At 36.1% G+C, this 54834-nt stretch carries 47 protein-coding genes and 4 pseudogenes (1 of these 51 cut by a window edge); 43 read left to right on the forward strand and 8 right to left on the reverse strand.

Going from position 1 to position 54834, the window contains the following annotated elements; all coding sequences use genetic code 11:
* From spoVAE to asnB, 8 genes and pseudogenes are all read left to right on the forward strand, one after another.
* Window positions 1-191: the 3' portion of a stage V sporulation protein AE gene (spoVAE, locus tag JCM9152_RS11025; RefSeq protein WP_035344167.1), read on the forward strand. It extends 163 nt beyond the left edge of the window; 191 of the gene's 354 nt are visible here — the last part of the coding sequence; its start codon lies off the left edge, out of view; the stop codon is at window positions 189-191.
* 6 nt (window positions 192-197) lie between these two features.
* Window positions 198-806, forward strand: coding sequence for a stage V sporulation protein SpoVABEA (gene spoVAEA / locus JCM9152_RS11030; RefSeq protein WP_035344169.1), 609 nt, complete (start codon window positions 198-200; stop codon window positions 804-806).
* A complete protein-coding gene (locus JCM9152_RS11035; protein ID WP_035344171.1) occupies window positions 760-2244 on the forward strand; it encodes a spore germination protein in 1485 nt (494 codons plus the stop codon). Before spoVAEA ends, JCM9152_RS11035 begins: the two co-directional genes overlap by 47 nt.
* Window positions 2245-2578: 334 nt before the next feature.
* Window positions 2579-3898, forward strand: coding sequence for a diaminopimelate decarboxylase (lysA, locus tag JCM9152_RS11040; RefSeq protein WP_035344173.1), 1320 nt, complete (start codon window positions 2579-2581; stop codon window positions 3896-3898).
* 144 nt (window positions 3899-4042) lie between these two features.
* Window positions 4043-4477, forward strand: a complete 435-nt coding sequence (locus tag JCM9152_RS11045; protein WP_035344175.1) for a peptidylprolyl isomerase — start codon at window positions 4043-4045, stop codon at window positions 4475-4477.
* 297 nt (window positions 4478-4774) lie between these two features.
* The gene (locus JCM9152_RS11050) at window positions 4775-5665 is read left to right on the forward strand and encodes an NAD(P)/FAD-dependent oxidoreductase (protein WP_035344177.1); all 891 of its coding nucleotides are present in this window, start codon (window positions 4775-4777) and stop codon (window positions 5663-5665) included.
* A gap of 153 nt (window positions 5666-5818) precedes the next feature.
* A complete protein-coding gene (locus JCM9152_RS21895; protein ID WP_081728003.1) occupies window positions 5819-5950 on the forward strand; it encodes a YjcZ family sporulation protein in 132 nt (43 codons plus the stop codon).
* Window positions 5951-6188: 238 nt separating this feature from the next.
* Window positions 6189-8074, forward strand: a pseudogene (asnB, locus tag JCM9152_RS11055) (asparagine synthase (glutamine-hydrolyzing)).
* A gap of 46 nt (window positions 8075-8120) precedes the next feature.
* Here asnB and JCM9152_RS24060 read toward each other — a convergent pair.
* Window positions 8121-9175 (reverse strand): annotated as a pseudogene (locus tag JCM9152_RS24060) (lactonase family protein).
* A 141-nt stretch (window positions 9176-9316) separates the two neighbouring features.
* Here JCM9152_RS24060 and JCM9152_RS11065 point away from each other — a divergent pair.
* Complete coding sequence (locus JCM9152_RS11065; protein ID WP_035344179.1) at window positions 9317-10063, forward strand: Cof-type HAD-IIB family hydrolase; 747 nt, start codon at window positions 9317-9319, stop codon at window positions 10061-10063.
* Between the two features lie 134 nt (window positions 10064-10197).
* Here the strand turns inward: JCM9152_RS11065 and hpaB are convergent, their stop codons facing one another.
* On the reverse strand, window positions 10198-11643 hold the full coding sequence (gene hpaB / locus JCM9152_RS11070; RefSeq protein ID WP_035344181.1) for a 4-hydroxyphenylacetate 3-monooxygenase, oxygenase component: 1446 nt from the start codon (window positions 11641-11643) through the stop codon (window positions 10198-10200).
* Window positions 11644-12094: 451 nt separating this feature from the next.
* On the opposite strand from hpaB, the gene JCM9152_RS11075 reads away from it, so the two are divergent.
* From JCM9152_RS11075 to JCM9152_RS11100, 6 genes are all read left to right on the forward strand, one after another.
* Window positions 12095-13678, forward strand: coding sequence for a response regulator transcription factor (locus JCM9152_RS11075; RefSeq protein ID WP_035344183.1), 1584 nt, complete (start codon window positions 12095-12097; stop codon window positions 13676-13678).
* A gap of 13 nt (window positions 13679-13691) precedes the next feature.
* Complete coding sequence (locus JCM9152_RS11080) at window positions 13692-15443, forward strand: cache domain-containing sensor histidine kinase (RefSeq protein WP_035344185.1); 1752 nt, start codon at window positions 13692-13694, stop codon at window positions 15441-15443.
* Window positions 15444-15894: 451 nt separating this feature from the next.
* Window positions 15895-16758 (forward strand): ABC transporter permease, encoded by an 864-nt coding sequence (locus JCM9152_RS11085; RefSeq protein ID WP_081728007.1) that lies wholly within the window; start codon window positions 15895-15897, stop codon window positions 16756-16758.
* Window positions 16759-16770: 12 nt separating this feature from the next.
* On the forward strand, window positions 16771-17700 hold the full coding sequence (locus JCM9152_RS11090; protein ID WP_052015857.1) for a carbohydrate ABC transporter permease: 930 nt from the start codon (window positions 16771-16773) through the stop codon (window positions 17698-17700).
* Between the two features lie 80 nt (window positions 17701-17780).
* Window positions 17781-18776, forward strand: coding sequence for an endo-1,4-beta-xylanase (locus tag JCM9152_RS11095; protein WP_035344190.1), 996 nt, complete (start codon window positions 17781-17783; stop codon window positions 18774-18776).
* Window positions 18777-18960: 184 nt separating this feature from the next.
* Entirely contained in the window at window positions 18961-19617 is a 657-nt protein-coding gene (locus JCM9152_RS11100) for a YesL family protein (protein ID WP_035344192.1), read from the forward strand.
* A 127-nt stretch (window positions 19618-19744) separates the two neighbouring features.
* Here JCM9152_RS11100 and JCM9152_RS11105 read toward each other — a convergent pair whose 3' ends face one another.
* Window positions 19745-20893, reverse strand: coding sequence for a family 8 glycosyl hydrolase (locus JCM9152_RS11105; RefSeq protein ID WP_035344194.1), 1149 nt, complete (start codon window positions 20891-20893; stop codon window positions 19745-19747).
* A gap of 208 nt (window positions 20894-21101) precedes the next feature.
* On the opposite strand from JCM9152_RS11105, the gene JCM9152_RS24065 reads away from it, so the two are divergent.
* The 14 genes and pseudogenes from JCM9152_RS24065 (at window position 21102) to JCM9152_RS24300 (ending at window position 34850) form a co-directional block, all read left to right on the forward strand.
* Complete coding sequence (locus JCM9152_RS24065; protein WP_081728004.1) at window positions 21102-21287, forward strand: TlpA disulfide reductase family protein; 186 nt, start codon at window positions 21102-21104, stop codon at window positions 21285-21287.
* A 244-nt stretch (window positions 21288-21531) separates the two neighbouring features.
* Entirely contained in the window at window positions 21532-22056 is a 525-nt protein-coding gene (locus JCM9152_RS11110; RefSeq protein ID WP_052015859.1) for a DUF2867 domain-containing protein, read from the forward strand.
* 176 nt (window positions 22057-22232) lie between these two features.
* Window positions 22233-22919 (forward strand): GntR family transcriptional regulator, encoded by a 687-nt coding sequence (locus JCM9152_RS11115; RefSeq protein ID WP_035344196.1) that lies wholly within the window; start codon window positions 22233-22235, stop codon window positions 22917-22919.
* A 118-nt stretch (window positions 22920-23037) separates the two neighbouring features.
* Window positions 23038-24105, forward strand: a complete 1068-nt coding sequence (uxuA, locus tag JCM9152_RS11120; RefSeq protein WP_035344198.1) for a mannonate dehydratase — start codon at window positions 23038-23040, stop codon at window positions 24103-24105.
* Between the two features lie 5 nt (window positions 24106-24110).
* On the forward strand, window positions 24111-24959 hold the full coding sequence (locus JCM9152_RS11125; RefSeq protein WP_035344200.1) for an SDR family oxidoreductase: 849 nt from the start codon (window positions 24111-24113) through the stop codon (window positions 24957-24959).
* Between the two features lie 21 nt (window positions 24960-24980).
* Window positions 24981-25601, forward strand: a complete 621-nt coding sequence (locus tag JCM9152_RS11130) for a bifunctional 2-keto-4-hydroxyglutarate aldolase/2-keto-3-deoxy-6-phosphogluconate aldolase (RefSeq protein WP_035344202.1) — start codon at window positions 24981-24983, stop codon at window positions 25599-25601.
* A 16-nt stretch (window positions 25602-25617) separates the two neighbouring features.
* Window positions 25618-26634, forward strand: coding sequence for a sugar kinase (locus tag JCM9152_RS11135; protein WP_035344204.1), 1017 nt, complete (start codon window positions 25618-25620; stop codon window positions 26632-26634).
* A gap of 87 nt (window positions 26635-26721) precedes the next feature.
* Window positions 26722-27510 (forward strand): SDR family oxidoreductase, encoded by a 789-nt coding sequence (locus JCM9152_RS11140; protein ID WP_035344205.1) that lies wholly within the window; start codon window positions 26722-26724, stop codon window positions 27508-27510.
* A gap of 430 nt (window positions 27511-27940) precedes the next feature.
* On the forward strand, window positions 27941-29521 hold the full coding sequence (locus tag JCM9152_RS11145) for an extracellular solute-binding protein (RefSeq protein ID WP_035344207.1): 1581 nt from the start codon (window positions 27941-27943) through the stop codon (window positions 29519-29521).
* 102 nt (window positions 29522-29623) lie between these two features.
* Window positions 29624-30580 carry an ABC transporter permease gene (locus JCM9152_RS11150; RefSeq protein ID WP_052015861.1) on the forward strand — a complete coding sequence of 319 codons (957 nt, stop codon included), beginning with the start codon at window positions 29624-29626 and terminating at the stop codon, window positions 30578-30580.
* Window positions 30581-30591: 11 nt separating this feature from the next.
* A complete protein-coding gene (locus JCM9152_RS11155) occupies window positions 30592-31449 on the forward strand; it encodes a carbohydrate ABC transporter permease (RefSeq protein WP_235715688.1) in 858 nt (285 codons plus the stop codon).
* A gap of 134 nt (window positions 31450-31583) precedes the next feature.
* Window positions 31584-32474, forward strand: a complete 891-nt coding sequence (locus tag JCM9152_RS11160; RefSeq protein WP_035344209.1) for a PhzF family phenazine biosynthesis protein — start codon at window positions 31584-31586, stop codon at window positions 32472-32474.
* Between the two features lie 314 nt (window positions 32475-32788).
* The gene (pgoN, locus tag JCM9152_RS11165; RefSeq protein WP_035344211.1) at window positions 32789-33628 is read left to right on the forward strand and encodes a glyoxal/methylglyoxal reductase; all 840 of its coding nucleotides are present in this window, start codon (window positions 32789-32791) and stop codon (window positions 33626-33628) included.
* Window positions 33629-33717: 89 nt separating this feature from the next.
* Window positions 33718-34850, forward strand: a pseudogene (locus JCM9152_RS24300) (NAD(P)/FAD-dependent oxidoreductase).
* Between the two features lie 138 nt (window positions 34851-34988).
* Here JCM9152_RS24300 and JCM9152_RS11175 read toward each other — a convergent pair.
* Window positions 34989-35234 (reverse strand): HPr family phosphocarrier protein, encoded by a 246-nt coding sequence (locus tag JCM9152_RS11175; protein ID WP_035344213.1) that lies wholly within the window; start codon window positions 35232-35234, stop codon window positions 34989-34991.
* A gap of 244 nt (window positions 35235-35478) precedes the next feature.
* On the opposite strand from JCM9152_RS11175, the gene JCM9152_RS11180 reads away from it, so the two are divergent.
* The gene (locus JCM9152_RS11180) at window positions 35479-36183 is read left to right on the forward strand and encodes a hypothetical protein (RefSeq protein WP_035344215.1); all 705 of its coding nucleotides are present in this window, start codon (window positions 35479-35481) and stop codon (window positions 36181-36183) included.
* A 162-nt stretch (window positions 36184-36345) separates the two neighbouring features.
* Window positions 36346-37710, forward strand: coding sequence for an MATE family efflux transporter (locus JCM9152_RS11185; protein WP_035344217.1), 1365 nt, complete (start codon window positions 36346-36348; stop codon window positions 37708-37710).
* Window positions 37711-37863: 153 nt separating this feature from the next.
* On the opposite strand, the gene JCM9152_RS11190 is transcribed toward JCM9152_RS11185, so the two are convergent.
* Both JCM9152_RS11190 and JCM9152_RS23280 read right to left on the reverse strand, forming a co-directional pair.
* Window positions 37864-38439 carry a TetR/AcrR family transcriptional regulator gene (locus tag JCM9152_RS11190; protein WP_035344219.1) on the reverse strand — a complete coding sequence of 192 codons (576 nt, stop codon included), beginning with the start codon at window positions 38437-38439 and terminating at the stop codon, window positions 37864-37866.
* A 193-nt stretch (window positions 38440-38632) separates the two neighbouring features.
* Entirely contained in the window at window positions 38633-39547 is a 915-nt protein-coding gene (locus tag JCM9152_RS23280; RefSeq protein WP_035344221.1) for a CAP domain-containing protein, read from the reverse strand.
* 204 nt (window positions 39548-39751) lie between these two features.
* On the opposite strand from JCM9152_RS23280, the pseudogene JCM9152_RS11200 reads away from it, so the two are divergent.
* Window positions 39752-41186: pseudogene (locus JCM9152_RS11200) on the forward strand (DHA2 family efflux MFS transporter permease subunit).
* A gap of 27 nt (window positions 41187-41213) precedes the next feature.
* Entirely contained in the window at window positions 41214-41876 is a 663-nt protein-coding gene (locus JCM9152_RS11205; RefSeq protein WP_035344223.1) for a ThuA domain-containing protein, read from the forward strand.
* A gap of 89 nt (window positions 41877-41965) precedes the next feature.
* Here JCM9152_RS11205 and JCM9152_RS11210 read toward each other — a convergent pair whose 3' ends face one another.
* Window positions 41966-42820 carry a Cof-type HAD-IIB family hydrolase gene (locus tag JCM9152_RS11210; protein WP_035344225.1) on the reverse strand — a complete coding sequence of 285 codons (855 nt, stop codon included), beginning with the start codon at window positions 42818-42820 and terminating at the stop codon, window positions 41966-41968.
* Between the two features lie 264 nt (window positions 42821-43084).
* On the opposite strand from JCM9152_RS11210, the gene JCM9152_RS11215 reads away from it, so the two are divergent.
* Window positions 43085-43450, forward strand: coding sequence for an IDEAL domain-containing protein (locus tag JCM9152_RS11215; protein WP_052015863.1), 366 nt, complete (start codon window positions 43085-43087; stop codon window positions 43448-43450).
* A gap of 259 nt (window positions 43451-43709) precedes the next feature.
* Here JCM9152_RS11215 and JCM9152_RS11220 read toward each other — a convergent pair whose 3' ends face one another.
* On the reverse strand, window positions 43710-44132 hold the full coding sequence (locus JCM9152_RS11220) for a cupredoxin domain-containing protein (RefSeq protein WP_052015865.1): 423 nt from the start codon (window positions 44130-44132) through the stop codon (window positions 43710-43712).
* Between the two features lie 156 nt (window positions 44133-44288).
* Between JCM9152_RS11220 and JCM9152_RS11225 the strand changes: the two genes are divergently transcribed.
* The 9 genes from JCM9152_RS11225 to JCM9152_RS11255 form a co-directional block, all read left to right on the forward strand.
* Complete coding sequence (locus tag JCM9152_RS11225) at window positions 44289-45287, forward strand: methyl-accepting chemotaxis protein (protein ID WP_035344228.1); 999 nt, start codon at window positions 44289-44291, stop codon at window positions 45285-45287.
* Window positions 45288-45438: 151 nt separating this feature from the next.
* The gene (locus JCM9152_RS11230; RefSeq protein ID WP_035344230.1) at window positions 45439-46611 is read left to right on the forward strand and encodes a TraB/GumN family protein; all 1173 of its coding nucleotides are present in this window, start codon (window positions 45439-45441) and stop codon (window positions 46609-46611) included.
* A gap of 196 nt (window positions 46612-46807) precedes the next feature.
* Entirely contained in the window at window positions 46808-47794 is a 987-nt protein-coding gene (locus JCM9152_RS24070; protein WP_052015866.1) for a glycosyl hydrolase 115 family protein, read from the forward strand.
* Window positions 47758-49983 carry a glycosyl hydrolase 115 family protein gene (locus tag JCM9152_RS24075; RefSeq protein ID WP_052015867.1) on the forward strand — a complete coding sequence of 742 codons (2226 nt, stop codon included), beginning with the start codon at window positions 47758-47760 and terminating at the stop codon, window positions 49981-49983. Before JCM9152_RS24070 ends, JCM9152_RS24075 begins: the two co-directional genes overlap by 37 nt.
* 65 nt (window positions 49984-50048) lie before the next feature.
* Window positions 50049-50240 carry a hypothetical protein gene (locus JCM9152_RS22350; RefSeq protein ID WP_148296483.1) on the forward strand — a complete coding sequence of 64 codons (192 nt, stop codon included), beginning with the start codon at window positions 50049-50051 and terminating at the stop codon, window positions 50238-50240.
* Window positions 50241-50533: 293 nt separating this feature from the next.
* On the forward strand, window positions 50534-52414 hold the full coding sequence (htpG, locus tag JCM9152_RS11240; protein ID WP_035344232.1) for a molecular chaperone HtpG: 1881 nt from the start codon (window positions 50534-50536) through the stop codon (window positions 52412-52414).
* 146 nt (window positions 52415-52560) lie between these two features.
* Window positions 52561-53217: an RlpA-like double-psi beta-barrel domain-containing protein gene (locus JCM9152_RS11245; protein WP_052015869.1), complete on the forward strand. Its 657-nt coding sequence runs from the start codon at window positions 52561-52563 to the stop codon at window positions 53215-53217.
* 368 nt (window positions 53218-53585) lie between these two features.
* Window positions 53586-54260: a heme uptake protein IsdC gene (gene isdC / locus JCM9152_RS11250; protein WP_035344234.1), complete on the forward strand. Its 675-nt coding sequence runs from the start codon at window positions 53586-53588 to the stop codon at window positions 54258-54260.
* A 14-nt stretch (window positions 54261-54274) separates the two neighbouring features.
* On the forward strand, window positions 54275-54834 hold a 560-nt coding region (locus tag JCM9152_RS11255; protein WP_052015871.1), incomplete at its 3' end, for an NEAT domain-containing protein.

Genomic DNA, 54834 nt, shown 5'->3' on the forward strand with positions numbered 1-54834 from the left:
TCGCCGGTGCTGGAGCGACAGTACCGATTACTAGTTTTGGGCATTCACTCGTACATGGAGCTATGTCTGAAGGAGGACGATATGGATTCTTCGGAGTAGGAATGGGCGTTTTTGAAGTAACGTCGGTAGGGATTTCTTCAACTATTTTATTTAGTTTTTTAGTCGCTCTTTTCTTTAAACCGAAAGGATGAATGGACATGGTATTGAAGCGGAAAGTCATCTTTATTACTGATGGAGATGAAGCAGCTCGCAAAGCGGTTGAGTGTGCAGCTGCAGATTTAGGTGGGCGCTGTATTAGTCGATCAGCAGGAAATCCGAGCACGCTCAATGGTGAACAATTGCTTTCCTACATATTTGAAACTTCAGTTGACCCTGTTTTGGTCATGTTTGATGATTGCGGTTATCGAGAATTAGGACCAGGAGAGAAAGCAATGCAAGTTGTCGCCAAACACCCAAACATTGAAGTCATTGGAGCAATTGCGGTAGCATCATCGACACATTGTTCAGAGTGGACGGACGTAAATGTAAGCATAGATCGGTTTGGGGATTTAACAGAGTTCGGTGTAGATAAGGAAGGTCTCCCAGATTTAGAAAAGGGTAGAATAAATGGAGATACCGTATATGTGTTGGATCAATTAAATATTCCGATTATTATCGGTATTGGTGATATAGGAAAGATGGCAGGACGTGATTCAGTTGAAAAAGGAGCGCCAATAACAAAGAAAGCAGTAGAGATTATTTTAGAACGGAGCGGATATCATGAGTCAAACAAAGGAAAGGCAAACACCGATATCACCCGAAATTAAGAAGAATGAAGAACTATTAAAGCAACGGCTTGGTTTTGATCAATCGTTTGATGTAGGTGTTAGGAAGCTTTCTGTATTTGATAAAGAATTGCAAATCTATTTTGTCAATGGTCTTTGTGATAACCTGTATATTATTGAAATTTTACGTGAGTTAATGCTGCTCGATTCTTATGGAAAAAAATCTGATGTGATCGATTATAAGCAAACAGTCATTAACCATTTGCCTCATGTTCAAGTTGAATTTGTCGATACACTTGAAGATGCGGCAACACAAATGTTATCAGGTTTAATTTCTATTTTAGTTGAAGGTGAAAAGCAAGCGATCGTCATAGATGTCCGTGATTATCCAGGTCGTGGTCCTGAAGAACCTGATACGGAACGTGTTGTACGTGGAGCTCGAGATGGTTATACGGAAAATATCATCTTAAACACTGGTTTAACAAGAAGACGAATTCGTGATGAGCGTTTACGTAATGAAATTTTGAAGGTTGGAACTCGTTCAAAGACGGATGTATGTATATCTTATATAGAAGGCATCGCCGATCCGAAAATGGTTAAAATCGTAAAGAAAGAGCTTGAGGCGATCCAAATTGATGGCATTTCAATGGCAGATAAGATTGTTGAAGAATATATGGTTAAGCAAGGGATGAATCCATTTCCTCTTGTGCGGTATACAGAGAGGCCAGATGTTGCAGCTGACCATTTATTGGAAGGGCATATCATTATAATGGTGGATACATCCCCAAGTGTTATTATAACGCCAACGACTTTATTTCATCATGTACAACATGCTGAAGAGTATCGTCAAGCACCTATGATCGGAACGGTATTAAGATGGGTTCGATTTACTGGAATTATGTTTTCGTTACTTATTTTACCATTTTGGCTATTGTTGGTTATACAGCCGACGCTTTTGCCTGCTGGATTAGACTTTATTGGTCCTGAAGAAATGAATAATATACCGGTTGTTGTACAAATCTTATTTGCGGAATTAGGAATTGAGCTTTTAAGAATGGCTGCAGTGCATACACCATCACCGTTGGCCACTGCCCTTGGGTTAGTTGCCGCCATTCTTATAGGGGAATTAGCTGTAGAAGTCGGTTATTTTACATCAGAAGTTATACTCTACATTGCTTTAGGGGCGATAGGGATGTTTGCAACACCAAGCTATGAATTAGGAATAGCGTTTAGAGTCGTCAGAGTGCTGCTCATCCTCGTTGTTGCTTTCTTTAAAGCGCCAGGGTTTATCATTGGTTTAACGGTTTTTATGCTAGCATTAACGATCATTAAGACATTTAATAAACCATATTTGTGGCCATTTCTCCCATTTGATCCACCAGCCATGTGGCATATTCTAGTCAGATCAACTGTACCAACATTACGCTTTAGACCGTCAATTGTTCATCCTCAAAATGTTGTGAAGCAACGGTCGGAATGAAGATACTCCTCCATTTAGTTCATACTTACAATGAAAGAGAATCACTAAAGGAGACAGTTCTTCTTTAGTGATTTTTATAATTTTAGAATTGGTATAACTCTTAGAAGACTAATCAAGTGGAGAAAAGTGAATTCAAGGAAGTGCATCGGTTCCTGATGTACACGGTTGTTGAAAGAAGAGTACTTTCATCCAACCGTCATACCTTTGTAACGACCGCGCACGACTCTATTAAGCAAAGGTCGCTAGAGCGTTATTCTTAATTGAATATTCTACTTTTCTGTGATAAAGTTGAGATCGATATTTCGATCGTTTTTGATAATAAGGAGAGAACTGTATGTATAGACATGGTACGAGTCAAGTGAATGAAAAAGGTCATTTAGAAATCGGCGGCGTTGATATGGTTGATTTAGCTGATGAATATGGAACACCGTTGTTTGTTTATGATGTTGCTCTTATTCGTGAACGAGCTCATCAATTTCAGGAGGCGTTTCGTCAAGCCAATGTTCCGTATCAAGTTGCTTATGCTAGTAAAGCGTTTAGCTCCATTGCAATGTTCGAATTGGCTAATCATTTAGGCTTGAGTTTAGATGTCGTTTCTGGTGGTGAGCTATATACAGCAATTGAAGCAGAATTCCCAATGGAACGCGTTCATTTTCATGGCAATAATAAAAGTATAGAAGAATTAGAAATGGCAGTTGAGGCTAAAATCGGCTGTGTGGTCGTTGATAACTTTTATGAATTGAAAGAGTTAAGTCGAATTTGTAAGCTTCGAAAAGCACATATGCAAATTTTACTTAGAATTACTCCAGGTGTCGAAGCACATACTCATGATTATATTTCAACTGGTCAAGAGGATTCTAAATTCGGTTTTGATCTTACTAGCGGGCAAGTACATGAAGCGGTTAAACGTTCCAAAGACGATGAATCGCTAACATTACTAGGGTTGCATAGTCATATTGGTTCGCAAATTTTTGAAACATCAGGGTTTGTTATGGCTGTTGAGAAAATGTTTGATTTACTAGAAGATTTAAAGGATCAGTATGATTTTGTTCCTTCGGTTATGAATGTAGGTGGTGGGTTTGGCATTCGCTATGTGGATGGGGATACACCATTACAACCCGGTAGTTATGTGAAGGAAATGGCTGCTATTGTGAAAGAAAAAGCTGAAAATGCTGGTATGGCGATTCCGGAAATATGGATAGAGCCAGGACGTTCATTAGTTGGTGATGCTGGGACTACTTTATATTCAATTGGTTCACAAAAACAAATCCCAAATGTACGACACTATTTAGCTGTAGATGGCGGAATGAGTGATAATTTACGACCTGCGCTATATCAGGCTGAGTATGAAGGTGTGTTAGCTAATCGAGCAAATGAAGTCGCGACTAATACGTTTTCAATTGCTGGTAAATGCTGTGAGAGTGGTGATATGCTCATTTGGGATTTACCCCTTCCTAAAGCAAATCATGAAGACATCTTAGCTGTTTTTTGTACAGGTGCCTATGGTTATTCGATGGCTAACAATTATAATCGTATCCCACGTCCTGCTGTTGTATTTGTGGAGAATGGAGAAGCGGTAGAAGTTATTGAGCGGGAAAGCTATCCAGACCTTGTGAGGAACGACCTTTCGTTACCTAATCATATGTTGAAATAACAATAAATTAAATAATGAAGGAGGTGAAAAAGATGAACATTTTCATCTCCTTTTTTTCAATGGCACGGTTAAGTAGTGATTAGTCGCTTTTCTTATTTAAATCATGTAAAATAAGATGAATAATTTTTGAGGAGGATTTTACATATGAAAAAAGGAAGTATTATGTTTGAGAATGGTGAAAAAATAGTCATTGATTTTTACGACAATGAAGCGCCCAAAACGGTTGAGAACTTTGAAAAGCTTGCCAATGAAGGATATTACAATGGATTAACCTTTCATAGAGTCATTCCTGGTTTTGTGGCACAAGGGGGGTGTCCAACTGGAAATGGAACGGGTGGTCCTGGATATACCATTAAATGTGAAACAGAAGGAAACCCTCATAAACACGTAGCAGGTGCGCTATCTATGGCACATGCGGGAAAAGATACAGGTGGTAGTCAGTTTTTTATCGTTCATGAGCCGCAGCCTCACCTAGACGGAGTACATACTGTTTTCGGACAAGTTGTAGAAGGTTTAGAATCTGTTTATCGCATTAAACAAGGTGATGTAATGGCAGAAGTTAAGGTGTGGGAAGAATAATTCCTTTTAGGTTTGTTTCATATGATCTCCTTGATCGTATGGTACAAACCTTTTTTGTAGGTCGGGATTTGTTAATGGCCTGAAACCTAAATTATTGAGGTGAAAACGTGCCCATCACGTAGTACCTTTGATTAGACTTGTAATGGCAGCACTCGTTGCAAGACAACGGTTTCACACATTTTGTTCCTTTTGCGAGAGCTTATTTAATATTTAGACCTTACGTAATAGTCACTTATGGTTTATCTTGATAATGGAAATACTTCTTATAAGCGGATTTTAAGGAGTGACGGCAATCATATGTTTGATGTTATGATTATTGGTGGGGGACCGAGTGGACTTTCAGCTGCTCTAGTTTTAGGCAGAGCTAGACGTTCTGTCTTAGTTATAGATAATGAACAAGCACGAAATTTTGTCGTACAATCATCACATGGTTTTTTAACAAGGGATGCAATTTCACCAAAAGAATTACGTCATTTAGCTAAAAAAGAATTGAAAAAATATAAGACTGTCCAATTCTGTCAAGGAACGGCAAGAAACCTACAGCAAAGTCATTCAAATTTTTTAGTTGAGGTGGGAAATCTTGAATTTAGTGCAAAGAAGGTAATTGTAGCAAGTGGTTTAAAGGAGCAACTTCCTAACATTAATGGATTAAAGGATTTGTATGGAAAATATGTGTTTTCATGTCCGTATTGTGATGGATGGGAATTTCGAGATCAGAAATTAACGGTTATTGGTAACGGTAATAAATTGATTGAGTATGTGAAATTAATCCGTCAATGGAGTAAAGAAATTGTATTATTAACTGGGGGGCCAAGAACCTTCACTAGTAAAGACTATGAAGAGCTTACACATAGACGAATACCGATCATGGAGGAGGAAATTTCGGGATTTTCTAGAGAACGAAATGATTTGCAAATAACTCTTTCAAACGGAGTTGTGATTACTTGTGATGCGGCGTTTTTGCTAAAAACGAACGCAATACAGCACCTGATACTTCCTGAACAATTACAAGTTAAATTGAAGAAAAATGGCTCCTATGAAACGAGTCTGCACGGACAAACGATACAAAAAGGTCTTTATATTATTGGTGATGCTGCCAAACGTTTTACCGGTTTAGTTGGAGCAGCAAGTGAAGGCTATGAAGCTGGAGTGCACGTAAATAAAGAGCTTGTAGATGAAGAGTGGTAGGCTTTAAATGCTTTTTAGTAATGAAGCATTTTCACTATTTAAAGGAACGTATTTAGTCGAACCTGTTTACCATTTATGCATATGCTAGTATGAGCAGAAAAATCAATACATCTAAAATTGATTTTCTGACATTTAATTTAGGAGGAGATTCGAATGGGTTACGGCTATGACTGCTATGGCTATGGCGCGCCAGTTGCTGGAGCAACTTATGGTAAAGGCAGTGGCTTTGTATTAATTGTTGTCTTGTTCATTTTGTTAATTATTGTTGGTTCAGCATGGTGCTAATGGATGATAAAGTGTGCTTGGCGTTTATTGCCAAGCACTTTTTTGTTATGCCTTTGAAAATGATCGGCTATACTAGGGATTCAAGAGAACTTCAAGCGTTAAATAAAAAAATACTTTTCTTTTTCGAGATAACCGTTAATATGATAATATAGATCAGGCAGTATTAATTTGATAATCGAATAAAATACCAATGATTTGGAAAGTATAGATTTAACTTTACATGAAGGAATGATGTATGATGTGTGGATTTGTTGGTGTAATAGGGACAAGCCTTCCTACGGATGAAGAATTAAAGCAAATGACAACGGTGATCACACATCGTGGTCCAGATGAAGTAGGCTATTATCGAGATCATTATATTAAATTAGGCTTTAGACGCTTAAGTATCATTGACTTAGAAAAAGGACAACAGCCACTTACTTTTGAAAATGGTCGTTATACAATAGTATTTAATGGTGAAATTTATAATCATATAGAAATACGGAATGATTTAAAGCAACGGGGCATTACGTTTAGAACGGATTCTGATACAGAGACAATTGTAGCTTTATACAGCCTAAAAGAAGAAGAAGCTGTAAAAGAACTACGAGGTATGTTTTCCTTTATTATTTGGGATAAAGTAAAAAAAGAAATGTTTGCTGCGCGTGATCATTTTGGTATCAAGCCCTTTTTTTATTTAGAGAATCAAGGAAACGTATATATGGCTTCTGAAATGAAATCTATAGTAGAAGTTTTTAAGGAGGTTCAAGTACATTCGCAGTCATTACAGCATTATTTAACCTTTCAGTATTCACCAGAGCCGCACACTTTAATCGAGAACATCATGAAATTAGAACCTGGTCACTACATGAAAAAGACATGGCAAGGAAAATTAGATGTACAAGCGTATTGGAAACCTTCTTTTGCTCCTTCTAATGACTCGTATGAAAAGCAAAAGAAAAAGGTATTAGATGTATTAAGGGAATCAGTACAATTTCATATGCGTAGTGATGTCCCAGTAGGATCTTTTTTATCTGGAGGTATTGATTCGACCGCAATCGTTGCATTGGCTAAGGAAGTGAATCCGTTAATTAAAACATTTAGTGTAGGTTTTGAAGTTGAAGGATTTAGTGAGGTTTATGTAGCCAAGCAAACTGCTGAGGCATTAAATGTAGACAATATTGATTATGTGATTACTCCTGAAGATATTTACAACAATTGCCAAATATTATATGGCATATGGACGAACCTGTTGCTGATCCTGCGGCTGTGCCTCTTTACTTTGTGGCCAGAGAAGCAAGTAAACATGTAAAAGTAGTGCTTTCTGGCGAAGGGGCTGATGAATTATTTGGTGGATACAATATATACCGTGAACCAGAATCATTGAAGATGTTTTCATATATTCCTAATAAGGGTAAGCTGTTATTACAGAAAATCGCGAAAATGCTACCAGAAGGTGTGAAGGGACGTGGTTTTATTGAACGTGGAACAACAGCGCTAGAGCGTCGCTTTTTAGGAAATGCGCATATTATGAGTGAATCTGAAAAAAAAGCCGTGTTACGCTCGTATCTAGCAGATAACGAATCGATTGATCATATTCAACCGATTTATGAACGAGCGCATTATTATGATGAAGTGGCAAAAATGCAATACATTGACCTTCATACTTGGTTAAGAGGTGATATTTTAGTTAAGGCTGATAAGATGACAATGGCTCATTCAATTGAGTTAAGAGTACCATTTTTAGATAAGCAAGTGTTTGATGTGGCAAGACAAATTCAAACGAAGTACAAAATCTCTAATCATACGACGAAGTACATTCTTCGTGATGCTATGAAGGATATCATTCCAGAACACATATTTATGCGTAGGAAATTAGGCTTCCCTGTACCGATTCGCCATTGGCTGAAAAACGAATGGTATGGTTGGGTATTACATCTATTCAAGAAAAGTGAGACGGATTACTTGTTTGAAAAGGATGTTATTATTCGAATGCTTGAATCACATAAGAGGGGGGAAGGAGATTTCAGTCGAAAGCTGTGGGTTGTGATTGTGTTTATGGTTTGGCATCAATTGTATTTAGAAGGAATAGAAACATTTTCTGAAGTGAACATGAGCGATTCAGAAGAAGCTATTTTCTTATAAAGGAAGAAAGCGCGCTGAGCAGAGCGCGCTTTCTTTATACCGTATATTATTGATGAAGAAATTTCACACAAACAGGATTCGGTGTCTTTATCTCAACATTAGCTGGCGTTAGTGAACCAGATTGCTCATTAATATTGAAAAGGACAATGTTACTCGTATCTCTATTCGCAGCTAAGAGATATCTTCCACTTGGGTCAATCGAAAAGTCTCGAGGGTGCTCTCCACCTGTTGATGTAATCGCATCTCTTGTAACTTTACCTGTACGTCCATCAATCGTAAAGTGAGCAATACTATCGTGACCACGGTTGGAGGCATAAACGAAACGACCATTCTTTGATAAATGAATAGCTCCTCCTGTATTTTCACCAATGAAGTCTTCAGGTAATGTAGAAACGGTTTGGATTTCTTCTAATAAGCCTTGCTCGCTATCGTATGAAAATACAATGAGTTCTGAGCTTAACTCAGCATTTACGTATGCAAATTTGCCATCGTTTGAAAAACGAATGTGTCTAGGTCCTGATCCTGGTTTAACATGTATTTCTTTATGTAATTCTAGAGTTTGGTTGCGTAAGTTGTATAAAGCAATCGTATCCGTTCCTAAATCAACGACGGTGACATACTTTCCATCAGGGTTAAACCAGCAAAATGGGCATGTGCCTTCTCCTGTCTTGCTTCGTTAGGTCCATGGCCTTCATGAGTCACTGTAGAAGATGACGGCTGTAAAGAACCATCTGATTGAATAGGGTAAACATTTGCTTGCCCTTTATGGTAATTTGCAGAAAATAATAGGTCATTTTTTTCATTCAATTGAACATGACAAGGAGAGCTTCCAGCACTTAACTGACGGTTTAACTCTGTTAATGAATGATCCTCATTAATCGAATATGCTACAACGCCGCCTTGATCACCTTCTTTTCCAACGGCATATAAGTGTAAGTTGGTGGAACTTAGCGTTAAGTATGTAGGGCCTTCTATTTCAGCAGCAACTTGTAAATCTTCTATGGTTGCTTTCTTAGGATTAAGCGATAAGCGATAAATTCCTTTGCTTTCTCCATTTGTGTATGTACCAATGTATGCTACAAAGGTTGTTTCGTTTGACACAATATCATCCTCCTTTGAATTTCTACATTTACTATACCATTTACATTTTGAATTTGCCTAATAATTGATCCTATTCTACAATAAATGTATCAATAATTCATACAGTTGTTGTAGATAAATAATTGGGATGTGGAGGATTATATGGCTACAAAAGCAAAAAATATTAAATTAATTGCAATTGATATGGATGGAACGCTATTAAATAAAGATCATCAAATCTCTAGTGAAAATCGAAAGGTGATCAAGGCAGCGCAAGATCAAGGAATTCATGTAGTCATTAGCACAGGAAGAACAAGAATGACCTTAGATCCATTAATTGAAAATTTATCTTTAAATTCTTATTTAATTACGGTTAATGGTAGTGAGATTTGGAACGATTCACTTGAGCTTATTGAAAGAAAAACTCTCGATTCAGATTTAGTTGAATATATGTGGCGTTTAAAGGAGAAGCATCGTACATATTGTTGGGCAGCGTCAGTTGGTAATGTGTGGCGTGAGTCATTTCCGGCAGAGGATATTCATTCACATGAATGGATGAAATTTGGGTTTGATATTGAAGATGATACGATCAGAGAACGAATATATGAAGATTTATCAAAATTAGGTATGTTAGAAATTACAAATTCTAGCCCGACGAATTTAGAAATTAATGCAATCGGTGTTAACAAGGCAAAAGCTGTAGAGCTTGTGTGTCATAAATTAGGATTCACTTTGGAAAATGTTATGGCAATCGGTGATAGCTTGAATGATATAGCAATGATTCAAGAGGCTGGAATCGGTGTGGCTATGGGGAATGCACAAGACTTAGTAAAAGAAGCGGCAGATTGGATTTCAACGAGTCATGAAGAAGATGGTGTTGCGAAAGCGATTAAAACATGGTGCTTGTAAAAGAGAGTGAGAAAATGATTAGTAATAGAAAAGGAAAACTTATTTTTCACTTGAAATATGAATAAGGTAAGGGCACTGAAAAAGTTTGATTGTTTAACTTTTTCAGTGCCCTTAATAAGCTTGTTGACTTTTCACTATTCTTTTAAAAAGTGATGAATATGATCAGTGAATGGTTCTTTTGGATAGGCTTGATAAAGAGCGGAAGCGAGTCGGATAGGATCTCCGAAAAAGTACCTTTCATATTGGGTTTGTCTTGAACCAAAGGCACTCATCGTTAAGTCCCATGCTAATCTCGATAGCTGAACCTTCCTTTTTCCATCTAATGTTTGAGTACGTAAATAATGCTCAAGGGATAATGTCGGATCTAGTTCGAAATCAGCCTCTATAGGAAGAGAAATTAGTCCGCTTGCTCCTATTTGATGGAGGAAGTCAGTCAATTTAGGGTACATTTTTTGATAAAATGTTGAAGCGCTCATAAGTGGAGTTGCTAATGGTACCATCATGCCATAAGCATTAGGAGATGCATTTTGTTCCGCACGATAGAGTAGAGCTTTCATGATTTCTAATGTTACGATTATTTCGCTTATTTTTTCTTGAATATGTTGGTATTGGGTAATGGCTATAGAAGAAGCTAATGATTCACTGATTCCTAGTAAAAATTCAGTTTTAATGATTTGGCGAGATACAGCTTGGAAAAGAAGCATCATATTAAGATCGGTTTGTTGAAAAACGGTTTTAGCCCGTTTGCAATCATTGTAAAAAAATATACGTTCCCAAGGGATCAGAACATGATCAAATATAACGACCGTATCAATTTCATCAAACCTTGAGCTTAATGGATAGTTAAATAAATTGTTATTTGTTGAAGTGGAGTAAGGCTCTCGACAATAAAAACGTACGCCTTTTGTGTTTGAAGGAATGGTGAAAGCAAAAGCATACCATGGTTCCATGATTGTACTTGCTGCAGGGAGTACGAGAATCTCATCGGTTATACCACCCTGTGTTGCAAGTAATCTTGCTCCATGAATGATTATTCCTTCCTCTGTTTCATGCAACATTCGAGCTGCAATAATCTCTCCCTCTTTTAAATCATGCAAGTACTCCGTATAGTGTGTTGATCTATTTGTTTGGGGGTTTACGAATGAATGGGTATATGATAAGTCATTTTCGATTGCACGTTCTAATGCAGAATTAAGATTTTTTTGAAATCGAGTATCAAAGAAAGACTTGGACTGACTTAGTGTCATAATAGCAGTATGGATATAATCAGGAGAACGGCCGATCGTTCCTCCATTGGTTCGAGCGATTAATTGAGTCGCTTGCCTTCTTTTTTGTAAATCCTTAATCGTTTTTGGTATCTGAAAAGATATTTTTTGGTCAATTCCATTGTTGGAATAGGTCAATTTCGCCTTATATTCTTTATCAAGATACATATTATATATGTGCGCCTTAGTATTTAATATTCCTTTAAATGCTGGATGTGCTGAGATTTTCCCTCGGACTCTTTCACCTGCAACCCAAACGTCATTATTCATTTGATCTAAGCGGTCAATATATTGTTTACCTGATAAGAGAGTCATTCTTACCACACCTTTACGTTTGATGTGCTTTTTAAAATTTAGATAAAAAGGATTCAGCTATTTATATGTTGGTAACATGCAACACATGCAATGAATTTCTTTAAAATGATCGATTTTTCTATACGGAAGTTGAAAACTAATTAATTTAATGAAGTTAATACTAAGTTTTTTATAGTTTAAGAACCCTTTAAATTGATTAAAATAATTTTTATATATGCATTTCGATTGCTGTTCGACTGTGAACGTTTATATTGGATAAATTGTTATTAAAACAGTTTAAAAAAGTGATGAAACCTCTTAAGGAGCCTTGCTTCATAAGAGGTTTTACTTCAATTTAAGAAAACTAGAAGTTTGTAACATTATTTATGGAATCGTTTTCAATTGAACTAAAAAGTATTACAATAGAGATATAGTTGTTTTTAAGTCTTCCTGTGTGAAAGGGGTCAAAAAAATGCTAAATAAAGTCATTTTAGTAGATGATGAGCAGTTTGTAAGAATAGGTTTAAAGAACCTAATTAATTGGGAGGACTGCGGGTATGAAGTATGCGCAGAAGCAGATAATGGTGAAGGAGCACTACAAAAAATAGAAGAATATGAGCCAGATGTTGTGATAACAGATATAAGAATGCCTGTTTTGGATGGTTTAGAATTAATACGATCAGCCATTGAAGAAAAACGATTAAATACAAAATTTATTATATTAAGTGGATATAGTGATTTTAAATATGCCCAAAAGGCAGTACGATATGGCGTATATGATTTCATTTTAAAACCAATAGAAAAGGAAGAGCTAGAAGATACATTAAAGCAGCTAGCAACAACACTACAAGAAGAGAAAGTGATGAAACAAAATAACGAGAAAGTACAAATATCGACGAAATTAGAAGAATTGATAAGTGGAAAAAGTGAATATGTCCATGACTTTCATGATATTTTACAGTTACATCAAGCGAGTTGTTTTTATTATTTAATTGTAGAAGTGAATACAGCATCACTTGAAGAGGAAGAAGATATATGGTTTCAAAATGAACAAATTGAAATCGAGCAAGTTATAAGAGAGTTAGTATCAGATAAGGCACCATTACCTATAAGAAATCATCAACGTCATAGCTATGGAGTGGTGATTTCTGACGCTTTATTTTATCGTTGCATGAATTCACTTGATATTTTTGTTGAAAAATTACAAGAGTTATTGGAGCGACGTTTAAAGAAAGCGGTATCACTTTATATTGGACAAGCGGTAGAAAACCTTGAAAATGTATCTGTTTCATTTGAAACAGCCAACGTTACAATGCAATATAAATATACGATTATCAATCATCGTCCACTTTTTTATAGAGACATAGAAGATAAAGCGATTAATCATACTGAAATGGAGGCTTCGATTTATCATACTTTATTGGCAGCAATTGAGGAAAATAATCAAGGTGAAGCTCTATCAGCGGTCGATATCATGTTTGAAGAGTTTCAGTCGAAGTTATTTGCTCCCGAAGCGATAAAGACATCGATTAATAGGTGCATTCATAGTGTGATTAAAACAATTCGAAACATGGAAGGTGATGAAAGTGAATTAACAAAATTACCTTTCATGTTAAGTTGGCATCACTATTCACTGACCTTTGAACAACTAAAAGAAATGTTTATTCATTTTGTCGTAGAAACATCCAATTATTTAATAGAATTAAGGAAGCAGAACGGAAAAGGAGATATTCAAAAGGTCAAAAAATACATTGAAGCCAATTTTCATAAAAATATTAGTTTAAAAAGTATAGCGAGTCAGTTTTTTATGAATCCAGTTTATATGGGGCAACTATTTAAAAAAGCTTACGGAATGTACTTCAAGGAATATTTACTAGAAGTGAGGATAGAGGAGGCAAAGAAGCTATTGCGACAAACGAATTTACGGGTGTACGAAATTGCTGAAAAGGTTGGTTTCCAAAGTCCAGATTATTTTGTAACACAGTTTGAGAAAATTAAGAAAATGACACCTACTGAATATCGAAATCAAATTCTTGAGGAAAGTGATACAAAATAAAAGAGGGTTGTACATGAAGAGATTTCATCTGAATAATATTAACTTAAAAAATAAATTGTTAATTATTTATTTTTTCTCCGTTTTTATTCCGATATTATTAACGAATATTATTTTTTATCATGTGACAATTAGTAATGTGAAGAAGCAAAAAGAAGCAGATTTAACATTAGCTGTCGAGCATATGGCTGATAGCTTTGAACGAGTTGTGAATGATGCTATAGGTATTTCATCAACATTATATACAGATAAGCTATTACATGACTTCCTTGAAAAAGATTATGAATCGATTGTTGATTACGTTCAAGATTATGACAGTGTCTGGCGGAATTATAAGTACAGTGCTCTATATAATTCCATCCAAAACATTTTACTGTATACAGATAATCCAACGGTTTTGTATGCAGGTGGTGTGCGGAACGTAACTGAAAGTGCTGCTACTAAGGAATGGATTCATGACGTGTTACAGTCGACATCTTATATGCCTAAAGTTATACGAACAGTTGATGAAAATAGCCCTGAAACGAATGTTTTTAGTATTGTAAGGATACTTAATCACTTTCATAGTAATACAAAAATCAAAATCGTAAAAATTGACTTAAATACAGAAATGATTAGAAAAGCGTTTGAAAATGCAACGTTTCAAGGTGAGGTATATTTAGTTAATAAGCAAAATGAAATTCTCTATAGTACAGAGTTAAATGAAATCGAAACAGGCAGTCGTATTTTCTCTGAAGAGTATGTTTTAGCTGATTCATTGCTTTTTTCGGAAACGTACCATGATCATTATATGGAAAATTGGCGAGTCATTGGGGTGGTTTCTGAAAGTGTTGCGCTTGATGAGGCACATAATTCAAGACGGTTTATATTTATCATGGCTTCGATTAATTTCTTTGTACCATCTTTTATCATTATTTATATAACAAGCTCACTTCATGTACGCTTACTACGCATTCTACGAAAGATGAAAAAAGTAAAAAATCAAAAGTTTGATATTATTGAAGGTGTTGAGTACAAAGATGAGATAGGTCAATTAACATCCGAATTTAATCATATGTCGAAAAAGATAAAAGACTTAATCAATGATGTATATATTGCCAATATTCAAAAGAAAGATTTGGAGTTGAAAAGTAAACAGGCACAGTTAAGTGCATTACAAAGTCAAATTAATCCGCATTTCTTATTTAATTCATTAGAGACAATTCGCATGAGAAGTATGTTAAAAGATGAAAACGAAACGGCTCATATCATAAAGAATATGGCTAAGATATTGCGAAATTCGATTTCTTGGGGCAAGGAATGGGTTCGCGTAGAAGAGGAAGTAAAAATGCTTGAATACTTCTTAGAAATACAACAGTACCGTTTTGGTGAAAAGCTAAACTATCATGTTCAATTGGATGAAAGTGTTAAAGGGTGTATGGTACCGAATATGGCCTTCACACCATTTGTTGAAAATGCAAGTATTCATGGCGTTGAACCGAAGTTAGGGAATGGTTTTATCACGGTTAAGATTATGAAATGCGAGGATTATATCGTATGTACAGTAACCGATAATGGGGTAGGGATGGAGCAATCATTCCTTAAGGATTATTTACATTCATTAGAAGCTGACGAGTCTATGGGAGATCGCGTTGGCATTCGAAACGTTTATTATCGGATGAAATTACTATATGGCGATCAATTTTCATTTAAAATGGAAAGTGAATTAGGGAAAGGAACAACAGTAGAAATCATATGCCCAGCTAGTAATGAAATGAAACCATCGTAATTTTTATAAGCTACTTTGAGAGTCAACGTTGCTCAAAGTAGCTTATTTGTATGTTTAAATCCGTATTCACGGCACGCATCGTTTTCAAAAGGACACCTCGTAGGATCGATGTACCAATGTTAAGTGGATGAAAAAGGAAAATCATTGTCGAATTGAGTACTAAATTAATTTTTCAAAGTAAGAACTATAGTTTTAATGGTCGTTGAATTGAATTGTAAGCGTTAAAATAATAGTAATAGTTGAAATCGCTTACAGATGGGGCTTTAGATTTAAAGGGGGAAATGAAGTAGAGAATTGGTAAGTTAAGGATGAAATGTAAGAAGGAGTTTAAGGAGGGATAGCATTGAGTTTACAAAGTCAGCCATCACCTGAAGTACCAACCATTCAGAAGAAAGAATCAAAATTAGTACAAACATTAAGGCTATGTTCTAAACAAAAAGCGCTTTTAGTTATGACAGTCCCATTTATTATTTGGGTTTTAATATTTCGCTATTTACCGGTTTGGGGCTGGACAATGGCCTTCCAAGACTACCGACCTGCTAGAAGCTTTACAGAACAGGAATGGGTAGGGTTGGATCATTTTATGTTTTTATTTCAAGATAATGCGTTTTTAATCGTATTACGAAATACGTTTGCGATGAGTTTTATTAATATGGTTTTAGGATTTGTTACAGCAATTGGTTTAGCTGTTCTTTTAAATGAAATTCGGAATGTAGGATTTAGACGAATTGTGCAAACGATTAGTTATATGCCTCACTTCTTATCATGGGTTGTTGCGGCCAGTATTGTATCTTATACACTATCGTTAGAAAATGGTATCGTAAATATCCTATTGACGAATTTACGTATTATTGATGAACCTATTTTGTGGCTTGGAGTAGGGGAATATTTCTGGGGGATTATTGGTGCCGCGGAAACATGGAAAAATGTCGGATGGAATACAATTATTTATTTAGCGGCTATAGCTATGATTGATCAATCACAGTACGAGGCAGCTGAAATAGATGGTGCATCGCGTATCCAAAGGATTATGCATATTACAATTCCAGCTATGAAGCCGGTAATTATTATTCTAGTTATTATGAACTTAGGTTACATTCTAGAGTCTGGGTTTGAACCGCAATATTTACTAGGAAACCCGATGAACTATCATTATTCTGAGAACATTGATATTTTTGTATTGAAATATGGTATTTCAATGGGGAACTTCTCGCTAGCAACTGCGGCTGGTATCTTCAAAACAGTTGTAGCCTTTGTCTTCTTATTTGCAGCGAATGGGTTAGCGAAAAAATTTGGTCAGGCGAGATTATTCTAGAGGAGGTGCGCCATGGGTCTGTTTAGTAAAAAGAAAAGAAATATTCGTAGAACACGAGAAGATTATATATTTGATACATTGAATACAATATTCATGATTTTACTTTGTGTCGTGATGCTTTATCCATTTTTAAATACGTTGGCGATCTCACTGAATGATGCGTCTGATTCCATTCGTGGTGGCATTTATCTTTGGCCAAGGGAATTCTCATTTAAGAGTTATGAGCATGTTTTCGGTCAAACAGCTATTTATCAGGCAACACTCATTAGTGTGTTGCGTACAGTAGTCGGGACTCTTTTATCCTTACTATTTACAGCGATGGTTGCGTATGCAATTAGTCGTAAAGAATTTGTATTTAGAAGATCATTTACGATCATCTTTGTATTAACAATGTATTTTAATGGTGGATTAATTCCAACATTTTTGTTAATGCGTGACCTACACTTAATTGGGAGTTTTTGGGTATATATTTTACCTGGATTAATTAGTGCATTTAATTTGATTGTTATGCGCTCTTTCATTGATGGTTTGCCTGAAAGCTTATTTGAATCAGCTCGAATTGATGGCGGTGGTGATTTTACGATCTTTTTCCGGATTGTGCTGCCTCTATCGTTACCAGTTCTTGCGACGGTTGCTTTGTTCGTAGCTGTTTTCCAATGGAATCAATGGTTTGATGTTTTCTTGTATAATTCAAGTATTCAATCTTTAAGTACATTGCAATATGAGTTAATGAAAATCTTACAAACGTCATCGATGTCAATGGGTGGAGGATCTGCTGCAAGTGGGTTCGCTGATTCTCAGTCCGGACAATCTGAGCGTGTTACACCAACTTCAATTCGTGCTACTATGACGATTGTAGCGAGTGTTCCAATCATCATGGTTTATCCATTTTTACAAAAATATTTTGTTAAAGGTTTAACTTTAGGTGGGGTAAAAGAATAAGTAACTTTAAGTTAGGGTGTCTCACTGAAAACGTTCTAGTAACAGTGAGGCACCTTTCTATTAGTTAGAGGGGGATTATGATGGAAAAGGAACTACCACGATTAAAAGATGTGTTTGAAGACTATTTTAAAATTGGAGCAGCAGTTAACAAATGGACATTGCATTCAGCAAAGGATTTAGTAACCACTCAGTTTAATAGCATCACAGCTGAAAATGAAATGAAACCAGAAATGCTCCAGCCCAAAGAAGGCGAATTTAATTTTGAATATAGTGATCAACTTGTCTCATTTGCAAACGAGCATCATTTAGGTTTAAGAGGGCATACACTCGTTTGGCACAATCAGTGTCCTGATTGGATGTTTAAGAATGAATCTGGACAAACGGTGGACCGGGGACGTTTATTGAAGAGGATGGATCAACATATTGAAACAGTAGTAAGTCGATATGCTGACCAGATCTATAGTTGGGATGTTGTAAATGAGGTGATCGCAGATGAAGAGGATCGTTTTTTAAGAAAGTCTCAATGGCTTGAATTAGCAGGAGAAGAATTTATTGAACGCGCTTTTCATACAGCACATAAAGCTGATCCGAATGCAACGCTTTTCTATAATGATTATAATGAATCAGACCCAATAAAACGGGATAAAATATATAAGCTTGTGAAATCATTGCTAGAAAAAAAGGTTCCTATTCATGGAGTAGGTATGCAAGCACATTGGAATATTCACACTCCTTCCATTGAACATATACAACAAGCCATTGAATTGTATGCATCACTTGGTCTTGAAGTTCAAATAACTGAAATGGATCTTTCTGTTTTTTCTTGGGATGATAAACGAACAGATTTAATGAAACCGACAAAGGAAATGCTCGATTTACAAGAGAAACGTTATGAACAAATCTTCAACTTGTTCAGGGAATATAAGGATGTCATAAGCTCTGTTACTTTTTGGGGAGCGGCAGATGATTATACGTGGTTATCTAACTTCCCAGTGAAAGGGAGAAAAAACTGGCCATTTTTATTTGATGAACATTTTAATCCTAAGCAATCTTTTTGGAGCGTTGTGCAATTTTAACTGAGAGAACAGAAGGATGAATGTGAATGTAAAAAAAGCGAGTCTATTAGGGAGATCATTGAATTTATATCTTCAGTGAGCTTCTTCTAGAGCTTGCTTTTTTACATGTTTTACTGATAAGTGATTGATAGTTTATTCGGTTGATCTATGATATAATGAAAAGGGATACATGGGAGGTGGTTTTATGAACAATCAAGAAGGTATGTGGGGGAGTTTTTATCGTATTTCAGAGAAAATCATGTATGCCTGTTATTTGAATTTTTTATGGATCATTTTCACGGTACTAGGCTTAGGTGTTTTTGGTTTTATGCCAGCAACAGTAGCTATGTATACCGTTTATCGAAAATTTTTATTGGGTGAGTCTCATGTTAGGATTTTTAAGCTATTTGCAACAACGTATAAAAATGAATTTATAAAGTCCAACCTATTTGGCCTCTTGTTAATTGTAGTTGGCTATGTCTTGTATGTAGACTTTGTTTTTCTTTCTACCCTTAGTGGATTTGTTGGAACATTATTAACAGGAGTGTTTTTAATTGCTGCACTTCTTTATTTGATATTGGCTCTTTATTTAATACCTGTTTACGTACACTATGATTTGAAGTTTTTTCAATATATTAAGCAATCGATATTAATTGGGTTTATTAGCCCGTTAATGACTATATCTATGCTATTAGGTTTGTTTCTATTGTATTTGCTGTTTGATTTTATTCCAGGATTAATACCGCTCTTTTTCTTTAGTGTGATTGGCTTTTGTATTATGGGGAATGCTCATGTTGCATTTATGCGCTTAGAACGAAAAAAGGAAGCGTTGAAGGAACAAACAGCAGAAAATGCATCTTAACATCTGTCTGTTTTTATTACACATTACCTAATTAGGAGAATAATCTCCTTCAGACCGTAGACAAAACGCTTTGAGAAATGGGTTCTCAAAGGCGTTTTTACGTGATTTTTAGTTTCACTTAGATTTATTAGCTTTGCTTTGGAAAGTAAATATTAAATTGACCACTTAATGCAAGAAGGGCAAATAAGTATAGACAGTTGTCATAATAACGTCTTTCTCCTTTTCTAACAGGAGTATTCCAAAAAAGCTCTACGGATGATTTAGCGTCAGGGCCATCCGGTGATGCAAGCGCTGCCATTGCATTGGTTGCAATTAATCCTACCGGATGAAGTGACTTCTCTTCGAAAGCTTCACCTTCGATGGTATAGCGACGATAATCATCGGGGTCTATATTAGCAAAAAAGGCTTGGATTTTTTCTGCTTCTTCTTGTGCCCAGTCGTTCTCGCCAAACCATTCACTATCAAGTCCAATATTTGCGGCAACTCGATACGAATCACTGAAAAAATGGCCAAAGCCGCGAATATGATTAGGTTTACCATCATAGAATGAATATTCAGGAGCTAATCCTGTTTCAGGATGGCAGGCTGTTGGTAAATACTGGCGACTAGCAGTTGCAGCCTTTTTCCAAAAGGCTTGATCTTCTTTATTTGCCCATAAGCTGAATAATTCATAGAAATGGGGAAGGTGATAAGAAGGATCAGTAAATTCACAGTTTGGAATAAATTTAATTAAATAATTATCTGGGTTCCACATCGGATAACCGTCATTATTTTCCCCTTTATGAACACAGTCATGTAAAAGCTGTCTTGCTTGTTCTCCATAATTAAAAGGTTGGGTTCGATCCCCCCAACGATGTGAAGCAAAAAGTAATGCCATTGCAAAATATTCTTCACCATCTGGCGCAGGTCCATATGCAAGCTTTGTCCCATCTGGTTTACAAGACCATGCAAAGTACCCTGCATTTTCCCCACTATCCATATACATATAAGTCATGGTCCAGTTCCATAGTTTATCAAACATCGCTTGATCATTCATTTGAACAGCCATCATCATACCGTAGGACATTCCTTCAGTACGCACATCAACATTACCAGTATCTAACATATAAGCGAGTGTATCATTGACTTCATAGTAAATTCTTGTGTCTTCGTCACCATGAAAAAGCTGATTCCATGTGTCTGTAATACGTTGATTAATCTCTTCTGTAGAATATCCATAGTATTGAAAAAGATTACGGTATTCCCCAGTATAATAAGCGCCTTTATGTGTCGTCATCTTAGTCCTCCTTTTTATCTTATTCCAAGCATTATAACAAAGGTTGTCCATTCAAAAACTAGTGAAATTAAAGAAGTCACTTTGGAAAGTTTAGCTTAAGATGAATTTAACTCCTAATTGAATTCATGTTGATCGTTTGACTTGTATGATTTTGTTGTATAGTTTGAAAGAAAAGAGAATTAGGAGGGAAGAGTGAACAGGGGTTAAGATTGTTGCTGTTAATTTAACAACGCAAGAAGAAAGTGTACACGTTGTAGAGAGATTTGCTCACAATGAACAGCAATTGACATTTCCTGTTTTCTTAGATAAAGAAGGAGAAGCAAGGCACTTATATAAAGTTTATTATACTCCTACTACTTATTTTATTGATGAACAAGGAATGGTTAGAGATTAAGTGATTGGCGCCGTTTCCTACGAAAGCTTAGAGACGATCATAAATAAGATGAAATAAGTAGGTAATCTCCGCATTCAAGAGCGTGCCCCATTTAGGTTGCAATTCATCTTTCTCTTTTTTTGATGGCTTATATTAAACAAATAATTGGCTTGAATTTGACAATAAATCGAATTTGCTCCATACAGGGAGGTTCCTGATCAATTTTAAGAGAAGTTAGTAGTAATCGAATTCAGGGGGAGAAAATATGGTTATCCAATCAAGCTCTTTACCTAATCAATCACTGCTTCGTACGATGGATTTTCAATATTGTGATTCATTTTATGTATTTTGTCCTTATGAAGGTATTCTTGAAATAACAAAAGTTGTAGACTTTTTTTTTCATTCCTCACCACAATGGGTTAATCGTTTATTTTCGTTACGAAATAGAATAGCGCGAATAATCGGTTTAAAGACCCCTGATCATAAATCAAAAAAGATTAACGTTCAAGTTGGAGAGACGATTGGTTTATTTACACTTTATGATATGAATGAATATGAAGCGATAATGGGACAAAATGATAAGCATTTAGATTTCCGCGTTTCAATACTTTTAGAAAGAGTGGATAAGGGATATCATATTTATATTTCAACAGTTGTTGCGTTTCATGGAATTTCAGGACGTTTGTATTTTGTTCCTGTCAAACCTTTTCACAAATTTGTTTCAAAGGCGATTCTACGTGAAATGGTCAAAAATATATCAGGCAAAAGCATCAATAAGTCATACAGTTAAAATAGAAGGTTTCGTTTTAAATTCTATTTTCGTGGAATCGGCCATTGGAATAGAGAGATCATTAAATGAAACAGTTTCTTTAATGCCATCTGAAAGAAATGGCTGTCAAAACAAGAGATTTTCTTTATTTCTTTCAACTAGTATGGTAGTATGGTAATCAGAAAGGGGGTAGTCATATGATCATCGATCAAGATATAAGACAATCATTTTCATCTACGAGGGATTATGTCTACCACGTGCTTCGCGAAAATATTATTACACTTAAGCTGGAGCCAGGTACGAATATATCAGAAAAAGACATATCTGAACGATTAAATGTAAGTAGAACCCCTGTGAGAGAAGCATTTTTAAAGCTTGTGCAAGATCAGTTACTTGAAGTGTATCCGCAAAGAGGGTCGTTTGTAACGTTCATTGATTTAAATCATGTAGAAGAGGCGCGGTTTATTCGAGAACATCTTGAACGCGCTGTTCTCGAAACGGCTTGTGACAAGTTTGATCAATCAGCACTTGCTAAGCTAGAAGTTAATATACATATGCAAAGAAAATGTGTCGAAATGAAAGACTATGAACAGTTTTTTTCATTAGATGAACAATTTCATCAAACCATTGCGAGTGGTTGTAATAAAAATAGAGTCTGGAACATCATTCAACATGTGAATGTTCATTTGAATCGTGTGAGACTTTTAAGTTTAGTTGAAAATTATGATTGGGATCCTATACTAGAACAGCATGAAATATTATTAAAGGGTATTAAGCAAAAAAATAAATCATTAGTAAAAGAAATAATCATTAAGCATCTTTCTATTGTAAAGGATGAACAAAAACGCTTATTCAAAGAATATCCTAACTATTTTAAGACATAAGCAAAATAAGACTAAGGTGACATGTGTCGATAACGATATTATAGATGCATATCACCACTTTTACCAATTGTGATGAAAACGTTGTCAAATACTTATGAGATGAAGGAGATGATGTGTGATGAGGATGGTTTTTCGTTGGTTTGGTGAAGGGAATGATTTCATTCCGTTAGAACATATTAAGCAAGTTCCAGGAGTGGAGGGGCTCGTTTGGGCATTACATGATATTCCAGCAGGAGAAGCTTGGCCGCTTGAAAGAATAAAGGAAGTAAAACGGCAAGCTAATCAATACGGATTCCACATTGATGTTGTTGAAAGTGTAAATATTCATGAGGATATTAAATTAGGCTTACCATCAAGAGATCGATATATTGAAAATTATATACAAACGATTGAGCGTTTAGCTGAGGTAGGAGTAAAAGTGATCTGCTATAACTTCATGCCGGTATTTGATTGGACTAGAACCGATTTATTTAAGGAGATGTCAGATGGTTCAACGGCTCTCTTTTTTGAAAATGCTAAAATTTCTAATACTGATCCGATGGAACTTGTAAAGGAAATCGCTGAAAATTCGCATTTGACGATGCCAGGTTGGGAACCAGAACGCCTTAAGCACTTGACGAATTTGTTCAGACAATATGAAGGTGTAACAGAAGAAGATCTATGGAATCATCTGCAATATTTTCTTGAAAAAATTATTCCAGTAGCACGAAAACATGATATTAAGATGGCCATTCACCCTGATGACCCACCGTTTTCCGTTTTTGGACTACCAAGAATTATGACAAGCAAAAAAAATATTGAACGATTCTTAAAGCTAGTTGATGATCGATATAATGGATTGACGTTATGTAGTGGATCATTGGGCGCTAACCTTGAGAATAATGTAGCTGATATGGTCCGGTCATTTTCAGATCGTATCCACTTTGCACATATCCGTAACGTGAAAACCTTTGAAAATGGTGATTTCATTGAGACGTCCCATCGATCAGAAGATGGAACCGTCCATATTCTCGATATTATGAAAGCATATCATGATGTAGATTTTACAGGGTATGCAAGGCCTGATCACGGTCGACATATTTGGGATGAGAAGTGTCGCCCAGGATATGGTTTATATGATCGGGCGTTAGGAATTATGTATTTATGGGGCATATGGGATGCTTTAAATAAAGAAAAGGAGGCTTAATCTTTATGATTGCGTACAATGAAAATTTAAAAGGCAAAGTGGCGGTCATTACAGGTGGGAGTGGAGTTCTTTGCGGGGCAATGGCTAGAGAGTTAGGTCGGCAAGGGGTTAAAGTAGCAATTCTAAATAGAACAGCGGAAAAAGGTAAACAAGTAGAAGAAGATATCGTTCGTGAAGGTGGTACGGCGCTAGCGATAGCCTGTGATGTATTGAGTATGGATAGTGTTCAAAAAGCAGAAGAGATTATATCTAATACATTAGGTGTTTGTGACATCTTAATCAATGGTGCAGGTGGTAATCATCCAGATGGTACAACGACAAATGAAACGTTAAAGCGAGAAGATTTGAATAATGATGAGCTAAAAACGTTTTTTGATATGACGACTGAGGGGTTTCAATTTGTTTTTAATTTAAATTTAGTTGGAACGATTATTCCGACTCAAGTATTTGCCAAAAAAATGATGAATCAACCTGGCGCGACGATCATCAATATGTCGTCAATGAGTGCGCCGTCACCTATGACAAAAGTACCGGCCTATAGTGCTGCTAAAGCAGGTATCGAAAACTTTACCCAATGGCTAGCTGTTCATATGGCCGATGTAGGCATTAGAGTGAATGCAATCGCCCCAGGGTTCTTTTTAACGGAGCAAAATCGGAAGCTATTAACGAATGAAGATGGCTCTTTAACACCTCGTTCTGACAAAATTATTAGTCATACACCAATGCGTCGATTCGGTAAGCCTGAAGATTTGTTAGGAACGTTACTCTGGCTAGCCGATGAAAATATGTCAGGATTTGTAACTGGTATTACGGTACCAGTAGATGGTGGATTTTTAGCTTATTCTGGTGTGTAACGCGAAAGGGGAATAGAGAAGATGAAAAAATATGAAGTGTTACAAGCGATTGAACAAGCAGGAATTGTTGCGGTTGTAAGAGGTGATTCAGCAGAGGAAGCAGAACGGATATCTAGAGCGTGTGTCAAAGGTGGAGTGAACATCATTGAACTGACGTATACAACGCCAAATGCCTCTAATGTGATTGAATCTTTATCAGAAGTAGAAAATTGTTTAGTTGGAGCGGGAACCGTGTTAGATGCAACAACTGCTCGTTTGGCCATTTTAGCAGGAGCAATGTTCATTGTTTCACCTGCATTTGATGAAGAGACAGCGAAGCTATGTAATTTGTATAAAATTCCGTATATGCCTGGATGTATGACGATTACAGAAATCACACATGCGTTACAGGCGGGCGTTGATGTCATTAAACTCTTTCCTGGACGAATGGCAGCTCCGGCAATTGTGAAAGATATTAAAGCACCGTTGCCACATGTTGATATTATGCCGACAGGGGGCGTAAGTTTAGAGAATGTCCAAGATTGGATTCAAGCAGGTGTGTGTGCGGTTGGAGTTGGTGGACAGCTAACGAAGGGAAGTTCTAATGACATTATTGAAACGGCTCAGCAATTTATCAATAAAATAAAAGAAATACGTTCTTGATGAAGGAGGAAGCTAAATGAAAAAGGTAGTTACTTTCGGAGAAATCTTGTTGAGGTTATCTCCTCCGGGACATGATCGTATTTCAGGAAGTCAGTCGTTCGATGCGATTTACGGTGGAAGTGAAGGGAATGTTGCGGTCGCATTACAATCATTTGGTTTGTCTGCCTCGCTCGTATCGAAAATACCAGCTCATGTAATTGGTGACGCCGCGATTCAAGCATTTAACGCCTATGGAGTCGATACGTCTCAGATTATTCGCGGTGGAGAACGACTCGGAACATATTTTCTTGAAAATGGTTACTCCATTCGTTCTAGTAAAGTTGTTTATGATCGTAAGCACTCTGCCATTTCAGAGGCTCAAATAGATGAATTTGATTTGGATGCTGTTTTTGATGGAGCTGAACTTTTTCATGTATCAGGTATTACATTAGGGATTAGTGAACAAGCTTTTCGACTATCACAAGCATTTATGGAAGAGGCAGCTCGTCGTAAGATCCCTGTAAGCTTTGATTTTAATTATCGAGCGAAATTATGGTCAACTAACGAAGCGAAAGAAAAATTTCTGCAAGTTCTCCCATACGTAGATGTAGCATTTGCAGGATTTCTCGATTTTACTACATTTCTAGGGTTAGATCACACGTTAGTAGAAAACGTTGCAGCACTAGAAGATTATCAAAAAATCTATAGGACTATTAATGAGACATTTGGATTTCAATATATTGTTTCATCATTTCGAGATGTTTTGTCAGCCTCGAAGAATGACTATCAAGGACTTGTGTATAATGGGACATCGGAAGAAGTGAGCCTGTCTCAGAAGTATAGTATCGACATTATTGACCGTGTAGGTGCGGGTGACGCCTTTACAGCTGGTTTCTTATATTCTTACTTGCTCAATAAAGATGATGCATACAAAGTAGAATTCGCTACTGCTGCTGCTGCGATTAAGCATACGATATTCGGAGATTCGTTGAAAGTGAACGTAGAAGAAGTAGAGAACGTCTTTCAATCTGGAGCTTTTCACGTCCAACGCTAATGGTCAGTTAAGCCAGAATCCTGTGTTTGTTAAAGATAAAATCTGGGTAGGATAAAGTTAATCACGTTCTCAATTAGGAGGTTAACGATGTCTACTGAAGGAAATGCAGGTAAAGTAGCTATAATAACTGGAGGTTCTTCAGGAATTGGCCGCGCTAGCGCAATTGCATTAGCTAGACAAGGGTTGAAAGTAGCTCTTGTCGATATTAAGGAAGAGAAGGCGTTAGAAGTGAAACAGGAAATTGAGCATCTAGGTGGTAGCGCTTTAGTACTTGATACGGATGTTTCTGATGAGCAGCGAATGAAAGCGAGTTATCAAGCCGTCATTGATCATTGGGGAAGATTAGATGTTGTTTATGCGAATGCTGGTATAAATGGTAAAGTCGAGCCAATTGAAGATTTAAGCGCAAATGATTGGGATAGTACGCTAGCGACTAACTTAAGAAGTACATTTCTTGCAACCAAATACGCCATTCCTCATATGAAAAAAGAGGGTGGCAGCATTATTATAACGAGCTCTATTAATGGTACTAGAAAATATCGCGGTTTTGGTATGTCAGCATATAGTGCTTCAAAAGCAGGCCAGGTTGCATTTGGTAAAATGGCAGCCTTAGAATTAGCTCGTTATAAAATTAGAGTAAATATCGTTTGTCCTGGAGCGATTAAGACAAATATTGGTGAAAATACGTTTAAAGAAGAAGATGAACTAGAAAAAATTCGTATTCCAATTGAATATCCTGAAGGTTCACAGCCGTTAGAACATAAGCCAGGCTCCCCTGAGCAAGTAGCAGATCTAGTCTATTTCTTAGCTTCTGGGCAATCTAATCATATAACGGGAAGTGTTATTCACATCGATGGTGCGGAGTCGTTACTTTAGCTCACCTAATTTCGTGGAGACGAACAAAGTTACTAACAATATTTATAAGAAAAGTCCTAAAAAGAATGAAGTTCTTTTTAGGACTTTTCATGTTTATTTAGATCAATTTCGACAATAACATAACGTAGTTAGTTATCGATAAACTAATAATAAGATTAATGATTTTGAGTCATTAATCGCTTATGTATAAAGAAGAATATACTATCGGTGTCGTACGGTGTCGTACATAAATGATTGCATAATAAAATGATATCACTATATTATGTAAGTAAGTTATTAATGTTTACAACTTTATTTTATGAAAGTAAGGAGGGTAACGATAAGTTAATGAAATAACAGAATTTATTGTAAACGCTTTATTTAGGGTGAAAAATACCATTTTGTTATGTCACTTTTAATCGTTTAAGAAACTGATAATGGAGGGATTTTTTTGAAAAGGTTAATTGTGTTTTTGTTGCTTGTAATAATTCCATTAGTCGCGTGTTCAGAAGATTCTGCAACTGAATCAGATCAAGACGAAACAAATGATTCATCCTCAACATTAAAAGTTAGTTTAGCACTAATGGGAGGGCCTAAAACTCCTGATTCATGGGTGGAGGATGCACTTGAAGAAGATTTATCAAGCTATTTAAACAGACCTGTAGAAGTAGAAAATGTTTATTTACCTGGTTGGGAAGATGCAAAGACTAAGATTAACTTAATGATGAGTGATCCTAGTGAAATGACTGATGTGATTTGGCATTGGGATATGAACCGGGAATTTAATTCATGGATTGACGCGGATATTGTCCATGATTTAACACCATTATTACAAGAGCACGGTCAGGAAATCATTAATTATTATTCAAAGGATACCTTCTTCTTTCATTGGGATCCAGATAGTGGAATTCGCCGAATTCCTGCTGATGTTTCAGAACCTGGTACGATGACAACGATTATTAGAAAGGATTGGTTGGAAAATCTTCAATTAGATGTGCCGACGACATTAGATGAATATATTGATGTTCTTCGAGCTTTTACTTTTGATGATCCAAATGGAACTGGTCAAAATGATACGTATGGACTATCAGGAGAAAATTTGTATCGTGCGTTCGCACCGTTTTTCCTGTCACACGGTGTTGATCCTGATTCATTTATGGTGATGGATGATGGGACTGTCAAGTACGGTTCAACGCTTCCCGAAGTTCGGGATGTTTTGGAAATATTGCAAGGTCTATACAAAGAAGGAGTCATTGATCCTCGGATGTTATCACCTATCGAGCAAGCACAGGTAGATGAAATTATGGCTAATGGGAACGTTGGTTCTATTTACAGATGGGTGGCCTTTTTTAACCCTGATTTTAACCATCATGTGTCCTTTAAAGCGTTAAATCCAGAAGGTGAATATATGCCGATTGATCCTGTCTCAGGGCCAGATGGGTTTGCTTCGGATTTACCGGCAGATGTATTTGGTTGGAGTTATTTGTCCATTACCGATGCAGCTGAGGATCCAGAGGCAGTCATGCAAGTGCTAGATCGTATGGCTCAACCGGAAACATTCCAACTTATTACATTTGGTATAGAAGGAGAGCATTATGAAGTTGCTGATGGACAATATGAAAGTTTAATAACACCGGACGAAATGAACAATCTAGGATTAGGAAATTATAATTGGTACGTTCAACGTAAAGATGAAGCCAATATTCAAAATACACCTGAAGTCATTGATTTATTTAATCAGCGTGATCAAACTTCGATGCCGATGAGAGAAAGAATCGTTTTCTTTAAATCACTATCTCGTCCAGCTTGGAATGAGTATGGGGCAGATATAAATACACTTCGAGATGAAACCTTTTGGGGGATTATCTCTGGAAACTTACCTATTACAGCTTTCGATGACTTTATTGCTCAATACCCAGCTTTAGGTGGTGAAGAAGTAGATCGAGAGGCAAATGAATTATACAAAGCTCAAGAAGAAGAATATGCGATATTTGAAGAGTGGTACAACGAAAATATTGAGCCGTATAAATAAGTGGATAAAAGGGTGTTCGAAAGGATACCCTTTTATCAAATTAGTACATATTGCTGAGATTTTGGTACACGTGTGAAATTAAATGATGGGAGTGTAATGAATATGAGGCAAACTAACCTCGAATTAGATACGACTGTCTCATCTGCGCAACATAAATCAACGTTTTGGAAAGATATTAAACGTGACAAATTGCTCTACTTATTGTTAATTCCAGGGATTGTTTATTTACTTATTTTTCGTTACATACCTATGTATGGAGTTGTGATTGCATTTCAAGACTACAACATCATCGCTGGTATATCTGGTAGTGTCTGGGTCGCATTTGAGCAATTTGAACGTTTATTTCGTACACCTAATTTTTCTTCGATTTTTATGAACACCTTAATCATAAGCTCATTAAAATTATTGTTTGGTTTTCCAGCTCCCATTATATTAGCTTTATTATTAAATGAGTTACGTCATATGGCCTTTAAGCGTTTTACACAATCGGTCATATATTTACCTCATTTCATATCATGGGTCATTTTTGCTGGGATTATTATTACGTTTTTAAATCCTGTTGACGGACTATTCAATTATTTTATTAAACAACTTGGTGGTCAACCTATTAGTTTTTTAACAAGTCCTGATTATTTTCGCTCTATATTAGTTATTTCTGATATTTATAAAGAGATGGGCTGGGGAACGATTATTTATTTAGCTGCCATGACGGGGGTGCGCCCTGATCTGTATGAAGCCGCACGGATAGACGGAGCTAATCGGTTTAAACAGATGTGGCATGTCACACTACCAGCCATTCGTCCGGTCATATTAATTATGCTTATTTTAAGTCTCGGAAACATTTTGGAAGCTGGTTTCCTGCAAATTTATCTCCTATATAGTCCTTTAGTATATGATGTAGCCGATGTAATAGATACGTATGTATACCGTCGAGGAATCCAAGAGGCTAATTATAGCCTAGCTACTGCTGCTGGTTTATTTAAATCAATTATCGCCCTCATTTTAATCGTGACGGCTAATAAAATTGTGAAAAAATTTGGTCAAGACGGACTTTGGTAGGAGGGGTTTCAATGATTGGATTATCGAAAGGTGAAAAGATTTTTTCTTTCTGTAACTACATTTTTATGTGTATATTAATTGTTGTGATGATTTTTCCATTTTGGTATTTAGTCATGGGTTCATTTAGTGATGCGCGTCTTGTTGCTGGTGGAGGAATGTTTCTTATTCCGGAAGGATTTTCTTTAGATGCGTATCGAGCGATTTTAACTAATAATGCTTTTCTTAGTAGTTTTCGTACTACAATCATTGTGACAATTCTTGGAACCTTGATCGGTACGTTTTTTACTGCTACTACTGCTTACGCTATTTCGAAAAAACGACTTCGTGGGGCTGGATTCGTTTCTTTTCTCATACTATTTACTATGTTATTTAATGGTGGGATGGTTCCTAATTATTTATTAGTTAAGGAATTAGGTATCATGAATACTTACTGGGCTCTTATTTTACCAAATGCAATTAATGCTTTTAATATTTTTGTGATGAGAAGCTTTTTTAAAGGAATTCCTGATGAATTAGAAGAGGCTGCAAAAATTGATGGTGCGAATGATTTAACGGTGTTTTTCAGAATTATATTACCTTTGTCAAAGCCAGTCCTTGCTACGATTGGGTTGTTTATAGCCGTGTTTTATTGGAATGATTTCTTCTCAACCATTCTTTATATAACAGATCGAGATAAATGGCAGCTACAGGCGTTTTTACGCGATATGATTAGTAATACTGCTCAAATGTTACAGTCTTCAGGCTCGACAATAGGATTCCAGCGAAATGTTTCAGAGTTTACTGTTCGCATGGCTTCGATTGTTGTAGCGACCATACCTATTTTAATTGTTTATCCATTTTGCAGAAGTACTTTGCAAAAGGGGCGATGATCGGTTCGATAAAAGGTTAAGCTTAAAATGCTACTGAAAAGTATGATTTTTCAGTAGCTGTTTCTTATTAGACATGTTTTCCTTGCTTCATCTAATGAAACAGGCAATAATGAATAAAAAAGGGGGATGTAAAAATGAGAAATTATCATATATTTCATATTGATACATTTACAGATCAAGCTTTTAGTGGTAATCCGGCCGGTGTCGTTCCGAATGCTGAAGGGTTAACTAGTAGCGAAATGCAACAGATCGCTAGTGAAATGAACCTTTCAGAAACGGCATTCCTTCTCTCCAGTACGCGTGATAAGTCGGATTATCAGATCAAATTTTTCACCCCTTTTTGCGAAGTTGATTTTTGTGGGCACGCAACATTAGCAGCTGCGTGGGTTGTAGCTCAGAAATTCGATTTAAAATCAAGTTCAGCTGTTGTGACGTTTGCAACAAATGTTGGAAGTGTACCGGTGGAATTTAAACAAGAAGAAGATCATTTATTGATGATCATGACACAAGTGGAGCCCAAAGTTAAGCCAGTGGATATAGATTATGATCAACTAGCGAGTATGCTGGGTGTTTCTGTTACGGATTTCGATTTACAATTACCAATAAAATTAGCTTTTACGGGAAATTGGCACTTAGTTGTTCCGATGAAAGATCAAGCTTCTATTGATCAAGCTTCTCCTTTGTTTGAAGAATTAAAATGGTGGAATAAGGATATCGGAATCGTCACAAATCATTTATTTACATTAAACACAAAGGATCCAATGGTAGATATCTATACTCGAGATTTTGCCCCAGCTGTTGGTGTAAATGAAGATCCAGTTACAGGCTCAGCAAACGGAGCTTTAATGAGCTATTTATATATGGAAGGTCAATTGAGAGAATCTAACCAATATCGCATCATACAGGGGAATTCGCAAAATCGACCGGGTACTGTATTGGCAACAATAATAAAACGATCAGGGCATATACAGGTAAAGGTTGGCGGTTCTGCTGTTACAACGATTAAGGGTATGATAACTTTATAGAATAACGATAAGAAGTCGTATCGATGCGTAAAAAAGATGACAATCAACTTATTTATGAAATCGAGATCGAATGTGATATTGATGTAAGAACAGAAGACATATTATGTGTAGAGTGGGATGGTTAATCGATAATCAACTTTTTGAGACACGTTTAAAATCATTCTTGATTTTAAACGTGTTCTTTGTTTTAAGTTATGTGATGTTAAAATACGGCGCAGTTTTTTAACATCATATTGGTTGAGTTTCTTATAGAAATTATGTTTAGATAATACATGAGAGCTTGCATTGATAATCTTGTTTAAGGAGGAACGATTATGCCAAAAAGTTTACAGGATACAACGACGTTACATAACGGTGTTAAAATGCCTTGGTTTGGTTTGGGTGTATTTAAAGTCGAAGAAGGTACAGAAGTTGTAGAGGTAGTAAAAACGGCTATTCAACACGGTTATCGTAGTATCGATACAGCAGCTGTATATAAAAACGAAGAAGGTGTAGGCCAAGGGATTAAAGAGTCAGGCATACCACGAGATGAGTTATTTGTTACTTCTAAAGTGTGGAATTCAAACCAAGGATACGAAGCAACATTACGTGCTTTTGATGAAACAATAAATAAATTGAAATTAGATTATTTAGATTTGTATTTAATTCATTGGCCAGGAAAAGATCAATACAAAGAAACGTGGAAGGCATTAGAAAAGCTATACAAGGATGGACGCATTCGGGCAATAGGTGTTAGTAATTTTCAAGTACATCATTTAAAAGATTTAATAAGTGATGCGGAAATTAAGCCGATGGTTAATCAAGTAGAATATCATCCACATTTAGCTCAGCTTGAATTAAGGGCGTATTGTGAACAGGAGAATATTCAGCTTGAGGCATGGTCACCATTAAAGCAAGGGCAGTTATTAACTGATCCAATCTTGAATGAAATTGCGAAAAAATATAATAAAACCGTGGCACAGGTGATTTTAAGATGGGACTTACAAAATGGCGTTGTAACGATTCCTAAATCAGTAAAAGAATCACGCATTATAGCTAATGCTGCTATTTTTGATTTTGAGCTTTCTATAGATGATATGAAGATCATAAACGGATTGAATAAGGATGAACGAATAGGTCCAAATCCAGATGAGTTTATGGTAGGATTTGAATAAGTTTAATCAGAAAAGAGTGTAACATGAACGATATTGTTACACTCTTTTCTAATTTATATTTATTGTCTGAAAAAGAAAAAGGTGAGCATATGAAGATTTGTATTATTGGTATAGGCATTTTAGGAGCATCTACAGCGTATCATTTAGCTAAATCTGGTGTTGAAGTCATTATGGTTGATCGAAATGACATCGGTAAGGCCACTGATGCGGGGGCTGGTATTATTTGTCCATGGATTTCGCAACGTCGGAATAAGCGATGGTATGACCTTGTTCGAAGAGGGGCGCGTTATTATCATTCATTAATTCCAGAGTTGCAACAATTAGGTGTTTTAAGTACGGGTTATCATCAAGTTGGAGCAATCAGTGTACATACCGACTTAAATAAATTAGAGAAAATGAGAGAACGTACCCTTATAAAGAAAGATAATGCCCCTGAAATAGGTGATATTCAGCTGCTTCATTCAAACAAATTGAAAAAGCTTTTCCCTTTTTTAAATGATTCCTATCATGGATTATTAATAAGTGGAGCTGCTCGTGTCGATGGAAAAGGAGTTTGTCAGGCGCTTATAGATGGAGCCATTCAACATGGAGCTCAATTTATTAGAGGAGATGGCTCTATTTTAACAAAAGGTCATCATGTAACAGGTGTAAAGGTAAATAATCAAGTAATGTACTGTGATAAGGTAATTGTAACAGCAGGAGCATGGGCGAGAGAGCTGTTCAACCACTAGGTTTGTCGTTTCAAGTAAAACCTCAACGTGCCCAAATTGTCCATTTGAAGTTTTCTCACTCAGCAGTTGACCAGTGGCCGGTTATTATCACACCAACAAGTAAATACATACTAGGCTTTCAAGATGGGCGCGTGGTTGTCGGCAGTACGTATGAAGATAGCAACGATTATGAACCGATCGTATCCACTAAAGGCCAGAATGAACTTTTGAACATTCTAGAGGAAGTGACTCCAAGGTTGCTTGATAGTCATTTGTTAGAAACTAAAATTGGTTTTCGCCCAGTCGTGCCAGATTTTTTGCCAGTGTTTGGCGACGTTAAGCAATATCGAGGTCTCTTTGCTGGAAATGGTTTGGGAGCAACGGGGTTGACGGCAGGTCCATTTTTAGGTGCTGAGCTAGCTCAATACGTTCAAGAGAAAGAAACGTTGGTAGATGCAGAGAAATATCATTTAAGAGATACGGTCATTGACAATTCTAATCGCTCATTATGAAAAGAAAAGATTCCTATGGAAAATCTATAGGCATTGAAAAAAGTTTGCTCATTCGCTTTTTCAAACCGAAAATCATCATAGGAATCTTCGTTACATAGAGATGTAGAATAAAGATTTGAAATCACTCGTAGTATTAAATTATTTCTTTTCAAATAATCCAGTATTTAGTAAAGCTGCAAAAACTTCCTCGTTTTCACCTTCGCGAATTTCGATATCAACCTCCTGATCAGGTTGCAAGGATACAGCTAAAAGTCCTAACAAGCTTTTGGCATCAATGACCCAGTGATCTTTTTTAATTAAGACAGTTTCAGGAAATGCACTTGCAGTATTTACTAATGTTGTGGCAGTTTCAGCAAAAATTGGTTTTAACACTTTCACACGCATGTTTGTCACTCTCCTTTTCATTTTCTCTTATTATATTATAGGTTAAGCGTTATTCGTTTAGACCTTTTCAATAATTTGAAAAAAATGTATCGTCTAACCCTTAACAATTTAATTAAAACGAATCGTGTAAGCGTTGTCAATAGAGTTATAGAAATTCGTGCATGAATGAAAAATCATTTATTTTCATACAAATTTAAAAATGGTTGTCATACAGATGAGTATACTGGAAGGAGGAAAATAAAAAATGACTGAACATCATTCTCACGTAGTGAAGCCTAAGTTGTATAGGGTTCGTCAACGTGAACAGCCGTTGTATTATTCGCAAATTAGATTCGACAGACTCGAAAATAAACTAACAAGTGGTGTTGAAATATATCATGCCTTAATGGATCAGATGGATTGTACGGATAAACGAATAACGGAAGCTGAACGATTACTAGCACGTTTTATAGGAAGCGATGGTGAGCAATTAGAATCTTTCTTAGGAGAACTAAGGACACATTATAAGAAGCAGGAATGGATCATTCAGCAGGTCGATGTATTAAATGAGTCCAAAGCAGAATTCTTAAAATGTATTAGTGACTTGAAAGAAGAGAAAGTTCTTGTTCATGAGCTTCTTTCGCACCTGCAAGTACAATTAAAACGTAATGAATTAATTGTCACTGAACTTGAAGATGATTTAAATAGTCGCTTTACAAAAATGAGTTTAGATGAGGTCGACTATGATGTTCTTCGTACTTTATTACAAGAATATAAGGAGAAGCAAAAAGGAGTTGAAATACAGTTGAAAGAAATTGCTGAAGAAGTGAAAGCTCTCATCCTATTACAACGAAATCAGGAAAGAATTCAATTAGATTTCTATACAGAATTTAATTGGTTAAAAAAGCAAATCGAGAGCTCAAAAGGGTTAAATCATCAAAGTGATAACGTGTTGAAAACAGACGAGTAAACGTCTTACCACTCGTCTGTTTTTCTATTTCAAATATCTAAAAAACTTTAAAGAGTTTGTTAGAATAAATGAAAGATTCAGTCTTTATGCAAAAGACTAGACATTGATGGTCGAAAAGTAGACAATATCCTAATGAACATCTAACGGTTTGGAGGGGAAGCTATGTATCATGCCAAGACATGGAAAGAAAAGTACTCATTATTTTTACAAATTCTTTGGCCGATCATGGTGACGCAAGTAAGCTTATATGCTATGAATTTAGTAGATACAATGATGTCTGGACGAGTTGGCACTGAGGATTTAGCAGGTGTCGCAATCGGTTCGAGTTTATGGTTGCCAGTCTTTTCGGGAATTAACGGGATATTACTTGCCGTGACTCCAATTATTGCTTATTTAATAGGAAAAGGAAAACGAAATGAAATTGCAGGCTCTGTTACACAATCTTTATATGTTTCAGGACTATTAGCTATTTTAATTATCGTATTGGGAGTTCTATTTCTAAAACCGATACTATCTATCATGAACTTAGAACCAGATGTTTATTATATTGCCTATCATTATTTAATTGGTTTATCGATCGGTATTTTCCCATTATTTGCTTCAAGTGTTTTACGATATTTCTTTGATGCACAAGGATTTACGAGGCTGACAATGATCATTACAGTACTAGCTGTTCCATTTAATGTGCTTTTAAATTATGGCTTTATATTTGGAAAGTTTGGACTGCCAGCGTTAGGGGGGATCGGAGCAGGTTATGCAACGGCTGTTACGTATTGGATTATTTTGCTTTTTAGCATTTGGACAACCTTTAAAGTAGATGCCTTACGTCATTATCGCTTGTTTGTTCAATGGGCGAAACCATCGCTACTAGCTTGGAAGGAACAATTAGCTATTGGAGTTCCTATTGGTTTGTCTATTTTCTTTGAGGCAAGTATCTTTGCTGTTGTCACGCTTTTAATGGGGATCATGTTTTCAACCGTAACCGTTGCAGCTCATCAAATCGCTTTAAGCTTTACTTCACTTATTTTTATGATTCCTTTAAGCATTTCGATGGCGCTAACCATCGTAGTTGGTTTTTCAGTTGGTGGAGGTCAAATAAGAAATGCCAAACAATATGGCTACCTCGGCGTATGGGGAGGAATGCTTATTTTAGCTTTCGGTGCTATTTTCCTTTATTTATTCAGGGAGCCAATTTCCTATTTATACACATCTGATTATCATGTTGTGAAAATAGCAGGGCAATTCTTTATAATCGCTATTTTTTATCAACTATCCGACGCTGCGCAATCTGGTCTACAAGGTGTATTAAGAGGCTATAAAGATGTCAAAGTACCTTTTATTACGGCCTTTATTTCGTATTGGTTGATTGGTATGCCGGTAGGGTATATGTTAGCTGCATATACTCATTTAGGTCCATTTGGCCTTTGGATTGGGATTACAATTGGCTTAACCTGTGCGGCAGTTGGTTTTCTCATACGTTTATCGTTTGTACAAAAGCGTGTGGATGCAATCGTAAATATAGATTAGGATGAAGCTGAGTAGAAGATTCTATTCAGCTTCAACCGTATCGTGTATATGTAACGCATTTTTTTGAAGTGTATTTTTTTTAAAATCCGCATTTTAATATCCAAAGACTTAAAGAGTCATTAGGCTCTTCATAGAAAAGAAGTGAACACATAATTAGTCATTAAACAAATGGACAAGCTGTTTTGAAACAATTGAAAAAGGCTCTGTTGATTGATTAGCAATTGATAGTGTAACAGCACCTTCCATTAGGACGAGGGTTGTAACACTTTTCTCAGCTGCAACCTCTTGGGAGAGCCCACAATTGATAAATTTTTGTTCAAGAATGGATTGCCATTCTTTATAAGTACCACGACAAACTGATCTTAATTCCTGACTCATGGATGCTGTCTCTAATGTCAATAATCCGATTGGTGCAGGACCACCTTCCTTTATGTAATTAATATCAAGCTCTTTTTCAAAATGACGAAATAAAGCTTGAATGGCTTCAACTGGACTGTTATGGGGCTCTATTGTTTTCTTTAAATGTTCAGCAGATGTTTTTTTTGTCATAAGCACGGCTTCAATAGCAAGTTCTTCTTTCCCATTAGGAAAGAAATGATAGAGAGAACCTTTGGGCTTGTTACTTTCTTTAATAATTTGATTCATACCTGTAGCATGATAGCCTTGGTGCCTAAATAGTCTTGATGCTGTTTTAAGAAAAATATCTTTTGTGTCTTTTTTTGGTTCCATCTTTATTCCCCCTTGATCGTTAACCACTTATTTTAGTTATAAGAGTCAAATCGATTTCTGTCAATTATCATCGAAAGCAGAGAGGTGAAAAACGGATTTGAAACAACTTAAAAGAGCCACAAAAAAGCCTGTGGGCTGTCTCGCTCCAAGACGGTCCACAGGCTGAAAACTCTATTCAGTGGAATTGTTGCTCTTAACGACTAATAAACATTTGTGTCCAATAATTTCCTTGTTCAATGTAACCAACACCTATATGAGTAAAGTCAGTGCTTAAAATGTTAGCACGGTGTCCTTCGCTGTTCATCCATGCTTGAACAACCTCCTGAGCAGAACGTTGGCCTTGAGCAATATTTTCTCCTGCTGAATTGTAGGAAACGCCATAATCACGCATCATGTCAAATGGAGATCCGTATGTTGGACTTGTATGAGAGAAGTAATTATTTTGTTGCATATCTCTTGATTTCTCGCGAGCAACATGACTCAATGATGAATCGGCTTGTAGTTCTGGTAGTCCGTTATTACGTCTTTCTTGATTCGTTAAATCAATAACTTGTTGCTCGACTTCGCTAATTCCTTCTGTTTGTTGTGCGGTTTCTTCTTGCTCTGGCTGCTCTGTTTCAGGAGCTGGTTGCTGTTCAACTGTTTCATCGGGCGCTTCAGGACGTTGCTGTTCAGGACGTTGCTGTGGTCGTTCGGGTTGAGTAGGCGGTTGGACATGACCTTGACCTCCGCCACGTTGAATTCGTTCCATTATTTGTTCAGGAGATAGCTGTGCTGCTCCTTCCGGAATAAATCGTTCTAAATCTTCAACGGTAATATGACGAATGTTTTGAGGGAGCTGCTGTAAGACATCTGTCGGGAGCAGCTTTTCAATTTCAGCACGAGTGATTTCTTGAGAATTTTGAACGGTATAATCATATTTTGCATGCTGGATTTGAATGGGTTTTGTATGAGGGAACTCATCACTTGACTCCGTTGTATAATCACTTGAGAGTTGACCAGTCGTCCCTCTATTTTGCATGTTGTCATTACGTGCTTCATCAGCCTGGTTACAAGCGGTGAATAGTAACAAGATCAATACAATCGTTATCCATTTCATTTTTTTCATTGTTGTGTAACTCCTTTATGAATAGTGTTATTTCTATTTGTAGTATTATGAAATTTGTTTAAAAAAATGGTGGTAATTATTTGAAATGTTTATTGTGATGAAAATCCAATTTTCTAAGCGTTATATTAGAAATAAATGAAAGATTCGTGTACGCTAATGAAGTTGAACTTACATACTGATTGAAGGGAATAGGAGGGGAAAGATATGAGCATACCAACATATAACAGAAAAACAATTGTCGCGTTATTATTAGCAGGGTCATTTATTGCGATTTTAAATCAAACGTTAATGATAACGGCTATTCCACCTATCATGGCTGAAATGGGTGTGACAGAAAACAGTGCACAATGGTTAACAACTGTTTTTATGCTAGTAAATGGTATTATGATTCCAATAAGTGCTTTTTTAATTGAACGATTTACAACAAGGCAGCTTTTCATAAGTGCGATGAGTATATTTGCATTTGGGACGCTTTTTGCAGGAATTGCACCGAACTTTGAGATGCTTTTAATGGGTAGAATGATCCAGTCGGCGGGAGCAGGAATCATGTTGCCTTTAATGACAACCGTTTTTCTTCTCATCTTTCCAGTTCGGAAGAGGGGAGCGATAATGGGCTTAATTGGATTGGTGATTTCATTTGCCCCTGCTATTGGGCCTGCTCTTTCAGGATGGGTAACGAGTCATTATTCATGGCGAGTATTATTTTATATTATTTTACCAATTGCCATTATTGATATTTTCATTGCGGCATTTGCTTTAAAAAATGTAACGGAACAAAAGAAATCAAAGGTAGATGTACTTTCTATCATATTCTCGTCTTTTGGTTTTGGTGGGTTATTGTACGGATTTACGAGTGCTGGTAATAATGGCTGGCTTGATCCAATGACCATTATGATTTTAACAATAGGTCTCATTTCCATTATAGTATTTGTAATAAGACAACTGAAACTAACGCACCCAATGTTAGAATTTCGTGTTTTTACTTTTTCAATTTTCCCTTACGCTGTTCTTATTGGAATGGTTGGCTTTATGGGGTTAATTGGTACGGAAACATTAATACCATTGTACATGCAAAATATGAGGGATTTTACGGCCTTTGAATCAGGTCTGGCACTTTTACCAGGAGCTCTCATAATGGGGATGATGTCTCCGATTACAGGGAGAATATTTGATAAATACGGGGCGAAATGGTTAGTATTTATTGGACTTACAATCTTAACACTATCGACCTTTGCTTTTACGATACTAGGTCCTAAGACGTCGTTTGCTTATGTGACTGTCATGTTTGCTATTAGAATGTTCGGTTTGTCTATGGTAATGATGCCAGTAGCAACAGCTGCATTAAATCAAATTCCTAAACGTTTAATCTCACGGGGCTGCGATGGATAACACGATGAAAATGATCGCGTCCTCTGTAGGCACGGCACTATTAGTCTCAATCATGACAACAACAAAGGAAAGTGTGTCAAGTCATGCAGGAATTTCAAATCCAGCTATTTTTGGTGCAAATGTTTCTTTTTTAGTCTTAGCTATTTTAACGTTATTCACATTTGTTCTGGCATTTTTTATTAAATATGATAAGCCTGCTCATATCAATGACGAGGACGAATTAAATGAAAAAGCAAGTGAAGAGTCTTAAATAAGTAATGTTCATGGAGATGATAGAATGTCTAAAAAAATCTTTGCCTATTTAGGTGATTATTATCATGAGTTTGACCTGATGAAAGAATCATTGTCATTCGTTATGAAGCACTTGAAGCTAGAAACGGACGTTACATTTGATATCAGATCTGTTGATACATTAGTAGAAGATCTTAAAATGGAGCCAGATGTTGTCATTCTCTCAAAGGAAAATCGTTTAAACCCTGAAGATGGTAAAGTGAATCATTGGATGGATGGTGAGGTGGCAAAGAATATTGCCTCATATGTTGAGGGGGGCGGAAGTTGGTTTGCATGGCATTCGGGATTAGCATCATATGATCATATCGACACATATGTAAAAATGCTACGTGGACATTTTACATACCATCCACCACAAGCAAATGTGACGTATGAGCCGGTTGGTCATCATCCTTTTACAAAAGGTTTGGCGCGTTATGAAGTATGGGATGAGCATTATTTCGTATCATTTGTAGAAAATGATACGAACATTTTCCTTCATAGTTATTCTAACGATGGTGAGGCAGTAGCAGGTTGGCATCATCGATATGGGAAAGGGCGTGTTGTCTGTTTCACGCCATCTCATTGTCGTGAAGCTTTGTTCCATCCTTATTCGCAACAAATAATGAAGAACATAATCGTTTGGTGTTTAAGTGAAAGCAATCGATAGGCTAGAAGGTCAATGAAATTAATTGTTTTAAGGCCCGAGAAAAAGGTTGTTATTGCTTTTTTCGGGCCTTATACAGTATTAGTATTTTTTTATGAGAGTACTTTCTCAATCGCATGTGCGACGCCATTTTCAATATTTGTCTTTGTAACATAGTTACTAATTTCTTTAATACCATCCTCAGCATTTCCCATGGCCACACCCCAACCAGCCATTGAAATCATTGACTCATCATTAAAGTTATCTCCAATCGCCGTCACATCAATCATACTGATCCCTTTTTGGTTAGCATAATAGGATAATGCAATTCCTTTTTGAGCATTAGGGTGATTAAACTCTAGATTAGAAAAGCCTGATGATGTAATCGCTAGTTGTTCATGGTCTTTCAATCGATTACGAACAGCTTCTAGTTCATGATCTAATATAGAGAATGCCAAAATTTTGTACGGGGTAATTTCAGTGTTATTAAACAGTTTTTCAAAGTTTTGGATAACTTCAATTTCTTCATCTTGAAAACGTTGTTTAGCTAATGTTTCCACATCTTCACGCTTTAATTCAGGGTTTGCAGATAGCGCAATATCAACCATAACCTGAATAAATTTATCGCGGCTATCGGAATAGCCACCTTTGTTTGTAAATACTTCGAAATACATACCTTCTTCCTGGCAAGCTTTTTGAATTTCAAAGCAGGAAGATCGATCTAATGGAGCATTGTAAATTAACTCTTGCTCTAAAGTATAAATTTGAGCTCCATTTAAACAAATAATCGGACAATTTAATTCAGCTTGTTGCAGAGGTTTATAAGCGGCACTAAAAGAACGCCCTGTTGCAACAACGACTTCTATCCCTGATTTTTGGGCTTTTCGAATCGCAGCTGCATTTTCATTGCTAATGATGTGCTTCTCGTTTAATAAAGTACCGTCTAAATCTGTTGCAATGATTTTCATTATGTAAACTCCTAACTGTCTTTAAATATAAAGTAATAAAATCAACTCTTCCTCCATCATACCGATAAAGTGTAGAAATTTCACGTTGTATGCACTTATTTTTATTTTTAAATAAGTGATAACGCTGTCATTTTTATGGAAATGATTGAAAAGGTTCTATCTTCTTTTACTTATTGGGTGAGTGCACAAGAAATAGAAATTGTTGATGAATACAATGCCATATAGACATTCATGGGCATTTATTTCGGAAGGTTGGTGAGAGTAATGAGTGGAAGGTATTATAAACGTCCTCAAATAGGTGATTGGGTGCGAGGCAAAACAATGATCGGTGAATTAGTTCATGGATATGTCGAACATGAAGAGGTGTATCATACATTCATAAAAGTACGGGTGTTAATATCTGACAACAAAAAGTTAATAGGGAAAATTGTACGTATTGATGAAAAAGAGTTGCAAATCTATTCGATGACGGATCATTGGACAAAGGATGAGATAACAAATTTAATTGATTTAGCATTAAGCACTAGAGATCGAGAGTGGTTTGATAAACTTTCATCAAAAGTGAAAAAAGGGGAATTTTTGGATGTGATTAAAAATCAAGAAACATTTTCTAGGTTTGCGAAGAAGTAATAATAAGATAGGAGTATAGAAGTTGATCAATGAAAGAAGGATGCTTATAATGTTACGTCCAATTAAAAGTATTCTTAATAATTGGACGTAACGACACTAAAAACTTGAGTGGAGATAGTGAATGATAAATTAAGAAGCGTGTTAGTTTCGTATGTTACATATCACTTAAAATAGAATTCTTCCTTGAATTAGAAAAGAAACGGTTACGACATGTAGCAAATGATACGTTTCATTTACTAATCGACTATTAAGTAGGCAATCATTGGGCATGATGATCAATTGTTGAGTGTGCTGTGCAAATTAAGCGATATATACCTTCTTCTTTAAAATGCAATTGTAGGACGGTCTCTTCTCCTTTTCTTATCGTGCCTGAAATATTCGTTCCTTCAATTTGGAAAGGGTGCTCTTTTCCGTTTACACCGTAAATTCGAAGAGTAATATCTTTTCCTTTTGGAATGTAAACGGTTCCGGGGTCCCACCGATATGACTCAATCTCCTTCCCGTCCTCTGTGGTCGTTTTGAATTCAGTTGTAACCATATGAAGCTCGAATTCATCACCAATTGGTTTAACTGTTGTGATCGCACCTAAGCTTGTTTGAAAATAAAAGTAGGCTCCAATTAGTGTACAGATGAAAACAATGGCGATATACAACCAACTTTTTTTGATTAATACTAACGTCAATTTATTCCTCCTCCTTTCTTCGTCTATTTCATTTATATGCATGTCCGCTATAAATACTTGTCTAAAATGATAAAATTTCCAATAGAAAAATGATATAATTTGACAGAGGTCGTAAATAGAGAACGACGACAATTCGAACATGAAGGGGAAGAGACGATGAAAGAGCTAGTAGAGAAGCAGTTAAATGTGTCATTATTAATGAATGAATTAAAGAAAGATAACCAGGAAATGGAACATGTCATGAAAGACATTCAAGACATTTCGATGAAATCGAACATACTTGCTTTAAATTCAGGGATTGAAGCTGCTCGAGCTGGTGAAGCAGGACGTGGATTTTCAGTTGTAGCAACTGAGATCAAAAAGTTCGCTGAACATAGTTTGAAGGCTAGCCAAAAAAGCGAAGATCTTATTCAGAGAATTCAGCAAAAGGCCAACGAAATCATTGCGGTTCGTACCGTGGATATTGCTTTCGATACGATCGATAAAATTGATCGAAATTTATTTGAACGGAATTGTGATGTACAAGCATGGGCAAGCTTTAACGTCGTAAAAAACTGCTTAGTGAATCCGTCAGAAGAAAGTAAACAGCTTGCAAAAGGATTATTGCAAAGAATTCATCAGATTTATGAAGTGTATTACGATTTATTCGTACTTGATTTAGAAGGTAATATCGTTGCAGCAGCTCAAAACAATCATCAAGTAGGCAAAAATATGGCTGATCGTGAATGGTTTCAACAAACTGTAAAAACAAAAGATGTGTTTGTAACAGATATGTACTATTCGTCTGTAGTAGATGGCTATACGATGAATTACTCGAGTCCTGTATTAGATGATCAAGGAGAAGTGATTGGTGTTTTCACGATACGTTTTAATTGGGAATATATTTACGATATTATTGATGCAGTCAAAATTGATGAAAACAGTCAATTATATGTCATTAATTCAAAAGGTGAAGTCATAGCATCAAAGAATAGAGAGGATGTTTTCCAAGCTAATTTAGGTGATATAAAAGCAGTACAAAAGGTCATTTCACGTACTGAAAAACAAGGGTTTACAGTTGAAGGCACTAAGATATATGCATTTAGCTTAACAAAGGGTTACAACGCTTATAAAGGAAAAGGTTGGGCTGTAATCGTCGAGGAGTCAATCGTGTAATGTATAAGAAGTTGCTAACTGTAAAGAGGTTAGCAAAGGGGTATGGATCCTTTCTACTCATAAACGGAATTGTTCTATGATATAATGATGGAGCAAAATGTACATCATTATTTTTAATCGTATTTGTTAGGATGAGGAGGACATATCGTACATGTCAGAGGAATATATTACGAGGTTAACCGTCAAAGGAAAAGAAATTATACTTGTAGGGACTGCACATATATCTAAGAAAAGCGTAGAACAAGTGAAAGAGGTAATTGAGCTTGAGCGACCAGATTCCGTTTGTGTGGAGCTGGATGAACAACGCTACCACTCTGTTACGAAAGGTAACTCGTGGAAGGATATGGATATATTTAAAGTGATCAAAGAGAAAAAATCGACACTCCTTCTCATGAATTTAATTGTTTCGTCCTTTCAACGAAGAATGGCTAAACAATTTGGGATTAAGCCAGGTCAGGAAATGATCCAAGGAATAGAATCTGCAAAAGAAGTCGATGCCAAACTTGTCTTAGCTGATCGTAATATTCAAATCACGTTTGCCCGTATTTGGCATGGGGTCGGTTTTTGGGGGAGAGCTAAGCTATTAACTCAATTAGTGTACAGTATTTTTAGTAAAGATGAAATTTCCGAACAAGAACTTGAAAAGATGAAATCGAAAGACATGTTAAACTCAATGCTAACGGAATTCACTGAAACGTTTCCACGCCTTAAAGTTCCATTAATAGATGAGCGTGATCAGTATTTAGCTCAAAAGATTAAACAAGCTCCAGGTGAAAAGGTGGTGGCTGTCTTAGGTGCAGCTCATGTTCCTGGTATAAAAGAAGAAATACAACATGATCATGACCTTAATATGTTAATGAAACGACCTCCTAAATCGATAGCACCTAAAGTTATCGCATGGATGATTCCGATTTTGATTTTAAGTATGATTGGATATGCTTTTTTCTCCAATCCTGAAATAGGAATGAACTTAACGTGGAGTTGGATTCTTTGGAACGGAACGTTTGCTGCAATAGGTGCGGCTATAGCATTTGGTCACCCTTTATCCATTTTAACGGCTTTTCTAGTAGCGCCAATTAGTTCGCTGTATCCATTGTTAGCAGCAGGGTGGTTTTCTGGGTTAGTCGAGGCGATTAAACGCAAGCCTAAAGTATCTGACTTTGAATCGTTGACGGACGATGTTTTTACTGTGAAAGGATTTTGGCGTAATAATGTGACACGCATTCTTTTAATGGTCGTGTTAACGAACTTAGGTAGTACGTTAGGAACGGTTATAGGTGGAGCTGATGTTATTCGTTTGTTTTTACAAAATATATTTAGATAATGTGGAAGAGTACTTTCGTGTGAAATGCGCGAAAGTACTTTTTTTGCGTAGCTATTTTGGAGAAATCTTTTCTTCTTTTACTTAGAGAAATAAACCTTTTACTGTATAAATTGAAGAACTTCTTGAAAGGAAGGTTGTGGCACTGTATTCTTTAGTAAAATGTAACCGTTATCAAGAAAAAAGAGGAGTGTAGTGTATGTTTGGGCAAACATATATTGAATATGAGTCATCTTCTAATAATGTGGAAATTATCACGAGAGCAAAAAAAACATCCGTGCTTTTGTCTGAAAATGATTATCCAGGAGTCATAAGAGCTGTAGCCGATTGGCAAACTGATGTGGAAAAGGTAACCTCTGTTTATCCTATTAGAGTAGAAGAAAATGCTGATTTGGTTGGGAATGTAGTTATCATAGGTACAATCGGAAAAAGTGATGTCATTGATCAATTAGTCGCTGAAGAAAAGCTTGATTGTCAGGATTTAGTTGGTAAATGGGAGTCATTTGTCATTCAAACAATTGACAATCCATTTCCTCATGTGGATCAAGCATTAGTCATTGCAGGAAGCGACAAACGGGGGACCATATTTGGAATATATGATTTTTCTGAAAAAATAGGAGTGTCTCCTTGGTATTGGTGGGCTGATATGCCTGTTGTGAAGCATGAATCCATATATGTAAAGAAAGGTGTTCATAAACAAGGAGAACCTTCTGTTAAGTACCGCGGTATTTTTCTAAATGATGAAGGTCCTTCGTTAATGGAATGGGTGCGAACAAATTACATCGATTTCACACATGAATTTTACGAGAAAATCTTTGAATTAACCTTACGATTAAAAGCCAATTATCACTGGCCGGCAATGTGGGATAATACGTTTTATGAAGATGACCCACTTAATGCTGAAATCGCTGATTATTATGGGGTTGTGATGGGAACATCTCATCATGAGCCGATGCTAAGGCCTCATGGTGATTGGAAAGTACATAAGAAAGGACCTTGGGATTATGCATTGAATGAAGAGTATCTTTATCAATTTTGGGAGGAAGGTATCAAAAGAAGCAAGAACTATGAGAGCGTTGTAACATTAGGTATGCGTGGTGATGGGGATGAAGCTATGGAGGGGATCTTTCTTTCCAAGAAAAAATTGAATTGTTACAAAAGATTGTATCTGATCAAAGAAAGATGATTGCTGAACATATGAATGAAGATGTTACTAAAGTACCTCAGTTGTGGGCTCTTTATAAAGAAGTTCAAGAATATTATGAGAGTGGGATGCGTGTTCCAGATGACATCACATTATTATGGGCTGATGATAACTTTGGTAATTTGCGCCGCGTTCCTACAAAAGATGAACGTCACCGAAAAGGTGGGGCGGGTATTTATTATCATTTGGATTATGTAGGTGGGCCTCGATCGTATAAATGGGTGAACTCTGTTCCACTTCAAAAAATTTGGGAGCAAATGCATAAAGCGTATCATTATGGTGCTAATCAAATTTGGATATTAAATGTTGGTGATCTAAAACCAATGGAATTCCAACTCGAATATTTCTTACGCATGGCATGGAACATGAGTGATTTTAATCGAGATTATAGTTGGGAATATAGTGTTGAGTGGGTGAAGAGACACTTTGGAGAGGAATATGCAGAAGATATTGCTTATATTATTAATCGATACTCAAAGTTTAATGGACGGTTAAAGCCAGAACAGTTGAACAATGTAGACCTATATAGTCTTCTAAACTATGATGAAGCAGAAAGGGTACTTGAGGATTTTCAGGAAATAACCGATTTAGCTGAACAAATCTATCAAAAGCTACCAGAACCTTTAAAGGATCCATTCTTTCAAATTGTCTTATATCCGACGAAGGCTTCTAAACAAGTTCTAGAACTGCACATCAAAGCCGAGATGAGTAAATTATATGCGAAGCAAGATCGAATTGCGACGAACATTGCAGCAAGAGAAGCAGAGTTGTTGTTTGAACAGGATCACCTATTGTCATTTGATTATAATAAAAGAACGTCTCTTGGTAAATGGAATCATATGATGGATCAAACACATATAGGGTATACGTATTGGCAACAACCTGAACAAAATACGATACCGACTGTAAAACGAATGAAACCGAAAATAGAAGGGAAAATGGGGATTGCTGATTATGATGCTCTTCACTTTAATTCCTTTACGAGGCAAAGTCGTGTGATTGATATTTATAATAAAGGTATAACTCCGTTTTTGTATAATGTAAAAGCCAATGTAAACTGGCTAATCATCGATACCGACGAAGGAGTCATTATCCAGGAAAAGAAAATAGTCGTAGATATTGATTGGGATAATGCGCCAAAAGGGCATGATGTAGAGTCGTTTATAACGGTAACAGGTTCAGAAGGTTCTGCTGTTCAATTACGCGTCACTCTATTTAATCCAATTGAACCGAATCGTGAATCACTTGTCGGTTTTATGGAAACAGATGGGTATATCTCGATTGAAGCGGAGCATTACACGAATAAAATAGATAGTCAGGAAGCAAGTTGGGATGTGATTCCTGATTATGGGCGGACATTATCATCAATGACTGTTTTTCCTGTATCGACACCAAGCGTACATCCTCCTCACCATTCACCTTGTTTAGAATATCAAGTTTATATAACGAATCCTGGGAAATTAGACGTTCACACATTCATTGCTCCAACGTTAAATTTTATTCCAGATCAAGGTTTACGATTTGGAATATCATTTGATGATCAGCCCATACAGATTGTCGATGCGATACAGTACAAAGATACGGGATTTGATGAAGGGGACTGGGCTCAAAGTGTTATTTTAAATGTAAGAAACAGCACAACGACACACTGTTTAGAAAAAAAAGGTTATCATACGCTTAAAATATGGATGGTTGACCCAATCGTAGTTCTTCAAAAACTTGTCATTGACACAGGTGGGCTTAAAAAAAGTTATTTAGGGCCTCCTGAAAGCTATTACGGAGGTAAAAAAGATATCATTCGAGCAAAACGTCACTCTATTGATTCTTATATCATTCCAGGTAGATTAGAAAAAGTAGACAAAGTTTTTCAGTATTATAAATCGGTTGATCTATTTGTTGAAAAGGACGGAATGTATGAAATAGAATTAGAAACGGTTGGTATTGGTTCTATTAAATTAAATATAAGTGATAAGGAATATGAGATCGTTTCTACCGAAAATGATGAACAAAAGAAAGTCAAAATGTATTTGAAGGCAGGCTATTGTCAAATGAATGAACTTGAGGTTAAAGGTGATATTTCAGTTCAGAATATAAAGGCGACGTTAGAGGATGAAGATGTTATAAAAATAAAGCCAACGATTCGAATGACCCGCAACAGGAGGATCAATTAATTGTACAAACTTCTTTATACAATTCTGATCACTATTCTCATTTATATACATTAAAAGTTGAGCTTATGGATCAAGATAGTCAATCGTTAGGAGTTTCCATACTAAAAGGCAGGTTAGCTAGATCAGCAAAAGAAATGCACAATCTTATCTTTCACCGCCAACAACATACACAATTTCAATTGAAAGTCACTCTACTTGATCACAATAGTGAAAAGGAATATCGATTCAATGAACATATTGCTCTATCACCAAACTAATTTTAGAAACTGTGAAAAAGTTTTTTTAATAACTTAGAATCCGAATAAAGACACAACGGTGTATATAAATCACTTCTCGCGTTACATAAGGGCACTGAAAAGTTAGTTTTTAACTTTTTCAGTGCCCTTTAAGTATGAGCGAAACCGTTGCTTTTTTGAAGGAGAGCTTCCTTCTAGTAGAAACTAATCAGAGTGAAGGCGTTGACGTATAAGCGAAAATATGATAAAAAAACATTAGTGTTAGCACTCTCTGTATCTGAGTGCTAATAGACAACTGAAAGGGGTAATAAATAATGGCAAAGAAGCAGTTTCAAGCAGAATCAAAGCGTCTGTTAGAAATGATGATTAATTCTATTTACACACAAAAAGAAATTTTTCTTCGGGAATTAATTTCGAACGCAAGTGATGCTATTGATAAGATGTATTATAAAGCATTAACGGATGAATCGATTCGTTTTGAACAAGAAGATTATTACATAAAGGTCGAATTTAATAAAGAACAACGAACATTAACAGTGACGGATACTGGAATTGGTATGACCGAGGATGAGCTTGAGACTCATTTAGGAACAATTGCTAAGAGTGGTTCTTTAGCATTTAAGAGTGAAAACGAAATTAAAGATGGCCATGATATTATTGGTCAGTTTGGTGTTGGGTTTTATTCGGCATTCATGGTAGCTGATAAATTGACGGTCATTAGTAAATCAATTGATAGTGATCAAGCTTACAAATGGGAATCAGACGGTGTAGATGGTTACACAATTACACGAACCGAAAAAGATTCAGTCGGGACAGTTATTACGTTAACGATTAAAGAAAATACAGAGGAAGAAAATTACGATGAATTTCTTGAAGAGTATCGCTTAAAGTCAATTATTAAGAAGTATTCTGATTTTATCCGTTATCCAATTAAAATGGACGTTATTGAAAGACATAAAAAAGAAGATAGTGAAGATGAATGGGAAGAGTATTCTGAAGAAAAAACAATTAATAGCATGGTTCCAATTTGGCGTAAAAATAAAAGTGAATTAACCGATGAGGATTATGAGAATTTCTATAAAGAGAAGCATTATGGATTTGACAAGCCATTGAAGCACATTCATATTAGTGTAGATGGTGCTGTTCGATATCATTCAATCTTATATATTCCAGAAACAATTCCATTTGATTTTTACTCAAAAGAATTTGAAAAAGGGCTAGAGTTATATTCAAGTGGTGTGCTTATAATGGATAAATGTGCTGATTTACTCCCTGACTATTTTAGTTTTGTAAAAGGGATGGTTGACTCGGAGGATCTATCTCTGAATATTTCTCGTGAAATTTTACAGCATGATCGTCAATTAAAGCTAATTGCCAAAAATATAAAAAATAAAATTAAGAGTCAGCTACAAACGTTGTTGAAAAATGATCGTGAAAAATATGAGAAGTTTTATGAATCATTTGGCCGACAATTAAAATATGGTGTATATTCGGATTATGGAGCAAATAAAGAAGTGTTACAGGACTTATTAATGTTCTATTCTTCAATAGAAAAGAAGCAGGTAACGTTAGATGAGTATGTTTCACGGATGCCTGAGGAGCAGAAATATATTTATTATGCGACAGGTGAATCCTATGATCGAATTGAGAAATTACCGCAAATTGAAGCAGTGAAGGATAAAGGGTATGAAGTATTATATTTCACCGAAGATGTGGATGAATTTGCGATTAAAATGTTAGCCAACTATAAAGAAAAAGAGTTTAAATCTGTTGCAAGTGGTGATCTAGGCATTGAAGATGAAGAGTCAAATAAGTCAGAAGAGAATGAGCAAAATCATAAAGAACTATTCGATAAAATGAAATCATTGCTTTCTGGTAAAGTGAAGGATGTACGTGTATCAAAACGTCTACGAACGCATCCAGTATGCTTTGCTACTGAGGGTGAACTGTCGATCGAAATGGAGAAAGTATTAAAGTCAATGCCTGATAACAACCAAAATATTGAAGCGGATAAAGTGTTAGAAATCAATGTTAATCATGATGTCTTTCAATCATTACAAAAAGCATTTGATCAAGATGAGGAAAAACTAAAGCTATACACGAATTTACTCTATAATCAAGCACTTTTAATCGAAGGATTACCTGTTCAAGATCCAGTTGAATTCACGAATGATATGTGTAAAGTAATGGTATAAATGACTGAGAAAAAGTAGCTTATGCTACTTTTTCTTTTTTCGTTAATGCTTCAACTATTATATTTTGCATTAAACTGTCACAGGTTAAGCTCCTATGAACATAGGCTATGGTGGAAAGACATAAGTGAGGAGAGGAGGAATTTAGTGTGTATGTAAATGGCTACAATCCTTATGCTTATCCAAGTGCTCAATACGAATCAATGAGACATTCATATTCTCCATATCGTCATCTACCGCAGCATCCATACAGCAATGATTGGAGGGAGCAAACAATTTCAGGTGATGCAACATGGACAAATGGAGGGCCAACAACTAAGTGTGGTTTACCGTGGACGATGAATCAATCGATGACAGCTGCAGTAAGTGAACAATCAACTTATCAATGTGGAGATACATTAAGAGTTCGTAATCGAAATAATCAACGTGAGTTAACGGTCATAATAGTCGATACAGTACCAAATTTCCCGTCAAATCGAATTAATTTACATCGCCAAGCATTTGAAGCATTAGGAGCAGAATTGGATGAAGGTCTTATCCCAGTAGATATAACGTCATTGACTCCTATAGAAGAGGATCCATGGAGCCCGTATTTGCAAAGAATTGTTCAAAGCGCTTATCCAAACTACCAAATAATTAATGAGGAATTAATGGAAGAAGAAGTGGTCAATGCATCTCATGTTAGGAGAACCTATGAATTAATGTTACAATCTCTTCAAGAATCAATACGAATACAAGCAAAAGTCAATTATAATCCGACAACAAATCGTGTGATATCGTTCGACCTTCAAGAATTAAATGAATAAGCTCATATATGATTGTGTGAACACTGAGAAGGTTTTATTTCCCTTCATCAGTGTTTTAATTTTGTTTGAAAATAATGAAATCATCATTGTTTTATGATTGACAAAATTTTCATTGTTCGTTAATATAGATTCGAATACATAGTAGAGGGGAAGTGATGGTTCGAAAGGAAGGCTTGTATTTGTAGAGGAGGGATGAGGTTTAGTAGAATGGTGTTTGCACATACTTTCATAAGCAAGTCATTTTTTTTAACTAGCTAATTGAGAATAATAATCGATATCGGAATTCGTATGTTTTAATACGAACTTTTTTTACAATTGTTATTGAGAATAATAATCAATAACAGTGATTGAGGGAAAGGAGAAAGAGAATGCTGTTAGAAAAGATTTCTATGAAACTACTACTATTGTTTACATTCTTTGCTTTGCTCATGATGCCGATCCAAGTATTTGCATCTCCTGATCTTGAGGATGGTACATATACGATTGGTTATACGGTTTTACATGCTGATAATGATTCTGCTTCAATAGCAAACGATTATTGGGAGAAACCAGCAACACTCTATGTTGAGGATGGACAAATGAAACTTGAGATGACATTAAACCATAGCTCGTGGATTACTGAATTTAAGACACCGGTAAACGGTAGCTTTCAGGATGTAAATGTTATCCGAACAGACGATGCAGACGATAAACGAGTTGTACAATTTCCCGTTGATGACTTATCAAGTCCATTAGCCGCTCACATTCATGTTATTGTAGAGGACATCAATTATGACCATAGCTACACAATTCGTTTTGATTTTGATTTGAACCAAATTAATCCGGTAAGTGTACAAAGCGAATCAGAAGGTAAGCAAGAAGAAAATAATGGATCAGTGGCTCAGATAGAGGATGACGATGAAAATGAAGATCGAGGTGGAGCAACGAATCAAGAAGCAAACCCACAAACGGGTGATCTTTCATTTATTTGGTTATATGCACTAGCGACAATCGTATTCGGTTTCATATTAGTAAGAAAAGTCAACGCATTAGGTAGATCATAAAGGAGCTAACATTGATGAAATTAAAATTCAAACAATTGACCATTCTTAGTTTTATATTTTTATTGATTTTCTCATCATTTAGTTCAATCGCAGTCGCTAATGGTGAAGGACAATCATTGCAAAATGGTGTGTACGAGATTAACTTTTCCGTATTAAAAGATGGAACAGATGAAACATCTGTTATGGACGGTTACACTGAAAAGCCAGCTTCATTATATGTCAATGACGAGGAATTATTGATTGATTTGACACTTACGAATAGTGATTGGATTAAAGTGTTTCAAACAGATGTAAACGGAACATTTACAGACGCGGAAGTCATTTCAGAAAATGAAGAAGAAGATACTCGTGTCGTACGTTTTCCTGTTAACCATTTATCATCAAAGCTAGATGTTTTTACACATGTAGTTATTCCATTCATCAATTATGACAATGAATATGTTGTTCAAATCACTTTTGATGAACAGTCACTTGAGGTTGTTGAATTAGAGGAGTTACCTGAGCCTGTACCTACTCTTGAATTAACAGACGGAACGTATACAATTAACTTCGAAGCTCTACATGCAACTGAGGG

It is taken from the genome of Halalkalibacter hemicellulosilyticusJCM 9152 (assembly GCF_000513115.1).
Classification (GTDB): Bacteria; Bacillota; Bacilli; order Bacillales; family Bacillaceae_D; genus Halalkalibacter; species Halalkalibacter hemicellulosilyticus.

Coding starts and splice junctions, on each gene's coding strand:
- JCM9152_RS11135 (WP_035344204.1), top strand. CDS start 25,618: ATGAAAAAGGTAGTTACTTTCGGAGAAATCTTGTTGAGGTTATCTCCT.
- JCM9152_RS22350 (WP_148296483.1), top strand. CDS start 50,049: ATGGATCAAGATAGTCAATCGTTAGGAGTTTCCATACTAAAAGGCAGG.
- hpaB (WP_035344181.1), bottom strand. CDS start 11,643: ATGACTCTCTTATCAGGTAAACAATATATTGACCGCTTAGATCAAATG.
- JCM9152_RS11105 (WP_035344194.1), bottom strand. CDS start 20,893: ATGACGACACATAAAGGCGCTTATTATACTGGGGAATACCGTAATCTT.
- lysA (WP_035344173.1), top strand. CDS start 2,579: ATGTATAGACATGGTACGAGTCAAGTGAATGAAAAAGGTCATTTAGAA.
- JCM9152_RS21895 (WP_081728003.1), top strand. CDS start 5,819: ATGGGTTACGGCTATGACTGCTATGGCTATGGCGCGCCAGTTGCTGGA.
- JCM9152_RS11100 (WP_035344192.1), top strand. CDS start 18,961: ATGAACAATCAAGAAGGTATGTGGGGGAGTTTTTATCGTATTTCAGAG.
- JCM9152_RS11125 (WP_035344200.1), top strand. CDS start 24,111: ATGATTGCGTACAATGAAAATTTAAAAGGCAAAGTGGCGGTCATTACA.
- JCM9152_RS11205 (WP_035344223.1), top strand. CDS start 41,214: ATGTCTAAAAAAATCTTTGCCTATTTAGGTGATTATTATCATGAGTTT.
- JCM9152_RS11050 (WP_035344177.1), top strand. CDS start 4,775: ATGTTTGATGTTATGATTATTGGTGGGGGACCGAGTGGACTTTCAGCT.
- JCM9152_RS11075 (WP_035344183.1), top strand. CDS start 12,095: ATGCTAAATAAAGTCATTTTAGTAGATGATGAGCAGTTTGTAAGAATA.
- JCM9152_RS11160 (WP_035344209.1), top strand. CDS start 31,584: ATGAGAAATTATCATATATTTCATATTGATACATTTACAGATCAAGCT.
- JCM9152_RS11225 (WP_035344228.1), top strand. CDS start 44,289: ATGAAAGAGCTAGTAGAGAAGCAGTTAAATGTGTCATTATTAATGAAT.
- JCM9152_RS11155 (WP_235715688.1), top strand. CDS start 30,592: ATGATTGGATTATCGAAAGGTGAAAAGATTTTTTCTTTCTGTAACTAC.
- JCM9152_RS11230 (WP_035344230.1), top strand. CDS start 45,439: ATGTCAGAGGAATATATTACGAGGTTAACCGTCAAAGGAAAAGAAATT.
- JCM9152_RS11190 (WP_035344219.1), bottom strand. CDS start 38,439: ATGGAACCAAAAAAAGACACAAAAGATATTTTTCTTAAAACAGCATCA.
- JCM9152_RS11065 (WP_035344179.1), top strand. CDS start 9,317: ATGGCTACAAAAGCAAAAAATATTAAATTAATTGCAATTGATATGGAT.
- JCM9152_RS11215 (WP_052015863.1), top strand. CDS start 43,085: ATGAGTGGAAGGTATTATAAACGTCCTCAAATAGGTGATTGGGTGCGA.
- htpG (WP_035344232.1), top strand. CDS start 50,534: ATGGCAAAGAAGCAGTTTCAAGCAGAATCAAAGCGTCTGTTAGAAATG.
- JCM9152_RS11185 (WP_035344217.1), top strand. CDS start 36,346: ATGTATCATGCCAAGACATGGAAAGAAAAGTACTCATTATTTTTACAA.
- JCM9152_RS11210 (WP_035344225.1), bottom strand. CDS start 42,820: ATGAAAATCATTGCAACAGATTTAGACGGTACTTTATTAAACGAGAAG.
- JCM9152_RS11150 (WP_052015861.1), top strand. CDS start 29,624: ATGAGGCAAACTAACCTCGAATTAGATACGACTGTCTCATCTGCGCAA.
- JCM9152_RS11035 (WP_035344171.1), top strand. CDS start 760: ATGAGTCAAACAAAGGAAAGGCAAACACCGATATCACCCGAAATTAAG.
- JCM9152_RS11095 (WP_035344190.1), top strand. CDS start 17,781: ATGGAAAAGGAACTACCACGATTAAAAGATGTGTTTGAAGACTATTTT.
- JCM9152_RS11045 (WP_035344175.1), top strand. CDS start 4,043: ATGAAAAAAGGAAGTATTATGTTTGAGAATGGTGAAAAAATAGTCATT.
- uxuA (WP_035344198.1), top strand. CDS start 23,038: ATGAGGATGGTTTTTCGTTGGTTTGGTGAAGGGAATGATTTCATTCCG.
- JCM9152_RS11175 (WP_035344213.1), bottom strand. CDS start 35,234: ATGCGTGTGAAAGTGTTAAAACCAATTTTTGCTGAAACTGCCACAACA.
- JCM9152_RS24070 (WP_052015866.1), top strand. CDS start 46,808: ATGTTTGGGCAAACATATATTGAATATGAGTCATCTTCTAATAATGTG.
- spoVAEA (WP_035344169.1), top strand. CDS start 198: ATGGTATTGAAGCGGAAAGTCATCTTTATTACTGATGGAGATGAAGCA.
- JCM9152_RS11130 (WP_035344202.1), top strand. CDS start 24,981: ATGAAAAAATATGAAGTGTTACAAGCGATTGAACAAGCAGGAATTGTT.
- pgoN (WP_035344211.1), top strand. CDS start 32,789: ATGCCAAAAAGTTTACAGGATACAACGACGTTACATAACGGTGTTAAA.
- JCM9152_RS11090 (WP_052015857.1), top strand. CDS start 16,771: ATGGGTCTGTTTAGTAAAAAGAAAAGAAATATTCGTAGAACACGAGAA.
- JCM9152_RS11085 (WP_081728007.1), top strand. CDS start 15,895: ATGACAGTCCCATTTATTATTTGGGTTTTAATATTTCGCTATTTACCG.
- JCM9152_RS11110 (WP_052015859.1), top strand. CDS start 21,532: ATGGTTATCCAATCAAGCTCTTTACCTAATCAATCACTGCTTCGTACG.
- JCM9152_RS23280 (WP_035344221.1), bottom strand. CDS start 39,547: ATGAAAAAAATGAAATGGATAACGATTGTATTGATCTTGTTACTATTC.
- JCM9152_RS11115 (WP_035344196.1), top strand. CDS start 22,233: ATGATCATCGATCAAGATATAAGACAATCATTTTCATCTACGAGGGAT.
- JCM9152_RS11180 (WP_035344215.1), top strand. CDS start 35,479: ATGACTGAACATCATTCTCACGTAGTGAAGCCTAAGTTGTATAGGGTT.
- JCM9152_RS11140 (WP_035344205.1), top strand. CDS start 26,722: ATGTCTACTGAAGGAAATGCAGGTAAAGTAGCTATAATAACTGGAGGT.
- JCM9152_RS11080 (WP_035344185.1), top strand. CDS start 13,692: ATGAAGAGATTTCATCTGAATAATATTAACTTAAAAAATAAATTGTTA.
- isdC (WP_035344234.1), top strand. CDS start 53,586: ATGCTGTTAGAAAAGATTTCTATGAAACTACTACTATTGTTTACATTC.